The organism is Anaerobacillus sp. QJM3NY_17 (genome assembly GCF_056173665.1).
Window position 1 is genome coordinate 1 of sequence record NZ_CM149685.1, and the last position, 57,671, is coordinate 57,671.

General features: G+C 38.7%; 50 protein-coding genes, 3 tRNA genes, 3 rRNA genes, 1 other RNA gene and 1 other annotated feature (1 of these 58 running past the window's edge). Of the genes, 44 read left to right on the plus strand and 13 right to left on the minus strand.

Annotation, left to right across the window (positions count from 1 at the left end; genetic code table 11):
* From dnaA to rrf, 10 genes are all read left to right on the plus strand, one after another.
* A complete protein-coding gene (gene dnaA, locus AC0VYV_RS00005; RefSeq protein ID WP_475373167.1) occupies window positions 1-1,353 on the plus strand; it encodes a chromosomal replication initiator protein DnaA in 1,353 nt (450 codons plus the stop codon).
* 196 nt (window positions 1,354-1,549) lie between these two features.
* On the plus strand, window positions 1,550-2,692 hold the full coding sequence (gene dnaN, locus AC0VYV_RS00010; RefSeq protein ID WP_475374334.1) for a DNA polymerase III subunit beta: 1,143 nt from the start codon (window positions 1,550-1,552) through the stop codon (window positions 2,690-2,692).
* Window positions 2,693-2,888: 196 nt separating this feature from the next.
* Window positions 2,889-3,101: a S4 domain-containing protein YaaA gene (gene yaaA / locus AC0VYV_RS00015; protein ID WP_194218138.1), complete on the plus strand. Its 213-nt coding sequence runs from the start codon at window positions 2,889-2,891 to the stop codon at window positions 3,099-3,101.
* A gap of 14 nt (window positions 3,102-3,115) precedes the next feature.
* The gene (gene recF / locus AC0VYV_RS00020) at window positions 3,116-4,234 is read left to right on the plus strand and encodes a DNA replication/repair protein RecF (protein WP_194218137.1); all 1,119 of its coding nucleotides are present in this window, start codon (window positions 3,116-3,118) and stop codon (window positions 4,232-4,234) included.
* A 9-nt stretch (window positions 4,235-4,243) separates the two neighbouring features.
* A complete protein-coding gene (remB, locus tag AC0VYV_RS00025) occupies window positions 4,244-4,522 on the plus strand; it encodes an extracellular matrix regulator RemB (protein WP_194218136.1) in 279 nt (92 codons plus the stop codon).
* Window positions 4,523-4,591: 69 nt separating this feature from the next.
* Window positions 4,592-6,520 carry a DNA topoisomerase (ATP-hydrolyzing) subunit B gene (gyrB, locus tag AC0VYV_RS00030; protein ID WP_194218135.1) on the plus strand — a complete coding sequence of 643 codons (1,929 nt, stop codon included), beginning with the start codon at window positions 4,592-4,594 and terminating at the stop codon, window positions 6,518-6,520.
* Window positions 6,521-6,628: 108 nt separating this feature from the next.
* The gene (gene gyrA / locus AC0VYV_RS00035) at window positions 6,629-9,190 is read left to right on the plus strand and encodes a DNA gyrase subunit A (protein WP_475366269.1); all 2,562 of its coding nucleotides are present in this window, start codon (window positions 6,629-6,631) and stop codon (window positions 9,188-9,190) included.
* Between the two features lie 303 nt (window positions 9,191-9,493).
* Window positions 9,494-11,045: ribosomal RNA gene (locus tag AC0VYV_RS00040) — 16S ribosomal RNA — on the plus strand.
* A 237-nt stretch (window positions 11,046-11,282) separates the two neighbouring features.
* A 23S ribosomal RNA gene (locus tag AC0VYV_RS00045) occupies window positions 11,283-14,212 on the plus strand.
* Between the two features lie 170 nt (window positions 14,213-14,382).
* Window positions 14,383-14,499 (plus strand): 5S ribosomal RNA (gene rrf / locus AC0VYV_RS00050).
* Together the 16S, 23S and 5S rRNA genes form the textbook arrangement of a ribosomal RNA operon.
* A gap of 476 nt (window positions 14,500-14,975) precedes the next feature.
* Here rrf and AC0VYV_RS00055 read toward each other — a convergent pair.
* Entirely contained in the window at window positions 14,976-15,941 is a 966-nt protein-coding gene (locus tag AC0VYV_RS00055; RefSeq protein WP_475374335.1) for a YaaC family protein, read from the minus strand.
* Between the two features lie 116 nt (window positions 15,942-16,057).
* Here AC0VYV_RS00055 and guaB point away from each other — a divergent pair, with 116 nt between their 5' ends.
* The 6 genes from guaB to AC0VYV_RS00085 all read left to right on the plus strand — a co-directional run bounded on the left by guaB (window position 16,058) and on the right by AC0VYV_RS00085 (window position 22,696).
* On the plus strand, window positions 16,058-17,515 hold the full coding sequence (guaB, locus tag AC0VYV_RS00060) for an IMP dehydrogenase (protein ID WP_194222560.1): 1,458 nt from the start codon (window positions 16,058-16,060) through the stop codon (window positions 17,513-17,515).
* Between the two features lie 174 nt (window positions 17,516-17,689).
* Window positions 17,690-19,006, plus strand: coding sequence for a D-alanyl-D-alanine carboxypeptidase family protein (locus AC0VYV_RS00065; protein ID WP_475374869.1), 1,317 nt, complete (start codon window positions 17,690-17,692; stop codon window positions 19,004-19,006).
* A 187-nt stretch (window positions 19,007-19,193) separates the two neighbouring features.
* Window positions 19,194-20,081 carry a pyridoxal 5'-phosphate synthase lyase subunit PdxS gene (gene pdxS / locus AC0VYV_RS00070; protein WP_475374336.1) on the plus strand — a complete coding sequence of 296 codons (888 nt, stop codon included), beginning with the start codon at window positions 19,194-19,196 and terminating at the stop codon, window positions 20,079-20,081.
* A gap of 72 nt (window positions 20,082-20,153) precedes the next feature.
* Complete coding sequence (pdxT, locus tag AC0VYV_RS00075; protein WP_430243125.1) at window positions 20,154-20,747, plus strand: pyridoxal 5'-phosphate synthase glutaminase subunit PdxT; 594 nt, start codon at window positions 20,154-20,156, stop codon at window positions 20,745-20,747.
* Window positions 20,748-20,813: 66 nt separating this feature from the next.
* Window positions 20,814-21,018, plus strand: a binding site (T-box leader).
* Window positions 21,019-21,115: 97 nt separating this feature from the next.
* Window positions 21,116-22,390 carry a serine--tRNA ligase gene (serS, locus tag AC0VYV_RS00080; RefSeq protein WP_194222562.1) on the plus strand — a complete coding sequence of 425 codons (1,275 nt, stop codon included), beginning with the start codon at window positions 21,116-21,118 and terminating at the stop codon, window positions 22,388-22,390.
* A 213-nt stretch (window positions 22,391-22,603) separates the two neighbouring features.
* Window positions 22,604-22,696, plus strand: a tRNA-Ser gene (locus tag AC0VYV_RS00085).
* A 135-nt stretch (window positions 22,697-22,831) separates the two neighbouring features.
* On the opposite strand, the gene AC0VYV_RS00090 is transcribed toward AC0VYV_RS00085, so the two are convergent.
* Both AC0VYV_RS00090 and AC0VYV_RS00095 read right to left on the minus strand, forming a co-directional pair.
* On the minus strand, window positions 22,832-23,500 hold the full coding sequence (locus tag AC0VYV_RS00090) for a deoxynucleoside kinase (RefSeq protein ID WP_194222563.1): 669 nt from the start codon (window positions 23,498-23,500) through the stop codon (window positions 22,832-22,834).
* Window positions 23,497-24,138 (minus strand): deoxynucleoside kinase, encoded by a 642-nt coding sequence (locus AC0VYV_RS00095; protein ID WP_194222564.1) that lies wholly within the window; start codon window positions 24,136-24,138, stop codon window positions 23,497-23,499. Before AC0VYV_RS00095 ends, AC0VYV_RS00090 begins: the two co-directional genes overlap by 4 nt.
* 182 nt (window positions 24,139-24,320) lie before the next feature.
* Here AC0VYV_RS00095 and AC0VYV_RS00100 point away from each other — a divergent pair, with 182 nt between their 5' ends.
* The 6 genes from AC0VYV_RS00100 to AC0VYV_RS00125 all read left to right on the plus strand — a co-directional run bounded on the left by AC0VYV_RS00100 (window position 24,321) and on the right by AC0VYV_RS00125 (window position 29,748).
* Window positions 24,321-25,517, plus strand: coding sequence for a cation:proton antiporter (locus AC0VYV_RS00100; RefSeq protein ID WP_475374337.1), 1,197 nt, complete (start codon window positions 24,321-24,323; stop codon window positions 25,515-25,517).
* Window positions 25,518-25,732: 215 nt separating this feature from the next.
* Window positions 25,733-26,839 carry a 4-hydroxyphenylpyruvate dioxygenase gene (hppD, locus tag AC0VYV_RS00105; RefSeq protein ID WP_475367432.1) on the plus strand — a complete coding sequence of 369 codons (1,107 nt, stop codon included), beginning with the start codon at window positions 25,733-25,735 and terminating at the stop codon, window positions 26,837-26,839.
* A 42-nt stretch (window positions 26,840-26,881) separates the two neighbouring features.
* Window positions 26,882-27,511, plus strand: coding sequence for a flavin reductase family protein (locus AC0VYV_RS00110; RefSeq protein ID WP_430243119.1), 630 nt, complete (start codon window positions 26,882-26,884; stop codon window positions 27,509-27,511).
* 5 nt (window positions 27,512-27,516) lie between these two features.
* Complete coding sequence (locus AC0VYV_RS00115) at window positions 27,517-28,446, plus strand: fumarylacetoacetate hydrolase family protein (RefSeq protein WP_475374338.1); 930 nt, start codon at window positions 27,517-27,519, stop codon at window positions 28,444-28,446.
* Entirely contained in the window at window positions 28,409-29,566 is a 1,158-nt protein-coding gene (locus AC0VYV_RS00120; protein ID WP_475374339.1) for a homogentisate 1,2-dioxygenase, read from the plus strand. Before AC0VYV_RS00115 ends, AC0VYV_RS00120 begins: the two co-directional genes overlap by 38 nt.
* Before the next feature lie 106 nt (window positions 29,567-29,672).
* Window positions 29,673-29,748, plus strand: a tRNA-Arg gene (locus AC0VYV_RS00125).
* A 484-nt stretch (window positions 29,749-30,232) separates the two neighbouring features.
* Here the strand turns inward: AC0VYV_RS00125 and AC0VYV_RS00130 are convergent.
* Window positions 30,233-30,430 (minus strand): hypothetical protein, encoded by a 198-nt coding sequence (locus tag AC0VYV_RS00130; RefSeq protein ID WP_475374340.1) that lies wholly within the window; start codon window positions 30,428-30,430, stop codon window positions 30,233-30,235.
* An 879-nt stretch (window positions 30,431-31,309) separates the two neighbouring features.
* The gene (locus tag AC0VYV_RS00135; RefSeq protein WP_475374341.1) at window positions 31,310-31,804 is read right to left on the minus strand and encodes a hypothetical protein; all 495 of its coding nucleotides are present in this window, start codon (window positions 31,802-31,804) and stop codon (window positions 31,310-31,312) included.
* A 210-nt stretch (window positions 31,805-32,014) separates the two neighbouring features.
* Between AC0VYV_RS00135 and AC0VYV_RS00140 the strand changes: the two genes are divergently transcribed.
* From AC0VYV_RS00140 to AC0VYV_RS00185, 10 genes are all read left to right on the plus strand, one after another.
* On the plus strand, window positions 32,015-32,515 hold the full coding sequence (locus AC0VYV_RS00140; RefSeq protein ID WP_475374870.1) for a GNAT family N-acetyltransferase: 501 nt from the start codon (window positions 32,015-32,017) through the stop codon (window positions 32,513-32,515).
* Between the two features lie 382 nt (window positions 32,516-32,897).
* Entirely contained in the window at window positions 32,898-33,239 is a 342-nt protein-coding gene (locus tag AC0VYV_RS00145; RefSeq protein ID WP_475374342.1) for an ASCH domain-containing protein, read from the plus strand.
* Window positions 33,240-33,306: 67 nt separating this feature from the next.
* Entirely contained in the window at window positions 33,307-33,744 is a 438-nt protein-coding gene (locus tag AC0VYV_RS00150) for a YhfM domain-containing protein (RefSeq protein ID WP_475374343.1), read from the plus strand.
* A gap of 57 nt (window positions 33,745-33,801) precedes the next feature.
* The gene (locus AC0VYV_RS00155; protein WP_475374344.1) at window positions 33,802-34,149 is read left to right on the plus strand and encodes a nuclear transport factor 2 family protein; all 348 of its coding nucleotides are present in this window, start codon (window positions 33,802-33,804) and stop codon (window positions 34,147-34,149) included.
* 576 nt (window positions 34,150-34,725) lie between these two features.
* Entirely contained in the window at window positions 34,726-34,935 is a 210-nt protein-coding gene (locus AC0VYV_RS00160) for a hypothetical protein (protein WP_475374345.1), read from the plus strand.
* Between the two features lie 140 nt (window positions 34,936-35,075).
* Window positions 35,076-35,774: a Type 1 glutamine amidotransferase-like domain-containing protein gene (locus AC0VYV_RS00165; RefSeq protein WP_475374346.1), complete on the plus strand. Its 699-nt coding sequence runs from the start codon at window positions 35,076-35,078 to the stop codon at window positions 35,772-35,774.
* A 345-nt stretch (window positions 35,775-36,119) separates the two neighbouring features.
* A complete protein-coding gene (locus tag AC0VYV_RS00170) occupies window positions 36,120-37,796 on the plus strand; it encodes a restriction endonuclease (RefSeq protein ID WP_475374347.1) in 1,677 nt (558 codons plus the stop codon).
* 408 nt (window positions 37,797-38,204) lie between these two features.
* Window positions 38,205-38,327 (plus strand): hypothetical protein, encoded by a 123-nt coding sequence (locus tag AC0VYV_RS00175; protein ID WP_475374348.1) that lies wholly within the window; start codon window positions 38,205-38,207, stop codon window positions 38,325-38,327.
* 197 nt (window positions 38,328-38,524) lie between these two features.
* Window positions 38,525-39,316 (plus strand): hypothetical protein, encoded by a 792-nt coding sequence (locus AC0VYV_RS00180; RefSeq protein ID WP_475374349.1) that lies wholly within the window; start codon window positions 38,525-38,527, stop codon window positions 39,314-39,316.
* A gap of 230 nt (window positions 39,317-39,546) precedes the next feature.
* Window positions 39,547-40,509 carry a DUF6615 family protein gene (locus AC0VYV_RS00185; RefSeq protein WP_475374350.1) on the plus strand — a complete coding sequence of 321 codons (963 nt, stop codon included), beginning with the start codon at window positions 39,547-39,549 and terminating at the stop codon, window positions 40,507-40,509.
* An 84-nt stretch (window positions 40,510-40,593) separates the two neighbouring features.
* Here AC0VYV_RS00185 and AC0VYV_RS00190 read toward each other — a convergent pair whose 3' ends face one another.
* The 7 genes from AC0VYV_RS00190 to AC0VYV_RS00220 form a co-directional block, all read right to left on the minus strand.
* On the minus strand, window positions 40,594-41,748 hold the full coding sequence (locus tag AC0VYV_RS00190) for a tyrosine-type recombinase/integrase (protein ID WP_475374351.1): 1,155 nt from the start codon (window positions 41,746-41,748) through the stop codon (window positions 40,594-40,596).
* Window positions 41,749-42,066: 318 nt separating this feature from the next.
* Complete coding sequence (locus AC0VYV_RS00195; RefSeq protein WP_475374352.1) at window positions 42,067-43,563, minus strand: recombinase family protein; 1,497 nt, start codon at window positions 43,561-43,563, stop codon at window positions 42,067-42,069.
* Window positions 43,547-44,950 (minus strand): recombinase family protein, encoded by a 1,404-nt coding sequence (locus AC0VYV_RS00200; protein WP_475374353.1) that lies wholly within the window; start codon window positions 44,948-44,950, stop codon window positions 43,547-43,549. Before AC0VYV_RS00200 ends, AC0VYV_RS00195 begins: the two co-directional genes overlap by 17 nt.
* Window positions 44,947-45,126: a hypothetical protein gene (locus AC0VYV_RS00205; protein ID WP_475374354.1), complete on the minus strand. Its 180-nt coding sequence runs from the start codon at window positions 45,124-45,126 to the stop codon at window positions 44,947-44,949. Before AC0VYV_RS00205 ends, AC0VYV_RS00200 begins: the two co-directional genes overlap by 4 nt.
* A 60-nt stretch (window positions 45,127-45,186) precedes the next feature.
* On the minus strand, window positions 45,187-45,318 hold the full coding sequence (locus AC0VYV_RS00210) for a hypothetical protein (protein WP_475374355.1): 132 nt from the start codon (window positions 45,316-45,318) through the stop codon (window positions 45,187-45,189).
* Window positions 45,305-45,433, minus strand: a complete 129-nt coding sequence (locus tag AC0VYV_RS00215; protein WP_475374356.1) for a hypothetical protein — start codon at window positions 45,431-45,433, stop codon at window positions 45,305-45,307. Before AC0VYV_RS00215 ends, AC0VYV_RS00210 begins: the two co-directional genes overlap by 14 nt.
* Before the next feature lie 13 nt (window positions 45,434-45,446).
* The gene (locus AC0VYV_RS00220) at window positions 45,447-45,686 is read right to left on the minus strand and encodes a helix-turn-helix domain-containing protein (RefSeq protein ID WP_475374357.1); all 240 of its coding nucleotides are present in this window, start codon (window positions 45,684-45,686) and stop codon (window positions 45,447-45,449) included.
* A gap of 475 nt (window positions 45,687-46,161) precedes the next feature.
* Between AC0VYV_RS00220 and AC0VYV_RS00225 the strand changes: the two genes are divergently transcribed.
* From AC0VYV_RS00225 to AC0VYV_RS00250, 6 genes are all read left to right on the plus strand, one after another.
* Complete coding sequence (locus tag AC0VYV_RS00225) at window positions 46,162-47,232, plus strand: hypothetical protein (RefSeq protein WP_475374358.1); 1,071 nt, start codon at window positions 46,162-46,164, stop codon at window positions 47,230-47,232.
* Window positions 47,233-47,279: 47 nt separating this feature from the next.
* The gene (locus tag AC0VYV_RS00230) at window positions 47,280-47,585 is read left to right on the plus strand and encodes a hypothetical protein (RefSeq protein ID WP_475374359.1); all 306 of its coding nucleotides are present in this window, start codon (window positions 47,280-47,282) and stop codon (window positions 47,583-47,585) included.
* A gap of 122 nt (window positions 47,586-47,707) precedes the next feature.
* Window positions 47,708-48,316: a hypothetical protein gene (locus tag AC0VYV_RS00235; RefSeq protein ID WP_475374360.1), complete on the plus strand. Its 609-nt coding sequence runs from the start codon at window positions 47,708-47,710 to the stop codon at window positions 48,314-48,316.
* A 151-nt stretch (window positions 48,317-48,467) separates the two neighbouring features.
* The gene (locus AC0VYV_RS00240; RefSeq protein ID WP_475374361.1) at window positions 48,468-50,597 is read left to right on the plus strand and encodes a KAP family P-loop NTPase fold protein; all 2,130 of its coding nucleotides are present in this window, start codon (window positions 48,468-48,470) and stop codon (window positions 50,595-50,597) included.
* Window positions 50,598-51,142: 545 nt separating this feature from the next.
* Window positions 51,143-52,405 carry a hypothetical protein gene (locus AC0VYV_RS00245; RefSeq protein ID WP_475373172.1) on the plus strand — a complete coding sequence of 421 codons (1,263 nt, stop codon included), beginning with the start codon at window positions 51,143-51,145 and terminating at the stop codon, window positions 52,403-52,405.
* A gap of 82 nt (window positions 52,406-52,487) precedes the next feature.
* A complete protein-coding gene (locus tag AC0VYV_RS00250; RefSeq protein ID WP_194222571.1) occupies window positions 52,488-53,474 on the plus strand; it encodes a hypothetical protein in 987 nt (328 codons plus the stop codon).
* Between the two features lie 35 nt (window positions 53,475-53,509).
* Here the strand turns inward: AC0VYV_RS00250 and AC0VYV_RS00255 are convergent, their stop codons facing one another.
* On the minus strand, window positions 53,510-54,133 hold the full coding sequence (locus tag AC0VYV_RS00255) for a cysteine hydrolase family protein (protein ID WP_475368275.1): 624 nt from the start codon (window positions 54,131-54,133) through the stop codon (window positions 53,510-53,512).
* A gap of 100 nt (window positions 54,134-54,233) precedes the next feature.
* Here AC0VYV_RS00255 and tadA point away from each other — a divergent pair, with 100 nt between their 5' ends.
* The 6 genes from tadA to recR form a co-directional block, all read left to right on the plus strand.
* On the plus strand, window positions 54,234-54,740 hold the full coding sequence (tadA, locus tag AC0VYV_RS00260) for a tRNA adenosine(34) deaminase TadA (protein WP_194222625.1): 507 nt from the start codon (window positions 54,234-54,236) through the stop codon (window positions 54,738-54,740).
* Between the two features lie 33 nt (window positions 54,741-54,773).
* Window positions 54,774-54,866: transfer RNA gene (locus tag AC0VYV_RS00265), tRNA-Ser, on the plus strand.
* Window positions 54,867-54,965: 99 nt separating this feature from the next.
* Window positions 54,966-55,232: signal recognition particle sRNA large type (gene ffs, locus AC0VYV_RS00270), an RNA gene on the plus strand.
* 140 nt (window positions 55,233-55,372) lie between these two features.
* The gene (gene dnaX, locus AC0VYV_RS00275) at window positions 55,373-57,070 is read left to right on the plus strand and encodes a DNA polymerase III subunit gamma/tau (RefSeq protein WP_194222573.1); all 1,698 of its coding nucleotides are present in this window, start codon (window positions 55,373-55,375) and stop codon (window positions 57,068-57,070) included.
* 43 nt (window positions 57,071-57,113) lie between these two features.
* Entirely contained in the window at window positions 57,114-57,434 is a 321-nt protein-coding gene (locus tag AC0VYV_RS00280) for a YbaB/EbfC family nucleoid-associated protein (protein ID WP_370314437.1), read from the plus strand.
* A gap of 11 nt (window positions 57,435-57,445) precedes the next feature.
* Window positions 57,446-57,671, plus strand: partial view of a recombination mediator RecR gene (gene recR, locus AC0VYV_RS00285; protein WP_194222575.1) — the 5' portion only. Its footprint extends 371 nt past the window's final position; only the first 226 of its 597 coding nucleotides appear in the window; the start codon lies at window positions 57,446-57,448; the stop codon falls past the right edge of the window.

The following is a 57,671-nucleotide window of genomic DNA, read 5'->3' on the forward strand; positions in this document are numbered from 1 at the left end:
TTGGATAACATCACGGATCTCTGGCAACAGGCATTATCCGAAATCGAAAAAAAATTAAGTAAGCCGAGTTTCGAAACTTGGTTAAAGTCCACTTCTGCTAACAGAATGGACGGCGACACCATTATTATTACTGCCCCCAACGAGTTCGCTAGAGACTGGCTCGAATCTAGATACTCAAGTTTAATAACGGAAACGTTACTTGAGTTAACAGGCAGTGAACTCAAAGCAAAGTTCATTATTCCCCAGAATCAGTCCGATACTGATTTGGATCTTGAACAGTCTATGAAGAAAAAACCAAAAGCAAATCCCGCTCAGGAAGAACATCCGCAGAGCGTGCTTAATTCCAAATATACGTTTGATACTTTCGTTATTGGATCCGGGAACCGTTTTGCTCATGCAGCTTCCCTAGCAGTGGCTGAAGCGCCAGCCAAAGCTTATAATCCCTTATTTATTTACGGGGGGGTTGGCCTAGGAAAAACACACTTGATGCATGCAATTGGTCACTATGTCATTGAGCATAATCCGAATGCAAAAGTGGTGTATTTATCATCCGAGAAGTTTACTAATGAGTTTATTAACTCCATTCGCGATAATAAGACCGTTAATTTTCGCAATAAATATCGAAATGTAGACGTGCTATTGATTGATGATATTCAATTTCTAGCTGGTAAAGAACAAACCCAAGAGGAATTCTTCCACACATTTAATGCGCTTCATGAAGAAAGTAAGCAAATTGTGATTTCAAGTGATCGACCACCTAAGGAAATACCAACGCTAGAGGACAGGCTACGATCACGTTTCGAATGGGGATTAATTACTGATATTACGCCTCCTGATCTTGAAACAAGGATTGCGATTCTTAGAAAGAAAGCGAAAGCTGAAGGCCTAGATATCCCAAATGAAGTGATGCTCTATATCGCTAACCAGATTGATACGAACATACGTGAACTAGAAGGTGCTCTTATTCGAGTGGTGGCCTATTCTTCACTAATTAATCAAGACATGAATGCGGACTTAGCAGCTGAAGCTCTAAAAAATATTATTCCATCATCTAAACCTAGAGTCATCACCATCCATGATATTCAAAATGTTATAGGTGATCACTTCTCAGTAAAACTAGAAGACTTTGCGGCTAAAAAGAGAACGAAATCAGTCGCTTTCCCACGTCAAATTGCGATGTATCTATCAAGAGAACTGACCGATTTTTCTCTTCCGAAGATTGGGGAAGAATTTGGAGGCCGTGATCACACAACTGTGATCCACGCTCATGAGAAGATTTCAAAACTAGTGGATTCTGATCAAGCATTTCAGAAGAAACTGCAAGATATAGTAGAGCAGCTGAAAAATGGTTAGTCACCTTTTTTGTGGATATTAGTTGATATAGTGTGTACAATTATCCAGAGTTACTAACACACTATCCACAGGTGGATAACTTACGTGATATAGGTTCACTAACACTTATCCACACATTCACAGCCCCTACTAGTAAGACTACGACTTTTTTAAGTAATAAATATATAATCAGGGTCATTTATTTAGGAGGTAAATTATGCGTTTCAAAATCGAGAGAGATTATCTAGTATCAAGCGTATCTGATGTCATGAAAGCAGTATCTTCAAGAACAACGATACCGATACTGACTGGTATTAAAATCGTGGCAAGTGATGAAGGTGTAACATTAACAGGCTCTGACTCAGATATTTCAATCGAGTGTTTCATTCCCGCAGAGGAAAATAATAAACAAATTGTTGAAATCTCTCAGATGGGAAGTATTGTTCTTCAAGCACGTTTCTTCTCTGATATCGTTAAAAAACTACCAGGTGATCAAGTAGAAATTGAAGTTCACGATAGCTTAACAACGAGAATCCGTTCTGGATCTTCAGAGTTTAACCTTAACGGTCTAGATCCTGAAGAATATCCACGTCTACCAGAAGTAGAATCCAAAGAAGGATTTCAAATTCAAGCAGATCTCCTAAAAAACATTATTAGACAGACGGTATTTGCTGTTTCTACTTCAGAAACTAGACCGGTGTTGACAGGTGTAAACTGGAAGCTTGAGAATGGCGAATTAAACTGTACTGCGACAGATAGTCACCGACTTGCTCTCAGGACAGTGCAGGTTGAACCTAATGGTAATGACCTTTCATTCTCAAATGTCGTTATCCCAGGAAAGAGTTTAAGTGAACTTTCTAAAATTATTGATGATAACGAAGAACTTGTAGATATTACGGTTACAGAGAATCAAATTCTATTTAAATCAAATCACATTCTCTTTTTCTCAAGACTTCTTGACGGAAACTATCCTGATACAAGTCGACTTATACCTAACGAAAGTAAAACAAACGTAACGGTATCAGCAAAAGAACTATTACAAGCAATTGATCGAGCTTCAGTTCTTGCACGAGAAGGAAGGAATAACGTAGTCAAGCTCGCAAGCATAGAGGAATCAACGTTAGAAATTTCCTCAAACTCTCCTGAAATCGGTAAAGTTATTGAACAGGTACAATCTCAATTCTTTGATGGAGAAGAGCTTAAGATTTCTTTTAGTGCTAAATACATGATGGATGCGTTGAGATCGATGGATTCCAATGAAGTGAATATTAGCTTTACTGGTGCGATGCGTCCATTCTTAATCAAGCCTATTGAAGGAGCTGCTATTATGCAGTTAATTCTACCGGTACGAACTTATTAATTTTAGTTAAAATTCATGCAAAAATATTGAGCTGCTGAGAAGAATTCTTCCAGCGGCTTTCTCTTTTTTCTTGCCATTGTGAAATTTCCACTCTATAAGTCATGCGTTTTAGTTAAAAAAGAGTTATAATAAACTATTGTCATCCTTCAAACTCGTCATCGTTGAATGGAGTAGAAGGAAAATGAGGTGAACGAAGATGAATGAAATCAAATTAATTAAAGAATACATCACTCTTGGCCAACTTCTTCAAGAAGCTGGAGTGATTAATACAGGCGGAATGGCAAAGTGGTTTCTGTCAGAGTACGAGGTCTATGTAAACGGAGAATTAGATGACCGACGTGGCAGAAAACTCTACAATCAGGATAAAGTGATGATTCCTGGAGTCGGGGAGTTTGTTGTATCTAGCTGAATGGGGGTTTCCCGTTGCATCTAAACACATTGAAAGTAACGAATTATCGAAATTACACGAAGCAAGAACTGCAGTTTGAAAATAACGTGAACGTTTTTCTCGGTGAAAATGCTCAGGGGAAAACAAACATCATGGAAGCTATCTATGTACTAGCTATGGCGAGATCCCATCGTACACCAAGAGATAAAGAATTAATCAATTGGGACGAGGAATATGCTAAAATAGAAGGTAGAATAGAAAAACGAAATGGTCCCCTCTCCCTCCAACTGGTTATTTCCCAAAAAGGTAAGAAAGCCAAACTAAATCAATTGGAACAGCAGAAACTGAGCAACTACATTGGTGCACTGAATGTTGTCATGTTTGCACCAGAGGATCTCAATCTGGTTAAAGGCAATCCTGGCGTTCGCAGAAGATTCATCGATATTGAAATTGGCCAGGTACAACCAGTCTATCTCTATTATCTTGGTCGATATCTGAAGCTTCTTCAGCAGCGTAACAGCTTGTTAAAGACCTTGCGATATCAAAAAAATCCCGATTATGTAATGTTGGATATCCTGACCGAACAATTAATTGAAGCTGCTGCGAATATTTATATACGTCGAGTTCGATTTGTTCAACTCCTTCAACAATGGGCTGAACCAATTCATTATGGAATTAGTAGAGGGCTAGAAAAACTTGAAATTCACTATAATCCAACTGTAGAGGTATCAGAACCAACCGATTTGTCGAAAATAGTAGATGGATATAAGCAAAAGTTTGATAAAATTAAAGAGAGAGAAGTTGAGCGTGGTGTTACGCTAGCGGGCCCCCATAGAGATGATTTGTCGTTTTTTGTAAATGGAAAAGACGTTCAAACTTATGGATCTCAAGGGCAACAGCGTACCACGGCTTTATCACTAAAACTTGCTGAAATTGAATTGATTCATAGTGAAGTAGGCGAATATCCTTTACTTCTGCTCGATGATGTTCTGTCGGAGTTAGATGATTACAGGCAGTCTCATCTTTTAAATACAATTCAGGGGAAGGTCCAGACGTTTGTCACAACGACTAGCGTCGAAGGCATCCATCATGAAACGCTTGAGAAAGCGACGACTTTTCAAGTCCAAGATGGACTAATCGAAAAGGTGAAATGAGGTGAAGTGGTGTTTATACACTTAGGAGAGGACGTAGTTGTTCAATCGAGAGATGTTGTTGGCATCTTTGATTGGCAAGTTATGGAGGAAGCGGAGATTACGAATGAATTCTTGCACCGCCATCAAAAAGATAAGCTAGTAGAAGATATTGGTGGTGATTTAACGAAATCAATCGTTATCACAACTGATACGGTCTATCTGTCCCCTTTATCTTCACTTACACTAAAAAGACGTGCTTACACAGTATCGGATAGTGTAGAAGTAACATCGAATGGAGAATCATCTTAAAACCAGGTTGGCTGTCAATCAGCAAGCTTAATTGAGTCTATCTTTGATAGAGAAATGTAGGTGAACAATATGACATTAGAGCAACAGTCTAATAAAGAAAGTTATGATGAAAGTCAGATTCAGGTCCTTGAGGGACTTGAGGCTGTTCGAAAACGCCCAGGGATGTACATTGGTTCCACAAGTAGCAGAGGACTCCACCATCTTGTTTGGGAAATTGTTGATAACAGTATCGATGAAGCTCTTGCAGGGTACTGTTCGCAAATTACAGTTAGTATTGAGAAAGACAATAGCATTAAAGTAGAGGATAACGGACGAGGCATTCCGGTCGGTATTCAAGAGAAAATGGGCCGCCCTGCAGTCGAAGTTATTATGACTGTGCTGCATGCCGGTGGTAAGTTTGGCGGCGGTGGATATAAAGTGTCCGGTGGACTGCACGGTGTAGGGGCATCAGTTGTAAATGCTTTGTCGTCTAAACTTGAAATTACGGTAGAACGTGAAGGCAAAGTTTATTACCAAAGCTATACACGCGGTGTACCTGATGAAGATCTTAAGGTTATTGGTGATAGTGATGTAACGGGGACAACTATTCACTTCATCCCTGATACCGAAATTTTTACGGAAACAATAGAATATGAATTTGATATTCTTGCTCACCGTCTAAGAGAACTTGCTTTTCTAAATCGCGGAATTAAAATTGTTGCGCAAGACAAGCGTCCTGAAGAAACAAAGCGTAATGAATATCATTACGAGGGTGGTATTAAATCATACGTTGAACATTTAAATCGTTCACGTGAAGCGCTCCACGAAGAACCAATCTTTGTAGAAGGTGAACGTGAAGGGATTTCTGTCGAGATCGCTGTTCAATACAATGATGGTTTTGCGAGTAATATCTACTCATTTGCCAATAACATCAATACGCATGAGGGTGGGAGTCATGAATACGGTTTTAAAACAGCCCTTACTCGCGTTATTAATGACTATGCACGAAAAAATAGTTTATTCCGTGAAACGGACCCTAACTTAACAGGGGATGATGTACGAGAAGGATTAACTGCAATCATTTCAATTAAACACCCTGATCCTCAATTCGAAGGTCAGACGAAAACAAAGCTTGGAAATGCAGAAGCTCGTACAATTACCGAGTCTATTTTTGGAGAAAAGTTCTCTACATTCCTTTTTGAAAATCCCCTCGTTGCTAAGCAAATAGTTGAGAAAGGTCTTATGGCCTCACGCGCTCGTGCTGCAGCAAAGAAAGCACGAGAGTTAACAAGAAGGAAAGGTGCTCTTGAAGTGAGCGCTCTCCCAGGTAAATTAGCTGATTGCTCATCTAAAGATGCTTCTATTTCTGAACTCTATATTGTTGAGGGTGACTCAGCGGGTGGATCAGCTAAACAGGGACGTGATCGTCATTTCCAAGCAATATTGCCTCTAAAAGGTAAAATTCTGAACGTCGAGAAAGCACGTTTAGATAAAATACTATCAAATAACGAAATTAGAGCGATTATCACAGCACTTGGAACAGGTATAGGTGAAGATTTTGATTTATCAAAAGCTCGCTACCACAAATTAATTATCATGACTGATGCGGATGTTGATGGAGCCCACATTCGAACGCTTCTATTAACATTTTTCTATCGCTATATGCGTCCGTTGATTGAAAATGGCTATGTTTACATTGCCCAGCCGCCACTTTATAAGATTACACAAGGAAAAAAAGTTACTTACGCTTATAATGACCGCGAGCATGATATTATTTTGAACGAGATTCCGAAAGCTCCTAAGCCCGGTATTCAGCGATACAAAGGTCTAGGTGAAATGAACCCAACTCAGCTTTGGGAAACAACGATGGATCCTGAGTCGCGTACAGTACTGCAAGTTGAACTACAAGATGCGATCGAAGCGGATGAAGTCTTTGATATGTTAATGGGAGATCGTGTTGAACCGAGACGGAACTTTATTCAAGACAACGCCCATTATGTAAAGAATCTAGATGTTTAAGAAATAAACTGAAGGGGGGAATCCCCCCTTTTCTGCTGTTCAAGGGTTAATAAGGCAATACAGCTAAATGTTATGAGATGAACAAGAGTATAATTGGAGGTTTTCCGTATGTCTGATATGGAAAGATCGAGAGTTAAGGAAATAAATATTAGTCAGGAAATGCGCACCTCCTTCATGGATTATGCGATGAGCGTTATTGTAAGTCGAGCTCTTCCTGATGTACGAGATGGTTTAAAACCAGTGCATCGCCGTATTTTGTATGCCATGAATGACCTGGGTATGACTTCTGATAAAGCTTACAAGAAGTCTGCGCGTATTGTTGGAGAAGTAATTGGTAAGTACCATCCACACGGTGATTCAGCTGTATATGACACAATGGTGCGCATGGCTCAGGACTTTAGCTATCGTAATATGTTAATAGATGGCCATGGTAACTTTGGTTCTATTGACGGAGATTCAGCAGCTGCAATGCGTTACACTGAGGCGAGAATGTCTAAAATCGCTATGGAAATGGTGCGAGACATTAACAAAGACACAATAGACTACCAGGACAACTATGATGGCTCTGAACAAGAACCAATTGTTCTCCCTGCAAGGTTTCCTAACTTACTAGTAAACGGAGCTTCAGGTATCGCTGTAGGAATGGCTACGAATATACCACCGCATAACCTTGGGGAAGTCATTGAAGGGATTTTGGAACTTAGTAAGAATCCAGAGATTTCGATACCTGAATTAATGGAGTTTATTCCAGGACCAGATTTCCCGACTGCAGCTGAGATTCTTGGACGTGAGGGTATTCGCAAAGCTTATATGACTGGTAGAGGATCAATTATCCAGCGGGCAAAAGCTGAAATCGAAGAATTTAGCAATGGTAAAAAGACGATCATTGTATCTGAACTTCCTTATCAGGTTAATAAAGCACGTCTTGTCGAAAAAATCGCAGAGCTTGTTCGCGATAAAAAGATAGAGGGTATCACAGATCTTCGCGATGAATCTGACCGCACGGGAATGCGTGTTGTCATTGAGGTACGTAAAGATGCAAATGCGAATGTTCTCCTAAATAACTTATATAAACAAACTGCACTTCAAACTAGCTTTGGGATTAACACGCTTGCTCTAGTAGATGGACAACCCAAAGTATTAACGCTAAAAGAATGTCTTGAGCATTATCTAGAGCATCAAAAGGTTGTTATTAGAAGAAGAACGCAGTTTGAGCTAAACAAAGCGGAAGCAAGAGCACATATATTAGAAGGTTTGCGAATTGCACTTGATCATTTAGATGAAGTGATTAAATTAATTCGAGCTTCTGAAACAACAGATATTGCTAGAGAAGGCCTTATGACAAAGTTCTCGCTTAGCTATGATCAGTCTCAGGCGATCCTTGATATGCGACTTCAGCGTTTAACTGGTCTAGAACGTGATAAAATTGAATCAGAATATCAAGAATTAATGAAGCGTATCGCTGAACTAAAAGCGATCCTTGCTGATGAAGAGAAAGTTCTTGAAATCATTCGCGAAGAGCTAGCAGAAGTAAAAGAAAGATTCGCGGACAAACGTCGTACCGAAATAACGGTTGGCTTTGATATGATCGAGGATGAAGATTTAATTCCTAAACAAAATATTGTTATTACCCTCACACATAAGGGGTATATCAAGCGTCTGCCAATCGATACGTATCGTAGTCAAAAGCGCGGTGGTCGTGGAATTCAGGGGATGGGTACAAATGATGGTGACTTTGTTGAACACCTATTCACTACTCTGACGCATAATACGATTCTTTTCTTTACGAATAAAGGGAAGGTCTACAGACTTAAAGGGTATGAAGTACCTGAGCTTAGTCGAACAGCGAAAGGGATTCCAATTATTAATCTCCTTCAAATAGAAAAAGATGAATATATCACTGCAATTATTCCTATAGAAGAGTTTGTTGATGATTGGTTCGTTTTCTTTGCGACGAAGCAGGGTGTTGTTAAACGCTCTCCATTATCTGCCTTTGCGAATATTCGAAAGGGTGGGCTCATTGCCATCAACTTTAAAGAAGACGATGAGCTAATGGGCGTTCGTCTAACGAATGGATCGAAAGAGCTTATTATGGGAACGAAACAAGGAATGGCGATTCGCTTTCATGAAGAAGACGTTAGATCTATGGGTCGAACAGCTACTGGTGTTAAGGGGATCACCCTTCAGGAGAACGATCAAGTTGTCGGTATAGGCATTCTAGATGAAAACCAGGATGTACTTATTGTGACTGATAAAGGATTCGGTAAACGAACACCTGTTGAAGAGTATCGCGTGCAAACAAGAGGCGGTAAAGGTATCAAGACGTGTAACCTTACTGAACGTAATGGTGTGTTAACAGCTCTCAAGACTGTCACGCTTGATGAAGAATGTATGATTATTACTGAGAGTGGCGTCATTATTCGTATTGATGTACAGGATATTTCTCAAACCGGAAGAAACACGCAAGGTGTGAGATTGATCCGTATCTCTGAAGGTGACTCTGTCGCAACGGTTGCGAAGGTAGAGATCAATGAAGAGGGTATCGAAGGTGAGGACATCGAAGATACAGAACCTACTATTGAAGTAAGTGCGGAAGAAATCATTGATGTTGATGCTGAAGAGATCATCGAGAATGATGATAACGACGATTCAAAGCCTGAAGAAGAGTAACAAGTTAGAAGAAGAGGAGAAATCCTCTTCTTTTTTTATTTTTCTATTGCAATACTGATAAGCAGATGATAAGATGTAATTCCGTCGCTTTGACGGGGTCTCCAAAACCTTCTAAAATTGGTTTTAAAAAACTTATAAAAAAGTGTTGACGAGATAACGCATTACATGATATATTATTTAAGTCGCCGATAAACAACGGCGAAAACGAAAGAAACAAATCGATCTTTGAAAACTGAACGAAACGCCATGTAAGTAGTTGTTTCTACGGAAACAAAACATTGTTTTAAAGCTAGATTAAGCTTTCTATCGGAGAGTTTGATCCTGGCTCAGGACGAACGCTGGCGGCGTGCCTAATACATGCAAGTCGAGCGAAGAGATGGGAGCTTGCTCCCTGATCTTAGCGGCGGACGGGTGAGTAACACGTGGGCAACCTGCCCTGCAGACTGGGATAACTCCGGGAAACCGGAGCTAATACCGGGTAATACATCGCACCGCATGGTGCAATGTTGAAAGTTGGCTTTCGAGCTAACACTGCAGGATGGGCCCGCGGCGCATTAGCTAGTTGGTAAGGTAATGGCTTACCAAGGCGACGATGCGTAGCCGACCTGAGAGGGTGATCGGCCACACTGGGACTGAGACACGGCCCAGACTCCTACGGGAGGCAGCAGTAGGGAATCTTCCGCAATGGACGAAAGTCTGACGGAGCAACGCCGCGTGAGTGACGAAGGCCTTCGGGTCGTAAAGCTCTGTTGTTAGGGAAGAACAAGTACCGTTCGAATAGGGCGGTACCTTGACGGTACCTAACCAGAAAGCCACGGCTAACTACGTGCCAGCAGCCGCGGTAATACGTAGGTGGCAAGCGTTGTCCGGAATTATTGGGCGTAAAGCGCGCGCAGGCGGTCTTTTAAGTCTGATGTGAAAGCCCACGGCTCAACCGTGGAGGGTCATTGGAAACTGGAGGACTTGAGTGCAGAAGAGGAGAGTGGAATTCCACGTGTAGCGGTGAAATGCGTAGATATGTGGAGGAACACCAGTGGCGAAGGCGGCTCTCTGGTCTGTAACTGACGCTGAGGCGCGAAAGCGTGGGGAGCAAACAGGATTAGATACCCTGGTAGTCCACGCCGTAAACGATGAGTGCTAGGTGTTGGGGGGTTCCACCCTCAGTGCTGAAGTTAACACATTAAGCACTCCGCCTGGGGAGTACGACCGCAAGGTTGAAACTCAAAGGAATTGACGGGGGCCCGCACAAGCAGTGGAGCATGTGGTTTAATTCGAAGCAACGCGAAGAACCTTACCAGGTCTTGACATCCTCTGACAATCCTGGAGACAGGACGTTCCCCTTCGGGGGACAGAGTGACAGGTGGTGCATGGTTGTCGTCAGCTCGTGTCGTGAGATGTTGGGTTAAGTCCCGCAACGAGCGCAACCCTTGATCTTAGTTGCCAGCATTTAGTTGGGCACTCTAAGGTGACTGCCGGTGACAAACCGGAGGAAGGTGGGGATGACGTCAAATCATCATGCCCCTTATGACCTGGGCTACACACGTGCTACAATGGACGGTACAAAGGGCAGCAACACCGCGAGGTGAAGCGAATCCCATAAAGCCGTTCTCAGTTCGGATTGCAGGCTGCAACTCGCCTGCATGAAGCCGGAATTGCTAGTAATCGCGGATCAGCATGCCGCGGTGAATACGTTCCCGGGCCTTGTACACACCGCCCGTCACACCACGAGAGTTTGTAACACCCGAAGTCGGTGGGGTAACCTTTATGGAGCCAGCCGCCGAAGGTGGGACAAATGATTGGGGTGAAGTCGTAACAAGGTAGCCGTATCGGAAGGTGCGGCTGGATCACCTCCTTTCTATGGAGAATTACGAAGGTAACTTACGTTACCAACCTTACATGAGCGTTTCGTTTAGTTTTGAAAGAATGATTTATTCTTTCAAACCAGGTGAAGTGATGAAGCTTAGGCGGATTTAAGTAGTAGCCTTGTTCCTTGAAAACTAGATAGCACAAACAACGACATCCAATAATTATTTTTTATGCAATAACTTAGTAATAACTGATGCGTTATGGCAGCAATGCCTAACAAATCGAAGGTTAAGCTACTAAGGGCGCACGGTGGATGCCTTGGCACTAGAAGCCTAAGAAGGACGGGACGAACACCGATATGCTTCGGGGAGCTGTAAGTACGCTTTGATCCGGAGATTTCCGAATGGGGGAACCCACCATCTTTAATAGGATGGTATCCATTTCTGAATACATAGGGAATGGAAGGCAGACCCGGGGAACTGAAACATCTCATTACCCGGAGGAAGAGAAAGCAAACGCGATTTCCTGAGTAGCGGCGAGCGAAACGGAATCAGCCCAAACCAGAGGGCTTGCCCTCTGGGGTTGTAGGACGTCTCTTTGGAGTTACAAAGGCACGGATAGACGAAGCGACCTGGAAAGGTCCATCAGAGAAGGTAACAATCCTGTAGTCAAAATCCGATGCCCTCCGAGACGGATCCTGAGTACGGCGGGACACGTGAAACCCCGTCGGAATCCGGGAGGACCATCTCCCAAGGCTAAATACTCTCTAGTGACCGATAGTGAACCAGTACCGTGAGGGAAAGGTGAAAAGCACCCCGGAAGGGGAGTGAAAAAGAACCTGAAACCGTGTGCCTACAACTAGTTGGAGCCCGTTAATGGGTGACAGCGTGCCTTTTGTAGAATGAACCGGCGAGTTACGATCCCGTGCAAGGTTAAGCTGAGAAGGCGGAGCCGCAGCGAAAGCGAGTCTGAATAGGGCGAAATAGTACGTGGTCGTAGACCCGAAACCAGGTGATCTACCCATGTCCAGGGTGAAGTTCAGGTAACACTGAATGGAGGCCCGAACCCACGCATGTTGAAAAATGCGGGGATGAGGTGTGGGTAGCGGTGAAATGCCAATCGAACCTGGAGATAGCTGGTTCTCTCCGAAATAGCTTTAGGGCTAGCCTCGCGGCAAGAATCTTGGAGGTAGAGCACTGATTGGACTAGGGGTCCTTACCGGATTACCGAATCCAGTCAAACTCCGAATGCCAACGATTTATCCGCGGGAGTCAGACTGCGAGTGATAAGATCCGTAGTCGAGAGGGAAACAGCCCAGACCACCAGCTAAGGTCCCAAAGTATACGTTAAGTGGAAAAGGATGTGGCGTTGCTTAGACAACCAGGATGTTGGCTTAGAAGCAGCCATCATTTAAAGAGTGCGTAATAGCTCACTGGTCGAGTGACGCTGCGCCGAAAATGTACCGGGGCTAAACGTATCACCGAAGCTGTGGATTGTCTTACGACAATGGTAGGAGAGCGTTCTAAGGGCTGTGAAGTCAGACCGAAAGGACTGGTGGAGCGCTTAGAAGTGAGAATGCCGGTATGAGTAGCGAAAGACAAGTGAGAATCTTGTCCGTCGAAAGCCCAAGGTTTCCTGAGGAAGGCTCGTCCGCTCAGGGTTAGTCGGGACCTAAGCCGAGGCCGAAAGGCGTAGGCGATGGATAACAGGTTGATATTCCTGTACCACCTCCTTTCCGTTTGAACGACGGGGGGACGCAGAAAGATAGGGAGAGCGCGCTGCTGGAAATGCGCGTCCAAGCGATTAGGCTGGTGAATAGGCAAATCCGTTCACCATGAAGGCTGAGTCGTGATGGCGAGGGAAATTTAGTACCGAAGTCCTTGATTCTACGCTGCCAAGAAAAGCCTCTAGTGAGGAAAAAGGTGCCCGTACCGCAAACCGACACAGGTAGGCGAGGAGAGAATCCTAAGACGATCGGGAGAACTCTCGTTAAGGAACTCGGCAAAATGACCCCGTAACTTCGGGAGAAGGGGTGCTTCCTCGGGTTTATAGCCCAGGGGAGCCGCAGTGAAAAGATCCAAGCGACTGTTTAGCAAAAACACAGGTCTCTGCAAAGCCGTAAGGCGAAGTATAGGGGCTGACACCTGCCCGGTGCTGGAAGGTTAAGAGGAGGGGTTATCCCTTACGGGAGAAGCTCTGAATCGAAGCCCCAGTAAACGGCGGCCGTAACTATAACGGTCCTAAGGTAGCGAAATTCCTTGTCGGGTAAGTTCCGACCCGCACGAAAGGTGCAACGACTTGGATACTGTCTCAACGAGAGACCCGGTGAAATTATAGTACCTGTGAAGATGCAGGTTACCCGCGACAGGACGGAAAGACCCCATGGAGCTTTACTGTAGCCTGATATTGGATTTTGGTACAGCTTGTACAGGATAGGTAGGAGCCATAGAAGTCGGACCGCCAGGTTCGATGGAGGCGTCGGTGGGATACTACCCTGGCTGTACTGACATTCTAACCCAGCACCGTGATCCGGTGCGGAGACAGTGTCAGGTGGGCAGTTTGACTGGGGCGGTCGCCTCCTAAAGTGTAACGGAGGCGCCCAAAGGTTCCCTCAGAATGGTTGGAAATCATTCGCAGAGTGTAAAGGCACAAGGGAGCTTGACTGCGAGACCTACAAGTCGAGCAGGGACGAAAGTCGGGCTTAGTGATCCGGTGGTTCCGCATGGAAGGGCCATCGCTCAACGGATAAAAGCTACCCTGGGGATAACAGGCTTATCTCCCCCAAGAGTCCACATCGACGGGGAGGTTTGGCACCTCGATGTCGGCTCATCGCATCCTGGGGCTGAAGTAGGTCCCAAGGGTTGGGCTGTTCGCCCATTAAAGCGGTACGCGAGCTGGGTTCAGAACGTCGTGAGACAGTTCGGTCCCTATCCGTCGCGGGCGCAGGAAATTTGAGAGGAGCTGTCCTTAGTACGAGAGGACCGGGATGGACACACCGCTGGTGTACCAGTTGTTCCGCCAGGAGCATAGCTGGGTAGCTACGTGTGGAAGGGATAAGTGCTGAAAGCATCTAAGCATGAAGCCCACCTCGAGATGAGATTTCCCACAGCATGAAGCTGGTAAGATCCCTTAGAGATGATGAGGTAGATAGGTTCGGGGTGGAAGCGTGGCAACACGTGGAGCTGACGAATACTAATCGATCGAGGGCTTAACCTAAACGAAAAGCGAAGTAAGCCGTTTAAATCCGACAAGCGTTGGAGGCTTTTGAGTCAGACGCGCTTTATGCGTCAGAATCAAAAGGTGAAACGATCGAGGATTTGGCTTACGTAGCTGGACATATTGGAAAGTTGTGCGTGCTATCTAGTTTTCAGGGAACACCTGAATCGTCTAGTGATGATGGCGAAGAGGTCACACCCGTTCCCATGCCGAACACGGAAGTTAAGCTCTTCAGCGCCGATGGTAGTTGGAGGATCTCCTCCTGCAAGAGTAGGACGTCGCTGGGCACAAGATGAAAGGCGAGAGACCTGAGGGTTTCTCGCCTTTTTTTGTATCTATAAAGTGAAGAAAACTCGCAAGAGAAAAAAGCTTCATGTGAGACAATCAAAACTTCTTCGAAAGCTTCGTAGGGGTGGGAGAAGCAAGAAATTCGAGGAAGCAAGCTATGTCAGACCGGAGTGGATATTCGAGAGATCCATGAGGATCTGGCATCGCGCAGCTGACGAAGAAGTTCGCCGCTTATCGCGCCCCGTATGAGAACACGGAAGTTAAGCTCGAGCGCCGATGGTAGTTGGGGGATCTCCCCCTGCAAGAGTAGGACGTCGCTGGGCAACTAAGAGAAGCGAGAGACCTGAGGGTTTCTCGCTTTTTTGTATGGTTTTTTCGGTGTGTATTACCTAGCTGAATACCTAGGTCCACCACGTTCGTCGAATAAATACGAACTACCTGTTTCAACTCCCTTTACTTTACCAACGTACTGCGATCAACTTTTACTTCTCTTATTTAAAAACTCATATAGTAAATGCGGTATTTTTTCAGAAGTTACTTCAAGAAATTGTAGAATAAAAGGTAGATCTAATGACTCCTGAGTATGAAAAAGATCTCCCCACCATTCTGTCTCGTATCGGCAAATCATACTGAGGTTATATAAAATTAGATAGTGAGCCATTACCTCAGCAATAGGATTGTACTGACTACGTTCTGCCGGGAGGTAAAGAGTATTCCTATCATATAGGAAGGGGCGTCTCTGTAAACCTGCGACGGGGTCTTCCTTGAACTGCAAAGTAATGAAATCACGATTATGAGTAAGAACTTTTAGTGAAGTATCCCCATGCTGCTGAAGGTAGGATTCAAAACGTTCTGCAGTCATATTTAACGTATCAAGAATACTTGCCTGAATAGTGAAAGAAGTGGAGGTAAGAGAAATCATTTTATAGCTCGTTACTTTACGAGTCAGCTTCTCAAATAATGGGCAAACTTCGGGTATAAGGGTAAGAAGATCTTCCATTTTATATTTCTCCCCTTCTACCTGTTTCACATGAAACATTTTCCTTGAAAAGTATTCAAAGAGTCCATTTTTTTGACCTTTTACTTCATCTTGCAAGAAAGCATAATGGCGTTTTTTTCTTTTTCGAGATGTAACGCCGTGTGCAAGAACATGTGTGTCACCCGGATAATTTGGATCAATTGTAATAAGACAAGCTTTTAACAGTTGAATCATCCCATAAAAAAGAAGGATAGGTTTTAGCTCTGCATCAGCAGTTGAAGCATGCCGATAATAGCGTTCGCCATATTCGATAAAATACATAAATCGATAACAGGAATCGTAGCTTTTACGTTCGGCATCCGGAAGTTCGATGTTAGAATAACATTCCTTTAAATATTGCTGAACATATGAGGCTGAGTGATATGCAAAGTTGTTTGAATGATAATGTCCAGAATATCCCATAGGAGCCCTCCATGTTTGATTATTCAAACTTATTCTATCTTTCTTGACAGTAGTTTAACCAATTGATAAGCTACTAATAAAATTTCGGACAATTCGATTAGAGGAGGATGAAAGGGATGTGGGAAACAAAATTCGCTAAAGAAGGGTTAACCTTCGATGATGTCTTATTAACACCAGCTTTTTCCGATGTACTACCAAGAGAAGTATCGGTGAAAACTCAATTAACGAAAGATCTTGAATTAAATGTACCGATTATTAGTGCTGGTATGGATACAGTAACTGAAGCGCCTATGGCTATTTCGATGGCAAGACAGGGTGGATTAGGTATTATTCATAAAAGCATGTCGATGGAGGAACAAGCTGAACACGTTGATCGTGTTAAACGATCTGAAAGTGGTGTTATTACTGATCCTTTCTTTCTCACACCAGAACATCAGGTATTCGATGCTGAACATCTGATGGGCAAGTATCGTATTTCCGGTGTTCCGATTGTTAATGAGGAACGCAAGCTCGTTGGTATCCTTACTAATCGTGACCTTCGTTTTATTGAAGACTACTCTATACAAATTAAAGACGTTATGACAAAAGAAAATCTTGTAACAGCTCCTGTAGGCACAACATTAAAAGAGGCTGAGCGAGTTCTTCAAAAGCATCGCATTGAAAAGCTTCCATTGGTTGATGATGATGGAACACTTAAAGGTCTTATAACAATTAAAGATATTGAGAAAGTTATTCAGTTTCCTCAGTCTGCTAAAGACAGCAGAGGCCGTCTTCTAGTTGGCGCTGCTGTAGGGAATACAACAGATGCTCTGAAGCGAGTTGAAAAACTAGTGGAGGCTGGTGTTGACGTTATTGTATTAGATTCTGCTCACGGTCATACAGAAGGCATTATGACAAAGGTGAGTGAAATCAAGAGCGCCTACCCTGATCTCCCAATTATCGCAGGTAATGTCGCAACTGCTGAGGGGACTAAAGCGTTAATTGAAGCCGGAGCCGATGTTGTGAAGGTAGGAATTGGGCCTGGTTCAATTTGTACGACTCGCGTTATTGCTGGTGTTGGTGTACCTCAAATCACAGCGGTGTATGAATGTGCAACAGAAGCACGCAAACATGGTATTAGTATTATTGCTGATGGTGGCATTAAGTTCTCTGGAGATATCGTAAAGGCGCTCGCTGCAGGTGGACACGCAGTGATGCTTGGTAGTATCCTTGCAGGTGTGGATGAAAGTCCAGGCGAACGTGAAATCTATCAGGGTCGTCAGTTTAAGGTATACCGTGGAATGGGCTCGATTGGAGCAATGGAAAAGGGAAGTAAAGATCGTTATTTCCAGGAAAATATGTCTAAACTCGTTCCTGAAGGAATTGAAGGACGTGTTCCTTACAAAGGACCACTAACTGATACAATTCATCAGTTAATCGGTGGCTTACGTTCTGGAATGGGTTACTGTGGGACAAGAACACTTAACTCACTTCGTGAAGATAGCCAGTTCGTTCGAATAACGGGTGCAGGCCTTCGCGAAAGTCATCCACACGATGTTCAGGTTACGAAAGAAGCACCAAATTACTCTGTTTAAATAGTGCTTTAGACTGAAGTTATAACAGGTGTGTGACAAAAATAGCTTAATACTTTCGAAAAGTAGATAGGGGACTTTCCTCTATCTATTTTTTTAATTTTAGGTGTGATAGAATAGCGGTTATGTGAGACTTATTTGGAGGTGTAGGGGTTGAGAAACCTTGGTTTGAAAGCCATGATCGTAACTATGGCGATGGTATTATTACTAGCAGGAACATTTGGTGGAGGCAATACTGCAGAAGCAGCAGAGGCGCCCGACATCAAAGCAGAAGCATCAATCTTAATTGATGCAAATTCAGGAAAGATTTTATATCAGAAAAATCCTGAATTAACGCTCTCACCTGCAAGTATGACAAAGATGATGTCGGAATATTTAGTACTTGAAGCAATTAATAAAAACGAAATAAGTTGGGATGAAAAAGTTACAGTAAGTGATACGATCCAAAAGCTATCACAGAACCGTTCTCTTTCAAACGTACCACTTCGTGTGGGTGAACAGTATACAGTTAAGGAATTATATGAAGCAATGGCCATTTATTCGGCAAATGCTGCCACAATGGCGCTGGCTGAGCACGTTGCTGGAACAGAAGCGAAGTTTGTCGAAATGATGAATGCAAAAGCAAAAGAAATGGGTATGAAGGAATACAAGTTTGTTAATAGTTCAGGGCTGAACAACAAAGACCTACTTGGTAATCATCCTGCTGGAGACCCTGATGAAGAGAACATGATGTCCGCTCGTTCAACTGGACTTCTTGCTTATAACCTTCTTAAAGATTTTCCTGAAGTAATAGAAACCACTAGTACTCCAGAAAAGAAATTCCGCGAAGGTACAGATGATGAAATTACAATGAAGAACTGGAACTGGCTTCTTCCTTCACTTGTATATGCTAATAAATATAAAGTAGAAGGCATAGATGGTCTCAAGACCGGCTCTACAGACCTTGCTGGATTTGCTTTTACAGGAACAGCTAAACAAGGTGATATGCGATTAATTTCTGTTGTTATGAAAACTGATTCGTATGAAGCTCGTTTTGAAGAAACAGCTAAGCTTCTGAACTATGGATTTGATCAATTCCAGTCCCAAACAATCGTTACTAAAGGTGATAAAGCTGATGGTAATTCCACGGTTAAAGTTGTCAAAGGTAAGGAGAAAGAAGTTGGGGTCGCTGCAGGAGAATCTTTCAATGCAGTAACAATGACGAATACGAAAGAACCATTTAAACTAAGCTATGAATACGATCAATCTCTTCTAACAGAAGATGGAGAACTAACTGCACCAATTAAAGAAGGCGATCAAGTTGGAAAAGTCGTCTTAAAATCAACCGGTGAAGACTTCGGTTACATAACAGGTGACAAGGGTTCTTCAGTACCTCTTGTAGCAACTGAATCTGTTGAAAAAGCAGGTTGGTTTACACTTACTATGCGAGCGATTGGTGGCTTCTTCTCTGGTGTATGGACTAGCGTAGCAGATGCTGTGAAAGGTCTGTTTTAATTAATAATATCAAGTATACTTGGAAAAAATACTCTTCGATGCGTTCATCGAGGAGTATTTTTCTAAATCTTTTATGAAATCACTGCACATGTGATAGGACAAGTCATGAAAAAATGTTACAATAAAAGCGTTTGATAGATGTCGTGTAACAAAGACGTTTCTAAGTATAGATATGGGAGGAATATAGATGAATCAACAAACAGGTACAGATCGTGTAAAACGTGGTATGGCTGAAATGCAAAAGGGCGGCGTGATTATGGACGTTGTCAATGCAGAGCAAGCTAAGATTGCAGAAGAAGCTGGTGCAGTAGCAGTAATGGCACTAGAACGAGTGCCATCTGATATTCGTGCAGCAGGCGGCGTAGCGCGTATGGCTGACCCTACAATCGTAGAGGACGTTGTGAATGCCGTATCGATTCCAGTAATGGCAAAATGCCGTATTGGTCATATTGTAGAAGCACGCGTTCTTGAATCAATGGGCGTTGACTACATTGATGAAAGTGAAGTTCTTACTCCAGTTGACGAAGAATTCCACCTTGATAAGCGCAAGTACACTGTTCCGTTTGTATGTGGAGCGCGTAACCTTGGTGAAGCACTGCGCCGCGTAGGTGAAGGTGCTGCAATGCTTCGTACGAAAGGTGAACCAGGAACAGGAAACGTTGTTGAAGCTGTACGTCATCAGCGTCTTATTCAATCCCAAATTCGTAAAATTTCAAGCATGTCTGAAGACGAACTGATGACTGAAGCGAAAAACCTTCAGGCGCCATTTGAGCTTCTTCTTCAAATTAAAAAGCTTGGACGTCTTCCGGTTGTTAACTTTGCTGCTGGTGGCATCGCAACTCCTGCAGATGCAGCACTAATGATGGAGCTTGGTTCTGACGGCGTCTTCGTTGGATCTGGAATTTTCAAATCGGATAATCCTGAGAAATTTGCTAAAGCTATTGTGGAAGCAACAACTCACTATCAGGATTATGAATTGATCGCGAATATTTCTAAGAACCTTGGTATCGCAATGCCAGGTATTGAAATTTCTTCACTTAAGCCATCAGACCGTATGCAAGAGCGCGGCTGGTAAAACATTGATTCCCCACCTGTGCAACATAAGGTGGGGTTCTTACTTAGATAAAGAGAAGGAGTCGAGAGAAGTATGGTGAGAGTTGGGGTCCTTGGACTGCAAGGTGCAATCCGAGAACACGTGAAAGCACTTGAAACAAAAGAAGCAGAAATCATTGTTGTGAAACGAGTAGAGCAACTCAAGGATTTAGATGGCCTCGTACTACCTGGTGGAGAGAGTACGACAATGCGTCGATTAATTGATCAATATGGATTTTTAGAGCCACTTAAAGCTTTTGCAGCTGAGAAGCCTATTTTCGGTACATGTGCTGGGCTAATTCTGCTTTCAAAGCATATTGAAGGAGTAGACGGATCGCATATTGGTGTTATGGATGTAAAAGCAAAAAGAAATGCATTCGGACGTCAGCGCGAAAGCTTTGAAGCGCCATTACCTGTTAAAGGATTAGTAGATGACTTTATCGGTGTCTTCATTCGAGCTCCGTATATCGAAGAAGTTGGAGAAGATGTTGAAGTGCTTGCTACGTTTAATGAAAAAATCGTAGCTGCACGTCATGGACGTTTTCTTGCGTGTGCCTTCCATCCAGAACTAACAGATGATGATCGCATGCATCAGATGTTTATTGATATGGTTTTGGAGTTTAAGAAAGAAGGACTTGCAACAGAGTAATTTTTCGTGTAAATTATTACGTACCAAGAAGAAGAGAATTCTTTTTCTGCATAAGACGAATGATAAACGAAAACGTTGACGGGAATTAGTAATAGATGTTCAATGCCAAGAGAGTCGATGTGTGGTGCGAATCGATCATTGAACCCTGTGAATCCATCCTTGAGTAGAATGCTGAATGAAGTAGGCTTTCTCGGAGCAGACCGTTATTCTGTTAAGAGGCAGACAATCGTCTGCAATCAGGGTGGCAACGCGGGTAGCTCTCGTCCCTTTATAGGGGACGGGGGCTTTTTTGTATTTAAATACACGTCTCTACACCACTATCCCTTCCGTTAACTCGTTTATTGTTCATTAAAAAAGGAGGAAAAAGCATGATCGATTTAAAGTATTTGCGTAAGAATTTTGAAGAAGTAAAAGTAAAGCTATCTAAGCGTGGGGAAGATCTAGTAGGTCTTGATCGTTTTGAAGAGCTTGACCAGCGAAGAAGAGACCTTATCGCTGAAACGGAACAGTTAAAAGGACAGCGGAATGAAGCTTCTAAAAACGTGGCAGCATTTAAACGTGAGAAGAAAGATGCTGATCACCTTATTAAAGAAATGCGTGAAGTTGGCGATAAGATTAAAACAATGGATGAAGAGCTTCGCAATGTTGAGACAGAGCTTGAGCAAATTCTTCTTCAAATTCCAAACATTCCGCATGACAGTGTACCTGTTGGTGAGACGGAAGACGATAATATCGAAATCCGTACGTGGGGAGAGAAAAATGATTTTGCTTTTGAAGCGAAGCCACACTGGGACATCGCAACTGATCTAAATATTATTAACTTTGAACGTGCTGCAAAAGTAACGGGTAGTCGCTTCGCATTCTATAAAGGTGTTGGAGCTCGTCTTGAACGTTCATTGATTAACTTTATGATGGACTTACATGAATCAGAGCATGGCTATGAAGAGATTCTGCCTCCTTACCTTGTGAACCGTGAGAGCATGACTGGGACTGGTCAGTTACCTAAATTTGAAGAAGATGCGTTCAAAATTAGGGAAGAAGACTATTTCTTAATTCCGACAGCGGAAGTCCCTGTTACAAATTTTCATCGTGATGAAATTATGGACGGAGAAGATCTTCCACTTGCTTACACCGCATATAGTGCTTGCTTCCGTTCTGAAGCTGGTTCTGCTGGTCGTGATACACGTGGACTGATTCGTCAGCATCAGTTTAACAAAGTAGAGCTTGTTCGCTTCGTTAAGCCTGAAGATTCTTATGATGAACTTGAAAAGCTGACTGGCCACGCAGAGAAAGTGCTACAGCTGTTGAACCTGCCTTACCGCGTGATGAGCATGTGTACAGGTGATCTTGGATTTACAGCAGCAAAGAAATACGATATTGAAGTTTGGATTCCAAGCTATGGCACATATCGTGAAATTTCTTCTTGCAGTAACTTTGAAGACTTCCAGGCACGTCGCGCAGGTATTCGCTTCCGTCGAGAAAAGAACGGTAAGCCAGAATTCCTTCATACGTTAAACGGATCTGGTCTTGCAATCGGAAGAACAGTTGCTGCAATCTTAGAGAACTATCAACAAGAAGATGGCTCTGTAATTGTTCCTGAAGTTCTGCGTCCATACATGGGTGGTCGTGAAATCATTAAATAGAAAATGATAAAGAGCAGAGGCATCTCTGCTCTTTATTTTTAGGATATAATCGTGTATAGTAAGGGGTGTTGATTTTCGGCGCGGTTTAACTGAAATGATCAACATAAGTAAGTAATTCAAATTCTTTTAAAAAAGTTTTGAGATATCGTTGACATTATTATAAGACGATGATATTATATTACTTGTCGCAGTTAGTTAATAACTTCTTCACACGGAGGAATACCCAAGTCTGGCTGAAGGGATCGGTCTTGAAAACCGACAGGGGCTTAGTCGCCCGCGGGGGTTCGAATCCCTCTTCCTCCTCCATTTACTAATTAATAACCAACGCGCATATAATTTGGAGATTATATTTCGACCGCTGTCATCGCCGACAGCGGTTTTTTCTATGTACTCATATTTTATGATAAGAAAAAAGCTATCCAACGGATAGCTTTTTTTAGATTATCTACTTAAAGAAGGGATTTGTTGAAATTTCTGTTCAATACGCTTTAAGATAAGTTCAACAGAGGATGGGTCGTTAACTAGATCATACTCATTGATATTTAAGCGGAGAATTGGACAGGCATTGAAACTGTCAATCCAATTTGTATAGCGCTCATACATTTCTTCCCAATAAGCAGTTGGCGTTTGCTGCTCCATCGGACGGCCACGCTCTTTAATGCGATCAACGACATCATCAAATGATCCTTCAAGATAGATCATTAAATCAGGATGGGGGAAGAAAGGCGTCATCACCATAGACTGAAACAGATTCGTGTAAGTATCATAGTCAACAGCTGACATTGTTCCTTTTTCATAATGCATTTTTGCAAAGATGCCTGTATCTTCATAAATGGAACGATCCTGAACAAATCCTCCACCATATTCAAACATTCTCTTCTGTTCTTTAAAGCGCTCAGCAAGGAAATAAATTTGCAAGTGAAAGCTCCAACGTGAGAAGTCATTATAGAATTTCTCTAAATATGGATTGTTATCTACTTTTTCAAGAGAAGTCCTAAATTGTAAGGCGTTAGCAAGTGAGCTCGTAATGGTAGACTTCCCGACGCCTACCGTACCAGCGATTGTAATGACGGCATCCTGTGGGATGTTGTATTTTTCTCTGAGATTCATTTAACAGGGTCTCCTTCTTTCAATGTTTTTTCGAGGGATTGGAAGATGGTGTGTAAATCATCTTGATTGGACACAAAATCCATCTCATCACCATTGAAACGGAGCACAGGAATATCAGGATGATGTGCTTCAAATTCTTGCATAAACCGTTCATAGTCAGATGAAAGACGCTCAAGGTAAGCGGGATCGATGCTTTTTTCAATCTGTCTTCCACGTTGTGAAATACGGTTAAGCAGCGTTTCAAGGCTAGCATTTAAATAGATAATGACGTTCGGTTCGGGCATTCCTTCGGTTAGAATGTCATAAATCTTCATATATTTAGAAAAGTGCTTGTCACTAAGTGTCTGTTGGGCAAATATCTTATTCTTAAAGATGTGGTAATCGGAAATAACGGGAAGCTGTTTTGATAAATGATGCTTCTCCATTTCCTCTAACTGTTTGTATCGATGGCTGAGAAAAAACATCTCGGTTTGGAAGCTCCACTCTTCAATGTTGTCGTAAAACTTACCGAGAAAGGGATTCTCTTCTACGATTTCTTGAAAAAGTTCAAATTGATAATGAGCAGCAATCGCTCGAGATAGGGAGGTCTTTCCAACTCCGATGGGGCCTTCGACGGCAATAAATGGGGTCTGGTTCATACGTATCCTCCTCCGTCGTTTCCTATAGCAGACCTTGCTTATCTTTGAATAGACAAAGATTATTGTAGCATACACCACGAACTGTTGACAGGGTTAAAGGAAGCAAGTTAGAGGTAAATAAAGCCTGCCTGTTTGAAGCCTAAATGGAGTAGGGAATGACACTAATACAAAGGAGTGAAATCATGGATTCTAATCAGATCTTAATTTTACTGTTCATCGGTTATTTAGTTTATACGATTGATAAAAAGCAAAAAAACTTCCCTGCACCACTGGTCTTATTAGGTTTAGGAATAGGACTTTCTTTTCTTCCGTTCTTCAGCTCCGTACATATAACGAAAGACATTATCTTTGAATGGTTTCTACCTGCTCTTCTTTTTATTTCTGCGTATCAGTTTCCGTTTGCTCATCTAAAAAAGCACGCGGGTATTATTGCCGCATTAAGCACGCTGGGATTACTATTGAGTGCTCTCCTCCTCGGTAGTTTATTATTTATTATAAGCGGGCCGTTCCTTTCATTATCATTTGTTGGGGCTTTATTAATTGCTTCTATTCTTACACCCACTGATCCCGTCTCTGTGGTCTCGATTTTAAAGCAGGCTTCAAAAGATCCAAAAATAGCAGATGTGGTCGAAGGTGAATCGATGGTGAACGATGGTACGAGTATCGTTCTTTTTACAGTGTTCGCTGGCATGTATCTTGGTGATGAGAGCTTTTCTATTAGCTCGTTTATTTATGACTTTGCTCTTGTGTCAATTGGAGGAATTGCGATCGGAGCGATATTTAGTTGGATTGTCTGTCGAGCCATTTCTTTTACACACCAGCGACAATATCAGGTGATGCTAAGTATCGTGCTCGCTTATGGAAGTTTTTATGTAGCAGAAAATCTTGGTGTGTCAGGAGTTCTCTCCGTCGTTGCAGCTGGAATCATGCTTTCACATGAACTTGATGGCTTTATTAAAGAATCACACTATAGAGAATACCTTAATAGCTTCTGGGAAGTTGTTGAGCCAAGTATTCTGTCATTGATTTTTCTATTGATTGGGATTGAATCAACAAACTATCTTGATTTTAACTACTGGGTATTTGCAGGATTGATCTTTCTCGCATCTGTAGTTGTTCGTTTCCTTGTGCTTGCAGGTATTATTAAATCATTTACAGCCTGGCGTAATGAATTTAATTGGAAAGACATTTCGCTTGTTACCTGGTCCGGCATACGGGGAACGATGTCGGTTGCACTTCTTCTAAGTTTGGAATCTGAGTATGGTTCAGGAGATAGTACGCTTATCTCTCTCACGTTTGGGGCTGTGTTGCTATCTCTTGTTTTTCAAAGCGTGACGATCTATCCGATGTCTAGTTATTTTGAGAAAAAAGCGAAATGACCTGTGGTGTAAGCGAATTCTGCGATATTTTAGTTTTCCCGCGAAAACTGCATTTATTTCCACGGTATAGAGAAGGCGCCGTTTCTAAACGCTCGTCTTCGCTTTTCATTTACTGCGTTATGGCTTTAGCATATGTTCTTGAAATGTTTGGAAAAAAACTATACGTTTAAGCTGAGTGACAAACTATATTTGGAGGGATGATTGTGCAGGAGCAAATGATGAATCAAAATCAACAGGAAACGGCTGATTTTTTCCCGGTGCGTGATGTGGATTATTTGGAGATTTATGTTGGAAATGCGAAACAGGCTAGTCACTATTTTTGTAAGGCGTTTGGATTTACGCCGGTAGCTTATTCAGGGCTTGAAACAGGGGATCGTGAAAAAGTATCTTATGTGCTGCAGCAAAATAACATTCGTCTCGTTTTATCAGGTGCACTGTCGAATGATCACCCAATTGCGGAGTTTGTCAAATTGCACGGAGATGGCGTTAAGGATATCGCTCTTACTGTAGAGAATATTGATAACGCTTACAAAGAAGCTGCTGAGCGAGGAGCGATTGAACTAAGTCCACCGAAAGAATATAAAGATGAGCATGGCGTAGTGAAGATGGCGGTTATTGGTACTTATGGTGATACCATTCATACATTAGTTGAACGAAAAAACTACTCCGGGCTTTTTCTTCCTGGGTTTAAGGAGTTTGAAGGGAAAATCCCTTCAAAGGAAACGGGGTTACTTGGTATCGACCACTGCGTTGGGAACGTGGAATCAATGGAAGAGTGGGTTTCTTACTATGAAAATGTGATGGGCTTTAAGCAAATGATTCATTTCGATGATGAAGACATTAGCACAGAGTACTCTGCGTTAATGTCGAAAGTGATGCACAATGGGGGACGCATTAAATTCCCGATCAATGAGCCTGCAAATGGGAAACGTAAATCACAAATTCAAGAATACCTCGATTATTACAATGGTCCTGGTGTGCAGCATATTGCTGTCCTGACGAATGATATTGTTGATACAGTTGCAAAACTTCGTGAGGGTGGAGTTGAGTTTCTTGAAACACCAGATGATTATTATGATGCGCTTACTGAGCGAGTAGGTGAGATTGATGAAGAGATAAGCAAACTACGCGAGTTAAAAATTTTAGTGGACCGTGATGACGAAGGGTACTTACTTCAAATTTTCACAAAACCTGTTGTCGATCGACCAACGTTATTTATTGAAGTTATTCAGCGTAAGGGTGCGAAAGGATTTGGAGAAGGAAACTTTAAAGCGTTGTTCCAAGCGATTGAACGAGAGCAGGAACGAAGAGGCAACTTATAGAAGATTATTTTCAATCTGCTTTAAGAAGGAGTTGCCTTTTTCATGAAAGTTCAACCGAATACTTTGGGATGGAAAGATGCCTATAAATTATTGATTGGATCTATTCTACCTCGGCCGATCGCATTTGTATCCAGTATAGATGAGAGCGGTGAGACGAATCTTGCTCCTTTTAGCTTTTTTACAGGGATATGTGCGGATCCTATGATGGTTTGCTTTTCTCCGATGCGAAAGGCTGGTGCAGGAGATAAGAAAGATACGCTCTTAAACATTGAAGAATCAAAGGAGTTTGTGATCAATATCGTTGGTGAGAAAATTGCTGAACAAATGAATGAGTGTGCTACGCCTTTTCCAAAAGGTAAGGATGAATTTCTGGAGGCTGGACTTACAAAAGTAGAAAGTGAGCTAATTCGTCCTCCTAGAGTGAAGGAGAGTGACGTTCAGCTCGAATGTGTTCTTGATCAAATCGTTGAGTTTGGTGAGCATGAAGGCTCAGGTAGTCTCGTTATCGGAAAAGTTGTGATGGTTCACGTGCGTGATGAGTTATATAAAGATGGCAAGATAGATACGGAGATGCTCCAACCAGTTGGGCGTTTAGCGGGTCAGGAGTATACGAGATCTATAACAGATACATTTACATTGAGACGAAAAACATCTCCTGATGGAAAGAGCTGAGGCCGTTGAAGTTCGTTACTTTCGAAGTAGAGGGTAGAAGACAAGCTGGTATTTATAAGGACTCGCGTATTATCGGATTACATGAGGCTTCTAATGGTGTTATTCCAGAAGATCTCATGAGGATCATTGTCGACTACCCGCGTTATCAACCGCTTATTGAAGCATGTATAAATGGTAATTATGAACTCGAAAACGTTACTCTATATGCGCCTCTTCCGCGTCCACTGAGCATCCGAGATTTTTATGCCTTTGAAGAACACGTGGTCACTGCACGAGGGAAAAGAGGGCTTGGTGTTGTGCAAGAATGGTATGAGCTTCCGGTCTTCTATTTTTCAAATCATCTTGCGGTCAAAGGACCAGGGGATGTAATTCTACGACCTAAAGCATGTGAAAAGCTAGACTATGAATTAGAAATTGCATGTGTCATTGGAAAAGAAGGGCGCAACATAAAAGCAAATCAGGCGAAAGACTACATTTTCGGTTTTATGATTATGAATGACTGGAGTGCGCGTGATCTTCAAGCACAAGAAATGAAAGTCGGCCTAGGTCCAGCGAAAGGAAAGGATTTTGCTACTTCCTTCGGTCCCTTTCTAGTAACGATTGATGAGCTTCCTATGGAACATGGGAAGCTTGATTTACAAATGGAGGCATTCGTAAATGGCGAGCGTTATTCCTTGGGAAATGCGAAAGATATGTACTATTCCTTTGGTGAGATCATTGAACAGGCCTCCCGCAATGTTACCTTATATCCTGGAGAAGTACTCGGTTCAGGCACGGTGGGAAGCGGGTGTATTCTTGAACAGACAGATCGTATCTTTCTACAGTCCGGCGATAAAGTTGATTTAGCTATTACGAACCTTGGCACGCTTTCAAATGTCGTGGGGGAGGAGGAAGAGTATGGTTTACTATCGAAAAATGGGAGAGGTTCCTTCTAAACGACATACAACGTTTAAAAAAGAAGATGGTTCCTTATACAGGGAACAAGTGATGGGAACGAAAGGATTTTCGGGTATTCAATCGATCTTGTATCATCACCATTTTCCAACAGCAGTGACAGATGCGACCTTTCTAAAGAATATAGAACCAGAGTATGAGACAGAAAGCGCTCTTCGCCATCGTCATTTCCGAACAGCACAGTGCGACAAAAAAGGTGATGCAGTTGTCGATCGATGTTATTTCCTAGGGAATGAAGATGTGATTCTCGGGATCGTGAATCCTACGAAGACAATGGATTACTTTTATCGTAATGGGGATGGCGATGAACTTTTCTTTATTCATCACGGTTCAGGGAAAATCGAGACGATGTTTGGGGAAGTCTCTTATGAAGCTGGCGACTATATTGTCATGCCAATTGGAACCATTTACCGCGTTATTCCAAAAGGGGAGGATAATCGCTGGTTGGTTTTAGAAGCAAACAGTGCCATTACGACTCCGAGGAGATATCGAAACGAATATGGGCAGCTGATGGAACACAGTCCATTCTGTGAACGAGATTTCAACGGGCCAGATCGTCTTCTATCTTTTGATAAAAAAGGATCGTTTGAAGTAGTAACGAAAACACGTGGGGGGTTGCACCGCCATATGTTCGATCATCATCCGCTTGATGTTGTCGGCTGGGATGGCTACCTTTATCCATGGAAGTTTAATATCAACGACTTTGAGCCGATTACAGGGCGAGTGCATCAGCCGCCACCAGTGCATCAAACCTTTGAAGGTCATAATTTTGTCGTCTGCTCCTTTGTGCCAAGGCTCTATGACTATCATCCAGACGCCATTCCAGCACCTTATTTTCATAGCAACGTTGATAGTGATGAAGTGCTTTACTACGTTGAGGGGAATTTCATGAGCCGGAAAGGTATTGAGGAAGCGTCGATTACCCTTCATCCTTCAGGTATCCCACACGGTCCGCATCCAGGAAAAATTGAGGCAAGCATCGGCAAAAAAGAAACGCTTGAGCTTGCTGTAATGATCGATACATTCCGACCACTTAAGGTCATTGAACACGTTCAGCAATATGAAGATGAGAATTATATGAAAAGCTGGGTCACAGAATAACGAATTGGGGAAATGAACGGCAGTCGCGTGATCACTTGATCACGCGATGATTATGTTGCACGATGCTTTTGCTTTTATGTATTTTCATGTATAATGTTATTCATTCGGCCCCGTAGCTCAGGGGATAGAGCAACGGTTTCCTAAACCGCAGGTCGGAGGTTCGAATCCTCTCGGGGTCGCCATTAAAATCCTTAGTTTATAAGGTTTTTTTATTTTGGCTAAAATGGAAAATATATAATCGGGCACGATTTGGGCATAATTTGGGCACGATTTGCAGTTAAATATAACAAACTGAACCAACTTAAAGACACATAAACATAAAAAAGACTTTTAAAAAAGAACAGTGGCACATGCCTCTGTTCTTTTTTAAAGTTGATTTGAACACGATACTTTGGAAATTCGCTTAGCCTGACTACTCTCGCTCTACGAGCACGTTCTCGGATCTCTACTACCATTGAACCGCTAGCCTTTCACAGAGCCTCCGACATGATGCGAACAAGCATATCTTTGACTGGGAGATTTTTGCTTAGTTCTCAATTTTAATTAATGTTTCTCCACTTTCTCTGCCTTCTAAATTCAGTCGAAGAATACCTTCTGTCTTAATACTCCTTGAGTCATCTCAAAGTTGAAAAATGATACTTCCTCGCAATAACTGCGCTGGATCACTCATAATTTCGTGGTTCCCGGCTTGGCATGAGGTATAGGTTTGGCAGCTTTTATAACACAATAGCTGTACTTCTCCCCATTTTCGAGCGTCTTAACGCCTTGCTCTATGATTTCTGATTCGTTTTCTGCAAAGAACTTGCGGATCTTTCGTTTTTTGTACCAAAAAAGAGGGTTCAATTTCAATCTGTTCCAATTCATTTCGCTCACTCCAATATGAAAAGATTTTATTTAGTCTTTATGCAGTCCTACACTGCAGGAGTTCACAATCTACAGTAATGGATATTCTTGAATAAAAGAACTGCAAGTAGTCTCTTCGAGACTGCACCGGTTCTGCATGATTCTCTTGATGTGAGGTACATTTAGACTGTTGTCTTAGCCGTTTTAAGCATTAGTAAAATTGGTACTGATTTGGGTTTCTAAAATATTTTTAACATTCCCACAAAATAATACACTGTGATGAGCATTCACATATTGAACAAAGTCATAGTATCATAACGGGTTACTTGAGAGGTGTAAACATACGAAATCATATAAGAATTCACACTATAAATCAATTTTAAAGAGGACTCGCACACCAAATCACATATCAATTCACAGGCTAATTCACACTGATAAAAAAATTTGAAATAAATAATTCAGATTTTAAAAAGCTGTGATTTCAAATGTGGATTCAAACAACTTCACAATTGGATATTTATATTAAAATTGAAGGTGAAGTCAGAAAGTTGCTCAAGATATGGGCAGGATTGTGGAAGGCTCAGTTTCAAGATATTAGCCAGATTTGAAACGATATCTGTACTCATTCGTATATAAATTAAAGCACTTTTTAGGAGTGGTAGTTATCTTTGACCTTGTGATATTTGGTGTAGTTGCTGTTGGGGGTGGAATAGTTGCTCTAATTGGATTTTTAGTCATATTAGGGAGAAAAATTACTGAACCTAACAAAGAATTACAGCAAAAAGTAGAGAGTCTTGAAAACGAAATGAAAAGCCTCAAAGACAAAAAATAACTCAGTTTCGAGTCATTAAGTTATAGGGAGCGTATCTTTAGAAAGATTGCTCCCTTAAATAAATTCTTTTAGTTGTTTCTGCATTTTTTTGAAAGATATACAGGTTTGCTTCTTTCTAATTCTTTACTTACTATATCCCAAGAAGCAGTTCCTCTTTTTAGGGTTAGCTTGACGTTTGATCCGTCGATGTCCTTATAAATAAAATATCCCACAAATGAATTATCATATTTTGGCGGTAGTGGCTCCATTCCACCTACAATCAATAGCATTTTTTCGCCTTGTGAAGCACCACTAAACAATGGGAATAAAGATTTAATATGTGAGGATTCGGTACCTTCAATTATTAGTGCTTTTTGTAAATCATCTATCGAATAGCGAAGTGAATTGTCGTCTTTTAGAAAAGGGATTAATTCTGGATAACTCCTCGTAATGTCTTTTATTACTAATTGGTTGATATTACACGAGCGACTTTCGTAACTATCTGAATAGGCATACGTGTTATAAGAAGTTATTAGTGTAATAAAGAGAAAAGGTATAGTTAGTGCTGATATTTTTGAAACCATAATTACATCCTCTCAAAACGTAATGTTATTAATTTCACCTAAGTTAAGATGAATTATCATTAAATGCATAGAGGAATCGTATTTAAGGAGATCTTCCATAATAGGGAGCGAATCCATAATATAAATCGTTTCCTTAAACTTGTAAAAGGAGTTTATCATTCTATGAGTAAAGGCGTATATACATATAAATCAAAAAGCAATAAAACTATAATGGTTCGTGAGGCTACTACAAACGATGCTGAAATAATGGTAAAAAATGCTTCAAAAGCATTGGTTGATGCTCCTTATATGTTGAGTACAGTAAAAGATAAGGAAAAACTAGATATTAAGGACATTGAAAAAATGCTGGAACTGTATGATCAAAATTCAAACTACGTCCAGTTCCTTGCTGAAGTTGATGGTAATTTAGTTGGTGCAATAGATTTTAAAAATGGTGATAATGAAAAAATTAAACATCAAGGGTCTTTTGGAATGACAGTCTTACCTGAATACCGAAATTATGGAATTGGACGAGCTTTACTTGAGACATTAATCGACTGGGCTCAGAGTAACCAAGAAATAGAAAAGATTTGCCTTGAAGTAATGGAAGATAATTTAGGGGCGATTAAGTTGTATAGGAACATGAACTTTTATGAAGAGGGAAGAAAGATAAAGGGAGTGAAGATGGAAAATGGATACCAGGATTTAATTTTAATGGCTTTGTTCCCTTAAGATCCTTAAGTCGAGTCTTCTGAAAAAAGGAGCACTTGCTTAATTATGAATTAGCAATCTAATTTGGTCTAAGTAAGGTTTATAGGTATGATGAGGAGGAACTTTGGTGAACATGTCCCGTTTTATTATGTCAGCAAAAGAATCTAGGGAAAAAGGAATTCGTGTTCGTTTTATTACATACTGTATTTTGATCTTCATTGTCCCTTTTATTTTAACAGTGGGATACGATAACTCCTTGTTTAATTAAAGGGAACGTTAATCTAAAAAGGATTACGCTCCTTTTTGTTTAATTTAATTACAGGGCAGTTTAAAGGTATACAAAGAGTTACTTGGATTGAGGGGCAGGCTTGCGGAATAAACGATTTAATAAGGGGATATGGGGATGCAACACAAAATGGGATTATACAGTAAATATTTTGACCAAATAAAAGAAGGAGAAAAGACAGTTGAAATAAGGTTATTTGACGATAAGAGAAGAAAGATTAAGGTTGGTCATACAATTGTATTTATCAAGTTACCTGAACAAAACGAGTCTTTAAATGTTGAGGTTACTGGATTGAGAAACTACGATACCTTTAAGCAAATGCATGAGGAGATTCCTTTTGAAGATTTAGGAGGAGAAGGATGGACTATGGATGAAATGCTCAAAGGTATTTATAAAATATATACACCAGAACAAGAGAAAGAGTGGGGTACATTGGCTATTACAATAAAATATTTTTGAGGATGTCTGTTAAGCAAACGGGAGCGTTGATCTAAAAGGATTGGTGGAAGAACCAGGAGGGCAATTAATGAAGAAAAATCTATTGATTATGATGCTACTTTCAATAGCTCTATGCGCCTGTTCAACTAACGAATTAGAAAATGTTGAAAAAGTAAAAGCGAGCTATTGGATCGTAAATGAAAAATCTCCACGAGAAGTAGAGTGGTTTGATGAGAACCAAGAGGTAGGAGTATTCATTGACGCTACCACTAATGCGAAAGAATTGGATGACCAAAAGTTTATTAAAACCCCTCCGTTATTGACCTTTGATCTTATTGGTGAAGGAAGCAATAATAAATCATTTCATCTATGGATTACTCAAGATAGAGAAGGGTTCATACAAAGTCTTGTGCCAAAAGAAAGTCAAACTTACCGATTGGAAGAAGATACGATAAAAAATCTAACAAACATTCTAGAAAAGCATGAGAACACTACCCTTTTAACAAACATCGAGTTCGAGGATTGATTTGAAGTATTCCTTTAAAGGGAGCTTAAGTGAAACTAATAAAGTGGGAGAGGAATCATGAGTAATAATCTTAAAGCGCAGTTAAGAGAGTTAGAAGAAACCCATATCAACCTTGAGGTAAGGTCTTCTGCCCAAGAACTTGATAAGATATTAGCTGATGATTTTTGGGAGATTGGGAGTTCAGGCATTAAGTACAACAAAAGAGAATGTCTTGAACTTGGTGTAGTTTTAACGGATATGACAATACATAACTATGAAATACAGCAATTAGCTCAGGGCCTAGTATTAGCAACTTACTTTATTGAAGATCGAACCAGGAAGAGAAACACACTTAGAAGTTCAATATGGAAACATATAGACGGTAGGTGGCAATTGTATTTTCACCAAGGTACGATTATTCAATAAGTGTGAGTATGAAGGTTAGGTGTCAGTTAAGTCACTCATCTTTAATTTAATCCTTTTCTATAATCGGGGGCTATCGAAGAACTAGGCTACAGTGCTTTGCTGCTGAAAAGATTAAGTATACTAGTTGAGAAAAGCGAATATACCAATAAAAGCACTCTTTTAGGAGGGGATAGGTATTCGCTTAATATCATTCATCTTCGGAAATCCTAGTGAACCATCTTTCTGTGTCGGAGGAGTAGTGTGTGCATCGATAGATGATTTAATAGTTACTTTTTTAGCATTATTGGTTATTTACCTTGGCTATAGGTTCATCTATAAACAGTAATAATATAGTTAATCTCCATATCTCCATTCATCAAGTGGGATAGTTATTATATCTTCCATAATCGGGAGCGTTAATCTAGAAGGATTACGCTCTTTTTTGTTTAAGTAATAACAGGGCAGTTTAGTAGAAGATTTAATTCAGCATTCTTAATGGTTATAGTCTCAAAAACCCCAAGATAGAAGTAGGATGAAACTAAAAATTTGCTAATATTTATTATATATAAAATAAAAGATTGGAAGGTGAATTTAGTTATGAAAAGATTAGATATTGATGAATGGGATAAATTTTTTTGTAATATGGAACACAAGGAAGGTTATTCTCATTGGGATTGGATTAAGGTTGTATGGGTAGATAATTCAAATAAATGGTGTATATGTTATGGTGATGAGATACTTGAAAATGGATTTAAAACAGAAATGCAAGCACTTGATAGATGTGAATATTTGGAGAGCATATTATAATTTAGAAAACTCTGAATAAAATAAGGTTTTATACCTTCTTTAACTTTAGGGGGCGTTAATCTAGAAGGATTACGCTCTTTTTTATTTAAGTTAATTACAGCGTATGATTTTGAATTAGACATAAGAGAGGATGTAGACAGTTGAAACAAGTGATTGCTCTAGGAGGCGGAGGATTCTCTATGGAGCCAGAAAATCCTTTGTTAGAAACATATGTACTTAATCAATCAATAAAAGAAAAGCCTAAGATTTGTTTCATCCCAACTGCAAGTGGAGATTCAGATAATTACATATCAAGGTTCTATAACTTCTTTGAAAAGCAAAATTGTAAACCATCCCATCTATCATTATTTAAACCACCAACCAGAGACTTGGAAAGCTTTATATTAGATAAAGATATAGTGTATGTTGGTGGTGGCAATACCAGAAATTTACTAGTCTTGTGGAAAGAATGGGGGTTAGATACTATTTTAAGAAAGGCGTGGGAACAAGAGGTTTTATTAGCTGGTATAAGTGCAGGTTCCATTTGCTGGTTCGAAGAAGGTATCACTGATTCATTTGGTGGTGAACTTGAACCACTAGATTGTTTAGGTTTCCTAAAAGGTAGTAATTGTCCTCATTATGATGGGGAAACAATAAGAAGACCTTCCTATCAAGAACTTGTTGCTGAAGGGAAAATAACGTCGGGTATCGCAACTGATGATGGTGTTGCCCTGCATTATGTGAACAATGATCTAAGTAAAATCGTTAGTTCAAGACCCAATGCAAGGGCTTATAAAGTTTATTACGAAAATAGAGTGAATGAAATTGAACTGGAGACAAAATTTTTAGGGGATTATTAAACAATCGGGAGCTTTATCATAATAATAAAATTAAAAAAGCTTGGAATGGCATTGTGCCTCCAAGCTCTATTTTGTGTGAATTGCTATGTGATTTCACGTTTTGCACCTCTGAAGTAAACCCGTTAATAGAATCACAAAGGATTATATTTTTATGAGTCTATCAGATAAAGGGCAGGGTTGAGGACTTGAATTCGAGGTATAATCTTTAGGTTAAATAGTGAATTCTATTATACAATGAAAAATCATTTGAAATAACCCATCTAAAAAGTAGTGTCTTATTTTTTTATTTGTTAAAATGGAAATAAAAGTATGCTGTGAAAATTTTATATGAGGGGAGATTGATTGATGTCTTACAGAAATATGTACATGATAGAGATTAAACATGATGGCTTGAACAAGTATAGGATGATAAAAGGGGCAGATCGGTACGTCGTAGAACAGAAAGCAAATGCTCAATTGAGTCAATGGGAAGATATGTGGAGAAAAAAGAAAGAAGCGGAGAAAAAGAAGGCTGAACGAGATCAAATAGTAAGAGAAAAAGAAGCCAAAAAAGAATTAGCAATAGAAAAAACTCTAGAGGCTGAAAAAATATTAGAAAGTCTGGAAAACACTTTACTACATACACTAGAAGTCGATGACAAAATTGATTGGGAAACTTTAAAAGATACTAGAGAATTTGAAAAAGAGAAGCCATCAAAACCTATTAAATTAGATATACCGACAAAACCTATAGAGGGTTCAGAACAGTACAAACCTAAATTGAATTTATTAGCTAAGGTTTTTAGTATTTGGAGACAGAAGAAGATTGACCAAATGAGAAACATGTTTGAAACCGATTTAAAAAATTGGGAGATAGAAAAAGAAAGAATAAATACTATTAATGATGAGAGTTTAAACAATTATAAAACAACATTAAATCAATGGAAAACCGAAAACACCAAGTTTATGGCAACACAAGAGAGAAAGAACAAAGCAATTAAAGAACAAAAGGAAAAATACTTGAATGCTTCCCCTACTGCTATTATTGATTACTGTGATTTAGTATTATCTAACTCACAATACCCTGATGAATTTCCTCAAGAATTTGATATTGATTATAATCCAGCCAACAAAATCCTAATCATAGATTACTCACTTCCATCCCCAGAGAGAATACCAACACTTAAAGAAGTTAAATATTTTCAATCCAGAGATGAATTTAAAGAAGTATTTCTGTCTGCCTCAGCCGAGAAAAAATTATATGACAACCTTATCTATCAAATAACTCTTAGATCATTACACGAAGTATTTGAGGCTGATGCTATAAATGCAGTAGAATCCATTGTCTTTAACGGTTGGGTAAAGTCAATTGATAAAGCAGTTGGACAAGAGGTTAATGCGTGTATTCTTTCAGTACAGACTACAAAAGAAGAATTTTCAGGTATCAATCTTTCTCAAATAGATCCCAAAACTTGCTTTAAGAATTTAAAAGGTATTGGGAGTAGTAAATTGCATAGTTTATCTCCAATTGCACCAATCATAAAAATAGACCGTGAAGATCCACGATTCGTCTCTTCTTATGACATAGCAGATTCCATTACTGATACAGATAACTTAGCAGCCATGGATTGGCAGGACTTCGAACATCTAATTCGTGAGTTATTTTCAAAGGAATTCAATCAATCAGGTGGAGAGGTGAAAATCACTAGAGCAAGTAAAGATGGTGGAGTAGATGCCGTCGCGTTTGACCCCGATCCATTACGTGGAGGAAAAGTCGTCATACAAGCTAAAAGATACACAAACGTTGTGGGTGTCTCTGCAGTCCGGGATTTATATGGAACCGTCCTAAATGAAGGGGCAAATAAAGGGATACTCGTTTCCACAGCAGATTATGGACCTGATGCGTATGGGTTTGCTAAAGGAAAACCAATCACTCTCTTAAATGGTAATAACCTTCTACATCTCCTTCAAAAACATGGACATAAAGCAAAAATTGATCTTAAAGAGGCTAAAAAGCAACTTTTCGAAAGAGAACAAAGTTGATATTAAAGGCTTTACATTAAAATACGTAATCTAATTAGTATCGGTATATTCTACAATCGGGAGTTTAATGAAGCATACCTATTACGTAAGATACGGTCAGTGGCTAATGCCTCAAAACGTTTTTTTGCCAGGAAAAATTTCACACTAGACAGTTTCATATTCTCAATCGTTATCACTTATGATAAAATTCAGTTATCAGATATTTCCAATTTTATCAAAGAAGCTTCACACTTATGGGATTAAAAAAATTAATGTGTGCATAACGAATAGAGATTGAGATACTACACTCAAAAATCTTCACTTAAAAGACTTCGTTAATGCCATAGTAAGTCCATAGCTTCCTAGATTTAACTAGTGCCTTTAAAAATAGCTAATTTAAATATATTAATTAAAAGGGAGTTCGTTAAAATGCCAAAGCATTCTGGAGGAAAAGTTGGTAAGGCTGGAAAAGTGCTATCCACTTCAAAATCTAAAACTAGAAAATCTCAGGCAGCAAAAACACTAAACAAACATAAAAACACAAAGCATTAAACATAATTTCAATAACTCTACTAGAATCTATTATTTTTATTTATTAAGGGAACTCCATTTAAGAACGGAGATCCCTTTTTTAGCACCAATCTCCCTAATATGTACATACTAGTTTGTTTGTAAGTAATACCTGTAATGCTTAATGGACTCGATAGCGGCACTTTATTTTGAAATATATTGATATTGAGGAGCTTTTTATGAGTATTAAATATGTGAAAAAAAGAAGAAAACGAGCAATCGAAACCTTAAAAGAATTAGTTAACAATCCTGAAAATGTTTTACTAATTCATTACTCGTGTGAGAGCTTTTATAATATTAAGGATGGTAGAACACCTAGAATCACCTCTATAGCTGTAAGATTTCTGAGTACAGCACAAACAAAGTCTTTTTCTATTCATAGAATAGCTGAAATCAATGGGACACAATTTAATGAAATAGAAACTTATTATGACGAATTAGAAAAAGAGATGCTTGAGCAATTCTTTCAGTTTGTTAAAACTCATAAAGATTACAAATGGGTTCATTGGAATATGAGAGATTTAAATTATGGTTTTGAAGCTATAGAGAATAGATTTACTGTTCTCAACGGAAAACCTCAAATTATAGATGATTTAAGAAAATATGATTTTCCAAGGCTCTTAGTAGATGTTTATGGTATGGGATATATCGGGCACCCAAGATTAGAAAAATTAGTTGATAAGAATAAAATTTCTAAAAAGGACTTTCTTCAGGGTATAGAAGAGGCTGATGCTTTCGACAATAAAGAGTATGTAAAATTGCATCAATCTACATTAAAAAAGGTAGATATTTTTCATTCTCTGTTAACGAAAATTGCTGAAGGAAAACTTAAAACGAATGCAAGGTGGTATGAACCTTATGGGTTAACACCACAAGGAGTTTACGAGGTAGTAAAAGATCATTGGCTCTATGCATTATCAACATTAGTTATAGGGGCTTTTTTAGGAGTGTTGATTTCAAAGCTCTTTTGACTTTAAAATACCCTAGGTGAATCCTAAGCTACTAAAGAGTATAAATAGAATGAATTTGAATAATAGTTATTAATTGGTTTTCTTGGGTTTATATTCTTTTTAATGATTTCACCTTATACAATTGTTCGTTTTGGCTCGTTGTAGAAAAAATTATATAAAGCTCACAATGACGTGTTTTTAGAAAGGAATAGAACGTTAAATATCACTTTAAGTAATCTGAAGATTAAAATTTGGAGGGGTATCCAATTCAAACAATATGTGAAAGCATATATCGTTTATCACTTAAAATGTGGGAAGATTTGAAGGATTTTTATGAAAGTGGAATATTTGCACGTGAAGAAACAATAACTGAAACAATACTCCTTGAATTATATAGAAGTTTGCCAAAGGAACAATATGAATTTAAAAAGTTTAGTATTCATAAAGAAAAAGATAATGGCGCCGATTGGGAATGGTATTTAATACAGGATGGGTATTGGATTAGGTTTCTTGTTCAAGCGAAAAAATTAAATGTAGATTCTGGCAAGTATGAATCTTTACATCACCCATATAATAAAGAAATTAACGGGAAAAATATAGAAATAGATGACCAATGCAGTAAACTACTCAAACATGCATATGGACATAACTATATACCTATTTACTCATTTTATAATTATATACAAGAAGAGAATCTTAGTAATTCTAATTCAAAGTTTACTTCAAAAATAAAATATAATAAAACGATAAGTTGGACTTACTGTTTTGCTGAACATATATACCCTACAAGAAGTAATAAATCAAAAAAATTTGATGATATTTTTAGTTTCTCTGATTTCATGTGGCGGTTGTTTTGTGATTTAGATCTGGATGACATTTTAGATGAATATAATAATCTACATAAAAATAATGATAGAAAAATAGATGGTCAATTAGAGTATCCAGCTTCAAAAATTCCAGCTCCAGAACATATTAATAAAAGAACAATTAATGAATTACCTACATACATAGATAGGATGGTTCAAGAATCTGAACTTAAACTACCAAAGATTAATAGACCATTAAAAGATGAACCCAACTGTGAAAATATTGTAGTAACTGTGTTGTCTCCAGCAAGTTTGAAAATTAATAAAAAATTAGATAATAAAGGCATTATTAGTAGAATAATTAAGATATATAAGGCAGTAATTAATTATATCTTCAGGAGAGTATAGTTATTAATAAGAGTAAAGCATTAATTTCTGAGGAATAGAAGGCATAGAAAAAAAGAGGATGAAAAACAATTCATCCTCTTTTTTCTATTTAAATATGCTCTCAATTTTATCCGAGGCTTCTCGATCCTTAGCTTTCAAAGCATGACCATATCTATTAATCGTCATAATACCATCAGCATGTCCGGCACGTTGAATAACCGTTTTAACATCGACATTGTTTGCTAAGAGCAATGTGATATTTGTATGCCTAGTAGTATGAAAAGACTTGATAGGAAAGTTGTTTTTCTTTAGAAACTTTTTGAATTGATTATTTACTGATCCTGGATGCATCGGCTTTCCGTTCCACTGAGTAAACAATCGGTTGTGATCTTCCCATAATTCGGCATGGATATCTTTCTGTTGTTCTTGATGTTCCTTTAGATTTAGGAGTAAGGAAGCTTCCGTATTTGAAATAGAGATAACTCTCTTAGAAGTTTTTGACTTTGGAACATCTGTATAAATTCCGACACCGGAACGGTACATACTTGTTTGCTTTACATGGATTTCCTGATTTTCAAAATCAATATGAGACCATTCTAATCCAAGTAGTTCACTTTTACGTAGTCCAGTCATAAAGGCTAGTGTAAATAATGTGGCGTACTTGTAATCTTCTTTGGCTAATTCTTTTATTATGTTTGCAGCTTCTTCTTCAGAATAGAATGCTGCTTCTTTTTGTTCTACTTTTGGAGGTTTTACTCTAGTTGCTACGTTTTGAGGGATAACATCCCACTCCATTGCATCTTGTAAAATAGCGGATATACAGTTGTGGTGATGCTTTATTGTTTGGTGAGAAAGCCCACCAGGCTTTCCATCTTGGCGAACACCATTTTCCTGTAAATTAGAATAAAACTGTTGGAGATGTAGTGGCTTTAATTTCTCAATCGGTATATGTCCAATGGCATGAAAGATTCGGTTGTTGAGCATTTGTTCATAACCATGAACAGTGCTTTTCTTCAGAGTCTTCCTGGCATAGGTATCTAGCCAAAACAAAGAGAATTCTTTGAAGGTCTTTTTTGGATTTTCTATATAGTTGCCTGAAACTATTTCAGCAACGAATTTAGCTAATTCCTTTTCTGCTGCCCTTTTACTTTTAGCAGTTATCGTTTTACGACGAATAATTCTTTTTCCTTTAGAATCCGTACCTGCACTTACTCTGAGACGATAAGTATTTTCTCCGCGTTTTTCTATACTTCCTGCCATTCCAATTTGCCTCCTTAATTATATGAAAAGACACTAATATGATCATTAATATCCAATTAAGGCGTTAATCATACAAATCTATTCGGTTTTATAACTACTTGTTATGTATATATCAAATCAATTCTCGGTTATATAACTGTCTCGGGATACCGAGTTAGATATATAACCGAACTCTTGTTATTTAAAAAGCCGTTGTAATAGGCTTTTTAAAGGTGTGATTTGTTTAAATTGCTGTCTGGTCATTTTACTCATTCGGTTTTATACCTGTTTCGCATGTTAGAGGTTCCTAACATTTTCGGTTTTATAACTAACTCAAATTCATCTTTCTAATATGCTTGCCGTCGCATCAATTTCTTTTTCAAGTATTGGAAAAGGAGTTAATCGGTAATTAACTTCTAGTTTGAGATCGTCCATGTTTAAGTTGATACGTTCAAAGAACATAAGACATAAGACTCTTATTGGAATTGTATTTAAGGAATTCAAGTCCAATTTGGTAAACCTTTTGAAAAATTCCTTATATCCTTTAGTTGTTTGCCAAGTAGTGATTTGGTCAATTAAAGAATTATTTTTCCTAATGTGCTGTTCAAGATCTTCAAGGATCTCGGTGAAGTAAAATTTTACTTGCTCATTATCTTTGATATCAGGATTTTCTGAGTTCAAGATCACTACGTCTTTTTTGTGATGGAGTTTGTCTTGGATACTTAAAAGTTTTGATTTGTAATTACCAAGGTGTTCAAGAACGTGATGCTCCATATCTTCTATTACTGTCTGCCATTCTCTCTGAAACCTTGTCATTATTGTTTCATTTGTCTTATTAGCATCGATGCTTTTTTTACAAGAGGTACAACGATAGATTAGATATTTCACTTTGCTCTTCGAAGGTGTTGCATCTTTCGTAATAAGAGGCGATTTACATTTACTACAAAAGATTATTTCTTTAAATAAGAATGGCGTATCAAACATTTTAGGTTTGGTTTTCAGCTTTCTTACTTGTTCTACCATGTTCCAGACGAGTGGGGAGACGATCGGTTCGTGTAGATTTTCATTAATAACTGGTTGTTGGTCAGACCCTGTCATGTAATTAGTTTTACGTTTTCTTTTATTCCAAGTAAGGTGTCCGATGTTTTCCTTTCTGTTTAAAACAGAATCAACAGTGCTATGGTGCCAACCTTTATTATTAGGACTAGGAGCGTTTGCTTCATTTAACAAGGTAGTAATTCTTTCATTACTATAACCCCAACTGGATAAATGAAAAATAAAGCGAACAACTGATGCATTCTCATTAGGAACTAATTTCTTATTAACTAAATCAAAACCAAATGGTGCTTTACCACCAGGTCGAATATTCTTACTGATGGATTGTTTCTGGTGATCGAAAGCTCTAACTGATTTTATTTTTGATTCTTGATTTGCAAAAATGAATTTAAGAATAACCATCACGTTATGAGGATCCCATTCATTTTCAGATTGAGTTGAAAAGAACTTACAATTAGGTTTCTTTTCCTTTAATGGCACATAAACTTCTTTAACAAATGATTCAATTGTTCTGTCTAACCTGCTCTCTTCATAGAAGAATATTGCTTCAGCTTGATCCTCCATAATATGTTTGGCAGCCTTAGCCAAGCCTTCTCGTTTACCTGCAGATTTTTGATATGCACTCACAGCTTTATCTTCACACCAGGCTACAATTTCGTAACCTTCTCTTTTAGCTTTATGTAGTATTTCTCTCTTTTGAACATCAAACGATAAGTTCTCATACTGCTTGTGACATGAAATCCTAAGATATCCAATCGCATTGTTAAGAGTATTGCACATTATCAATTCCCTCCAATAGTTGCCAGTAATAAAGGTCAAAGTTGATCTCCTGTGTGCTAATTTCAACTGAACGAATGAGCATGGGAATTAACTCTAAAAGATCTCCTTTTTCTAAGGAACTAATATACCCTCCAATAGCGCTCTCTTTCAATTGTTTAATCTGCATTTTTTGGTTCTTTAACTTTTCTTCCTGAGTCATAAGTCTAAGGTAGTCGGTTTCTAGTTTTTTTAACTCTTTTAGGGTTTTACGACCATCCTTGCCTGAAGGGTTTAGGGTATAGGAATATTTTTTTGCTAACATCTGAGTGGTAATTGACTTTTCTTCCATTTTGATAGCTTTTGCCTGCTTATTAATACTCTTCATGAAGCATTTAGTAATAATAGAATCATCAAACTTTCTTATGCATTCCTGAACAATGTCTTCCACTAAGAGGTTTAATTCATCTGATTCAATGAAAATATCTTTGTGGTTTCTACAAGAAAAGATCCCCAAGCCTAAGTTATCGATATCTTCCTTATAATTTAACGACGATTTACATACTGAACATTTCACATCTAATAATTTATTGCGGGTATGTCTGGCTTCAGCCTCAACAAGGATGTTTTTATAATCTGTAATTCTTTCTTGAACCCTTAGAAAAGTATCGAGATTAATCATTGGCTCTACATGAGAGAGTGGCTGATATTGTTCTTGAGAATAGTAGTGACCACAATAAAATGGATTAAATAATATTCTCAAAACAGTCTCTTCTTTCTTTTTATACTTTTTCTTAAAGGATTTTATAGTTGTATAAAGATCGTTCGGTGATTGTGCAGCAAGAGCTTTATTGAAAAGTTCTACTACAATTTCCTTTTTAGGTTGGTCAATTCTGTATATCTTCTTTCCTTTTTCTCCCTCAGGGTTATAGCCAAAAAGTCTTGAAGGAAATTGCATGCGTGCATCAGCAGTCCGCGTTGTAATTTGAGCACCTTCTACCTGGCTCATAAGTGCAAAAATGCTCTCAGTATCAAGATCATATGTAAAAGGCGGTTGATTGGAAGCAGTGAAAATAACTTTCACATTATAATCAATAAGTATTTTTGCAATTTCTAAATACTGATATGTATTTCGAGCAAGTCTATCTCGATGATAAACAACCAATGTTTCGATTTTATTTTCTTTAACAAGTGTTAGTAACTTATTTAGTTCAGGTCGTTCTTCTATTTTGCTTTTTGTTGCAGACACACCGTCATCATGTAATTCGAGAATTCTATCTTTATTAAACTGCTCTAAATACCTCTGAGCAGCTGATACTTGCATTTTTTTATCTTGAGAATCTGTACTCACCCTTGTGTAGAGAAGGATGAATTTTGCAATGTTACTGAATATGTGTTTAGCTGAATTCATTTTAAAAAACCCTTTCTGTACTCATCCGATGCTTTTAGTAATTCTCCTTTAATTTGTGGAGATGCGTCGAGTTGGGAGATGATCATACCTTCTAGCAAGTAGAGCATCCAACGTTGTGATTCTTCAGGAAGCTCTTCGCTGTATGATACTTTTACAACTCTCAATTTCTTTTCCAATGGTATTACCTCCAGTCAATTGTTTTCATCAGTCATTGACTGGAGGATTCGGTTTTATACCTAACCTTTCTTTGTGGTGGGGACTTCTTCTTCACTAAAAAGGTCAAAATCTAGTTGAGCTACGCCCAATGGATTTTTAACTTTTCGTTTTCTAGTAATTCGCTTAGTAGTAAAATCATTAACGATTATCATATATACCTTCTCCTTTGATAAATGCTTGAATAATTGTCTTCGATACTCCATTGCTCTCACATACCTCTAAACTTTTTGAAATCCAGTGCTTGAGATTCTCTTCAGTATATTTCATTCCCGCAGCCTCCTTATATCTCTATCTTTCTAACACTTCCAGAGTTTTGATCTTCCTGGTCGTTGTTTATTGACTGTTCTTCCTGTTCATTCATCCACTTTTCTAGGCTACTTGTCCTGAATAAAACTCTTTTACCTGCTCTAATGTGTGGCACCATGCTTTTTTTTGCTAGGTCTAATAGAAGGTGATAGCTAATCCCTAAGTATTCAGCAGCTTCTTTAGCAGTAAGTGTTGTTCTGATCAATGGGTTCATTTTGTATCCTCCTTGGAATGTGAAAATTCATTCTGAAAAATCTTCTTTTTTAATGCCGATATAATCTTTTATCCGATTAAAAGATCTAAATCAAGAGAGTACGATAAAAACTTTTAAAAGAATTATCTTTTTCAATCAAAGATATTGAATGATCGTAAAACAATATTAATAAGTGATATAATCTTTTATCCGATTGAAAATTGTAAATCAAGAGACAAAGATAAAAATTTTATTAGAATAGCAGACTAAATTTTTCTAAAATTCAGATAAAAAATGTTAAAATTATAGTGGAGAAAAATAAACAGGAAGTTTCCATAAAAGTATAAGGGACTTTTATAATATGAATTAACTCTGTTGTTCTTATAGTTTTTTTGAAATTATTAATGGTAATCAATCTAAGTTTGGGTGTTTTGTATACTGCTTGTTATTTTTGGAGGTGGGTCGGATTTCTTTTCATGATGAGGAATTTGTAGAAATGTTAAGGTTGGGAACTAATTCTGAAGTAGAATTGGAAGCAATGAATGAAAATAAAATTGAGTTCAGAAAACAATTGGGAAGGCTACTTAATAAAAGTAGAAAAGATGCAAAAAGCGAAGAATGTTATTACTGTGGTAATAAATATAGTGGTTTTTGTAATTCCCACTCCATCCCAGCATTTTCTTTAAGGAATATTGCAGTTGAAGGAGAATTATACAGTAATAATAAGTTAGTAAGTTTACCTTTATTAGATGAAGACAAAGGTGTAAATCAGTCAGGTACTTTTCAAATAATATGTAAAGATTGTGACAGTAAAATTTTTAGAGATTATGAGAATCCAGATAATTATGATTCTATCCCAAATTCAAGAATGATAGCACAAATAGCTATGAAAAACTTTTTGAAAAGTATAAGTAAAAGAAAGAATGAAATAGCCCTTTATAACAACATAAATGAGAGATTCGACATACCATTTGAGGTTTACACTCAAAAACAATATATAAATAATCTAGATCTGCAAGAATATTCCGAAGGTTTTAATCGAGCAAGAAGGTTGATTGAAAAAGGATGGGAAGAGTATTACATGTTTTATTACGAAAAACTTGATTATGTGGTACCTCTCGCATTTCAAAGTAACGTTGCTTTAGTGCTAGATTTTAAAGGTGCTTTTATTAATAACATATACAACCCATCTCCCGAATATCAGGTGAAGGCTGTACATATATGTGTTTTTCCACTAGAAAAGTCAACTGTTATTATGATGTTTGTAGATTCAAAGGATAAGAGATATAGAGCTTTCTATAAACAGTTTAAAAAGTTAACTCCTATAGATAAATTGGCTGCAATAAATTATATAATCTTCAACTATTCTGAAGATGTATTTATGAACAAAGATATAAATGAGCTAGTTTTAAAAGATACAAGGCTAAGAGAGGCAAGTCAAAAATCATTTGATTTGGTTTCAACAACTCCATCTGTTAATGAGAAATTGTTACCAAAAGAAAGTTTGGATTTTTCGACTATGAATGACATGCCTAACTTGCTCTTGTATAAATTTAAAGTTCGATAGTTTATGTTTTATGGGAATAGAAATATTTAAAAAATGGGAGACGGATTATGGAGTATAAAACTTGTATATCGGTTGTAGTATTTAATGGGGACGAGGAAACTGAACACATATTTGAAAATGAGCATGTCAGTATCACTAGAGCAACGACATTATGGATAAAAAACATTAGTAAAGTAGAATCTGATTTCTTTGAAACAGTAAAAATGTGGTATGAAATAGATCGTAATACAAGTACAACCTCCTATTATTCTCTTAGAACAGGTGAACCAACAACCATTGAGTCATTTAGAAAATATTTTGTTAAACAAATTGACGAAGATAGACAAACTGTAATATTTGAATGGTTAAGTTAGAGCTTTTATAAATGAAACTGGGTCATAATATTTTTATGGCTCTCTTTTTTATCATCTGGTAATTTATGAAGCAAACAAGATAAAAGCAGTACAAAGAATTATGCTAAAGGTGTGTGACTTATTTGGAAATAATAAATTGGATAAATATGAATAACGGATTGGTTATGAGTGTTTTAACACTAGTCTATGTAATTGCTACTGTTTTAATTTTAAGGGCGAATTTTAGTTCGGTAAAGGAAATGAAAAAAACCCGAGAGGAGGAAAATCGTCCATATATAATAGTCTTTTTTGAAAGTAGAACGAATGGACCAGTTAATCTTATTGTCAAAAACATTGGTAAAACAATTGCAAAAGATACCTCAATAAAAATAAACCCTAGTCTAGATCATCCTGAATCAAACCCAATAAGTAATTCTAACCTATTGAACAAACCAATACCTGATATTCCACCAAATTATGAATATAAAGCATTCATTGGTATGGGGTGGGACTTGAAAACCGACGATAATGCTTATCCAGTCTATAATGCAGATGTTAGTTATAGAGATAATTCTTACAAGAAACTATATCAAGAAAAATATATATTGGATTTAAATTTTGAAAGTGGACTGTTATTTTTGATGGAAAAAGATATTAATGACTTGGCAAAAGATTTTAAGAGCTTCCAGGAAAATAGTGAACGCCAATTAAAATCAATAAATTCTACTTTGGAAAAAATAGCTGAAAAATAGTTATTCATATAGTAGATGCATTCAAAGTTTGTAGGTTGAAGCGATTATTTATTTATAAGTAAGTTCAATTCTTGACCAGTATTCCTATATATTAATCCATACTTTTACAACGAGGTTAAATCAGCAATAACGAAAAAGGAGGAATATACAAATGAGATCGCTAAACTATTCTTCGGATACTCCGGTATATGATCGAGGTCTTGACCAATTTAATAGATTCCCTTTTGCGCAAAGGGTAGCTAGTATAATATCAACACGTAATGATTCAAGTAATATTGTAATTGGAATTCATGGTGCTTGGGGAGAAGGAAAAACATCTGTATTTAATTTTATAGAGAGTGAACTTGAAAAAGAAAAAGAAGTTATTTGCTTAAGATTCAATCCATGGAGATTTGGAAACGAAGATCAAATGCTTATTAACTTTTTCAATGATCTTGCTAATGCAATTGAGAGGTCATTGGAATCTGGAAAGGAAAAGGTTGGTGAATTTTTAAAGGCATATGGTAAACCCGTTGCATCGTTATTTGGTCATGCAGAATCAGCAGATGGTGTAGTTTCATTTTTCTCGGACGTAGATGTAGAAGAGTTAAAAGGAAGAATTGAAAATCTCCTCGAGGAGGAGAAAAAAAGAGTAGTAATTCTTGTAGATGATATTGATAGACTTGAAAAAAACGAAATACATTCCTTATTTAGATTAATTAAATTAACAGCAGACTTTAAATACACCGCTTACATCCTAGCATTTGATAAAAATGTAGTTTCATCTGCATTACAAGAGCGGTATGCGGGTGATACTTCAGAATCTGGATATTCATTCCTAGAAAAAATAATTCAAATCCCTCTCCAACTTCCCACTATTGATCGTGACGATCTAAGAAGTCTCTGCTTCAATGCTATAAATGAAGTGTTAGATTTTGTTGAGATTGAAATAAATGATGAAGATGCAAGGGAGTTTGCAAATAATTATTCTAAAGGGTTAGAACCTCACTTGAAAACACCTAGGCAAGCTAAATTATATTCTAATATCCTTATGTTTTCTTTACCAATATTAAAAGAAGAAGTCAATATAGTTGATTTAATGTTGATTGAAGGAATCAGGGTATTCTTGCCTAGCGTTTATACTTTAATTAGAGATAATAAAGATTTATTTTTAAATGATGGTACCACAGGGGCAGTGTATGGTAATGCCGAGGCGGAAAAGCTAAGACGAAAAAAGAGCATTGAAGATTCTTTGAAAAGATATACAGATGATGAAATAGAGCAAATTAAAGACTTGTTATGTTTTTTGTTTCCTAAACTCAATAGTATTTTTAAAAATACTCATTATGGGAATGATTGGCAATCAAAATGGACTGAAAAACAAAGGATAAGTTCACACCAATATTTCCAAAGATATTTCACATATGCAATTTCTAATAAAGATGTTTCTGATTTAGCGATAACCGAACTATTAGCATATAGTGAACTGCACTCCATAGAGGATGTTGTAAACGAAATTAAAACAATAATCACAGATAAAAACGCAGAAACATTCATATCGAAGTTAAGGACCTCGAGTAAAAGGTTCACTCAACGACAGTCAGAAATATTGGCGCTTTCGGTAGCAAGGTTAGGTGAACATTTTCCCAACCCAATACAAATGTTTAGAACAATGAACACTTACGGTCAAGCAGCGTTGTTTACAGGTGACTGTATAGAAAACATTACAGATAGGGAGGCTCAAATAGAATTAGCGTCGAAAATAATTCTTTATGCAGAATCATTGTCTTTCTCTGCAGAGTGTTATTGGGGATTTAGAAGGAATACAGAGGAACATCCAAACCCTCAAGGATTTTCTTACGAAGAATACTCAAAAATAGGGATTGGTCTAGCAAAGAGAATATCAACAGAATTTATCGACATAGAAAAGATAGAAATAAATGATGTGGAGCGATTCTCATATCTCCTTTTCATTTGGAATGAATTTGGAGAGCCAGAAGAAGCAAGAACTTTAATTTCAGAAAAAATACGAAGTGATCATAATTTTGTTTTTGAATTATTAAATGCTTATACACCTACTGCTTTCGGATCATTTGGGGCAAAGAAGTCAAGTTTTAGTAAAGAAAACTATGATAGTATTAAAAGGCTCATAGATCCCTTAGTAATAGTGGAAGCAATCAATAGTGTTTATATGGATTTCCAATTAGATGAACAGTATCCTGAATATTTGGAGATAACACGAAATGAAGAATTAGCCCGTCAGTTTTTATGGATTCATGAAAATTCAAATGTTGAGGAATAAATAAACCTAAAATAGCTAAACCTTTAAAAGATAAAGTGGAATTTGGTTTAAAGCCTCCTAAGATGCGGTGGAATTAATTCAATAATATGGATGAGATTACACGTTTTTAAATTGATGTGATAAATTGTGAATTTTATAATTGAATAAACAATGTATTACATTGGATTTCAAACCTCTCTATTTGGGCACCGTCTGGGCACCAAACTCAAATAATTACCGCTATTTAAGCAAATTATAGCTAATAGTGTTATCATAAAAATACGTTATTTCAATCAAATTTCACTAACTCAAATTAGTAAAACAGCCCTGCACTAGTTCCTAAACCGCAGGTCGGAGGTTCGATTCCTCTCGGGGCCACCATTTAAATCCTTATGAGATAAGGGTTTTTTATTTTGTCCTTTTCACCCTCAGTTTTCTACGATTATCCATCTCACCCTTTTTTTTACTTTAACACTATCATTTATAAAGCCAACTTCATAAAAGGAAACACCAATCCATTTAGCTAAAGAGTAACGAACGATTCACTGGAAATGAGTGAGCTGATGATGGGGAAGCGTAAATGGTTTATGCTCATTGTTCTTTTAGGAGCAGCTTTTATCACGTTTACATTTATCGGAAAGGAAAAGAAGATTTCCGATGACGTTTTAACTGTGGAAAAGGCTGATGATATCGTCCCTTACTTTAAAAGCATCACTCCTGGACTTGAACTAGCAATAAAGTCAGGAGATTATCAAGCATATGAAGGTCCTTCACTACCAAAAGATTTTAAAATAAACGTGGATAGCTTCTGGTACTCTCGACACAATGTCTTTGTTTTCTATCATGTTGATGTGTCGGATAGTAAGTTTGTCATAACAAGAGATAGAGAAGATCTCCCTAAAATTGATCAACTTGTGATGGAAGATGGTTCGGGTAAAGCATCTGTATTGGAACTCGTTGAAACAGGTGAAGGTGTACTGTTTGAAGATGACTATTATATGAAGGGAACGTTTCAAGCTGTTACTCATTCTGAGACAAACGAGCCTCTTCAAAAATGGAATGGAGCACTAAAAGCAATTGTAAGTGGAAAGCGATCTGCTACCGTTGAAGTGCCTGTGTCTTATGAGTACGAAAAGGAAGAAAAGATCACAAGACAAATAAATGAAACAAAGAAATTTGTAGAAACAATTGTAACTGTTTCTCAATGGGAGAAGACGCCCTCTGATAGTCGTCTCATACTAAATATCAATTCTCCTCTTTCAAAAATCGTTGAAATGGATTTGAAGATCTCAACCAATGAAAAAGAGATAGCGCCGCTAATAGTAGAAGAGATCAGCGGTCAATACTCAGTATCTTTTCCAAGTGGAACCGAGCTACCCGAAGCCATCCAATTCTATGGGCTGATTGGCGCATCTTTAAAGGAAATCATTTTCGAAGTTGATCCGAATCAATATGAAATTTATAAGCAGATTAAAGAATCGACTTACACGCATCGAGTAGATGAACCTATCACTACGATGTATGGTGCTGAAATTGTTAAGGAGACTCTCTATTATGATGATCATGGAGTTACATTTCACTTACTATTGAATCAAATTGCTACGGAAGGTCTTTCCTTAAATTTGTTGTATAAAGATCAGATCTTGATAGAAGCCGTCAATGAGAGGAATGAGAAACGTCACTTGAGATTACTTGGGGATGAAGAAGATCGATTGACGTTTAAGATTAACCGTGGGTTTTATGAGCGGTCTGAAATAATTCAGGTTAAATTAACGAATCTCCCCGTGTATGTGCCAACAAACTGGTTAATCAAACCTCGGAATGAGTAATGCTCATTGTTAAAAAATGCAAGCTAAAGCAACGTAAAGGTGATATGATAGAAATAGTATGGAGAGTTGGGAGGCTTTCAAGTTGGACGATTGGAAAGGGACTTTGGCAGAACTATTTCGTGCTGTTGGCATCAATCTTAAATCAGAGCTTTCTCCCGTGGTTGATGGTATACAATCTGTTTTCTCAGATAATCCGTGGGGACAGCTTTTCTTATTATTGCTTATCCTTCTCATCATTGCTCAAGGTATGAGCGCGATTGCTCGGCAATATGATCGTGCCTTCAGGCAAACGATTGAGCGGAAGATGGAGACGAATTCACATCTACATAATTTTTTTAAAGGTTTTTTGCATCATAAGCGTTCAGAAGGATGGATGAGAGACGCAGCCTGGCAACAAAAAGAGCTTCAGCGCTTTGATTTATATGAATTGGAATGGCTGAAAGCGGAACTTGCTACAGCAGAAAAAGACTTTCGCGATTATCGACCACAGACTTTTTTAGCTGGCATCCTTTTTTCGGTAAGCATTCTTTTTCTAATCTGGTATTATGATTGGACGATTTTCGAAAAAGAAGTTCTGACCATTTTGTTACCAGTTCTCCTTGTTATATGGTGTATGGGTCTCGTGTTTTATAAGGTTGGTATTAAGAAACGCTTCTATCAGTCTTTGAATACTAGCGTCCAACTGGCGATTTCGACAAAAAAGGTCCAGGATGTGATGATGTACATCGATTCTGATTTAAAGCGATATAAAACAGAGCGTGTGACAACTGACGGGGGATATTATGAAGTTGTTCGCTGCATGACCTGTCTTTACCATTCAAAATATCTTGAAGAAGTTCGCTTCCAGATCAATGATACGACCCTTGCCTTTGCGGCTAAAGAACGTGTGATTGAAGTTACAGTAAATAGCGGATTCGGCAATTCGTTTTTAATCGATCGTCTTGAGTTTAGAGACGGCTACTGTCAGAGTCTTCGTAAAGGTAGCAAGCTTTTCGATGATAAATTAATGGTTACGTATTTAAATGCTGCTTTCGAACAAAGACCGGCTTATTTCCAAACAAGCTCATAACAAATGACCCCTCTTCTATGGAAGAGGGGATTTTGTTATCCTTCATAAGCTGTTGTTGTATTTCGCTGATTCGCTTTTTCAATAAGGTCGTCTATATCCAATTCAGTTGAAGCTTGTGTACTGGCTTTTAAGTTTCCTTCCATTAAGCGGAGGGCATAGTCATTATCCTCCTTAACGTTAGAGGCACAGCAATCAGATGGTATATAAAGATCGTATTCCCTCATATAAGCATCATTCGCAGTAAAGAGTACACAAATGTTTCCTGCAAAACCAGTTAGAATAAGTGTATTGACGTTCAAGAATTTGAGTAACGTTGAGAGTGGGGTTGAGAAAAAGCCAGAATGCTTCGGTTTCACAACAGTATAATCATCGTCTTCTGGCTCAAGGCGATCCACAAGATGTTGACCATTTGCTTCGGCTGCATAGTTGATGACCTTTTTGAAGTCAGATTGCCATAAGCCGTAATTATCATTAACATAGATAACAGGCATCCCTTTTGCTTTCGCTTCTTTTTTTAAAGATTGTATATTGTCTGCTGTTTTCTCTGTGTATCTAGCAAGAAGTTCAGCATCTTCGAAATCCATTGTATTGATCACATCAATTAATAAAAGAGCGGCAGAAGTAGTTTGATGGCTATGTTCAATGTGTTTCTTACTCATATGAACTCCTCTCCTTTAAATGAATTGGAATAATGTGTAGTTTACCCAAACGATTAATAGATAAAACGACTGTAAAGGATGGAAATGAATGCAGGACCAAATTGAAAAAGATGAGCAGTTTATGCGACTTGCTATGACGGAAGCACAGAAAGCTTCAATCATAGGTGAAGTACCCATAGGCGCAGTCATTGTAAAAGATAATGAAGTGATTGCCTCTGCATATAACCTTAGAGAAACGGAACAACGATCTGTAGCACATGCAGAGTTGCTTGCGATTGATGAAGCATGTCGTAAAGTGGGGTCTTGGCGCTTAACTGACTGCACGTTATACGTAACCCTTGAGCCTTGCGCTATGTGTAGTGGAGCGATTGTTCTTTCTAGAGTAGAGCGTGTGGTCTTTGGTGCCTACGATCCAAAGGGTGGATGTGCTGGGACATTAATGAATTTATTGGAGGATCCACGTTTTAATCATCAAGCAGCTGTAACGCCAGGTGTTTGTGAAGAGGAATGTGGAACCATGTTATCAGCTTTTTTTCGTGACTTAAGACGAAAACGAAAAGAAGAAAAGCAGCGATCGTCAATCATTGAAAATCAGAAAGAGACGTGATATAGTTTTTTTGTCAAAGAGACAACGTTAGATGGAGGCGTACCCAAGTCTGGCTGAAGGGGGCTGACTCGAAATCAGTTAGGACGTTCACGCGTCGCGGGGGTTCAAATCCTCTCGCCTCCGCCAGTTACATTTATCGGTGTAGTAGACCTGTTGCTAAATTGGTCGAAATACGATATACTTTATCTTGCACCATTCGAGTGCACAACAATGTTATCAAATTTGCCGTGCTAGGTGGGGAATTAGCGGTGCCCTGTACTCGCAATCCGCTACAGCGAGACTGAATCCCTTCCCGAGGTTTAGCTACTGCGGGGTCTGCCCTGAATAAGTGGTGTTGACATTCGGGTCCTGCGCAACAGAGTCCTATGAACCCTGTCAGGTCCGGAAGGAAGCAGCAGTAAGTAGGTACCCTCTGTGTGCCGCGGGAGTGCCCGGATCGAGCTAACTGTTCAGGTAACGCCTGTGGTTGCTTTATCAAAGGAAGGTGCACGGTTTACTTAATTTAAATGCTCAAACTCACTCTTTTAATAGGGTGAGTTTTTTAGTATCGTTTTATCTGATTGTCTTTTGAATTAGAAGCGGTGAAACGGTATAATAGAAATGTATGAAGAGGTTAGGAGGAGAGTAGGCGAATGAGTTATCAAGCGCTATACCGCGTTTGGCGACCGCAAACGTTTGAAGATGTGGTTGGTCAAGGGCATGTAACAAGAACAATTCAAAACGCACTCATGCAGCAAAAAATCTCTCACGCCTATTTGTTTACAGGACCTCGAGGAACGGGAAAAACGAGTGCTGCGAAAATTATTGCGAAGGCCATTAACTGCGAGAAGGCACCTGTTGCTGAACCATGTAATGAATGTTCAGCATGTCTCGGGATTACGGATGGTTCGATTTCAGATGTTATTGAAATTGATGCTGCCTCTAACACAGGTGTTGATGACATCCGTGATATTCGCGATAAAGTAAAGTATGCGCCGAGTTCTGTTTCTTATAAGGTGTATATCATAGATGAGGTTCACATGCTTTCAACTGGAGCGTTCAATGCCCTTCTGAAAACGTTAGAAGAGCCACCAAAGCATGTAGTATTTATTCTTGCGACCACTGAGCCGCATAAAATTCCATTAACCATCATTTCCAGGTGTCAGCGTTTTGATATGAGAAGAATTACGGCGCAGGACATCGTTGGACGGTTACAAACAATTATTAAAGCGCAGGATATAGAGGTAGAAGAAGATGCGCTTTATCAAGTTGCTCGAGCAGCAGATGGTGGGATGCGAGATGCGTTAAGTATTCTTGATCAGGCAATCTCATATAGTGAGGCTGAAGTTGTATTAGATGATGTGCTTGCAGTAACAGGAAGCGTGTCCCAAAAAATGATCTCGAAAATTGCGATGGCTTTCTACAATAAAGATGTGGCAGAAGCTTTGAACGCAGTAGAAGAATTAATGGATCACGGGAAGGATGCTGCTCGTTTTCTAGAAGACTTAATTTATTACTACCGAGATTTACTGCTATATCAAACCGCGCCTCAGCTTGAGGAAGTAGTTGAACGGGTAAAAATCGACGAAACGTTTCAGCACTTGGGAGATCGTTCTCGGAAAGAATGGATTTATACTGTTATTGAGACATTGAATCGATCGCAGCAGGAAATGAAGTGGACGAACCATCCACGAATCTTTCTGGAATTAGCGCTTGTTCAAATCTGCCAGGAAGAGACGAGTAGTCAGCCTATACAAGGTGGAGAAGACCAAAATGAACTACTTGATCGTATTCAAAAGCTAGAAAATGAGTTGAAAACACTGAAGGAGCAAGGCGTTACGGTTAAGCAACAAGAAGAAGGTTCTGAACCAAAACAGAAGAAACAATTTAAACCTTCCAGACAGAAATCCGGCGTATCTCATGGTAGAATAAAAGAGATGCTGAAGAAAGCTACTAAGCAAGATTTAATGAAAGTAAAAAGCGTGTGGGGAGAAGTGATGGAGAACGTTCGTCAGGAAAAAGTCTCAGCACATGCCTGGTTGAAAGATAGTGAGCCGGTGGCCGCTACAGACAACACTTTTCTTTTATCTTTTCAGTATGACATGCATTGCCAGATGGCAATGAAGGACAACATTCGTGGTACGCTTGAACAAGTATTAGCACGAACGCTTGGTAAACAGTTAGAAATGGTTGCAATTGTGGAACAAGAATGGAAGGAAATTCGCACAGAATTCTTGAAAACAAGAGATGAACCAGAACCTGATCAAAAAGGGGCTGAACCGGCGGAAGATCCATTGATCGCTGAAGCAAGACGTCTTGTCGGCGATGATTTATTAGATATTCAAACATAAAAATGAACAATAACTAAGGAGGAATTTTTTTATGAAACGTGGCATGGGTGGCGGAGGAAACATGAATAACATGATGAAACAAATGCAAAAAATGCAAAAGGATATGGCGAAAGCTCAAGAAGAACTAAAGGATAAAATCGTTGAAGGTACAGCTGGCGGCGGTATGGTTCTAGTTAAAGCGAATGGTCATAAAGAAATCCTTGAAGTAATTGTAAAAGAAGAGGTCGTAGATCCAGATGATATCGACATGCTACAAGACCTTGTGCTTGCTGCAACGAATGATGCACTACGTAATGTAGATGAATTGGTAAACAAAGACATGGGCAAATTTACACAGGGTCTTAATATGCCAGGAATGTTTTAGGGGGTACGCAGGTGCATTATCCTGAACCAATATCAAAACTGATCGACAGTTTTATGAAATTGCCGGGAATCGGACCAAAAACGGCGGTCCGCCTGGCTTTTTTCGTTCTTGAAATGAATGATGATGATGTCCTTGATTTCGGAAAAGCGTTAGTTAATGCAAAGCGTCAGTTAACTTATTGTTCTGTGTGTAATCACATTACAGACACCGACCCTTGTCGTATTTGTTCAGATAGCC

Coding starts and splice junctions, on each gene's coding strand:
- dnaN (WP_475374334.1), top strand. CDS start 1,550: ATGCGTTTCAAAATCGAGAGAGATTATCTAGTATCAAGCGTATCTGAT.
- yaaA (WP_194218138.1), top strand. CDS start 2,889: ATGAATGAAATCAAATTAATTAAAGAATACATCACTCTTGGCCAACTT.
- gyrB (WP_194218135.1), top strand. CDS start 4,592: ATGACATTAGAGCAACAGTCTAATAAAGAAAGTTATGATGAAAGTCAG.
- gyrA (WP_475366269.1), top strand. CDS start 6,629: ATGTCTGATATGGAAAGATCGAGAGTTAAGGAAATAAATATTAGTCAG.
- AC0VYV_RS00055 (WP_475374335.1), bottom strand. CDS start 15,941: ATGGGATATTCTGGACATTATCATTCAAACAACTTTGCATATCACTCA.
- guaB (WP_194222560.1), top strand. CDS start 16,058: ATGTGGGAAACAAAATTCGCTAAAGAAGGGTTAACCTTCGATGATGTC.
- AC0VYV_RS00065 (WP_475374869.1), top strand. CDS start 17,690: ATGATCGTAACTATGGCGATGGTATTATTACTAGCAGGAACATTTGGT.
- pdxS (WP_475374336.1), top strand. CDS start 19,194: ATGAATCAACAAACAGGTACAGATCGTGTAAAACGTGGTATGGCTGAA.
- pdxT (WP_430243125.1), top strand. CDS start 20,154: ATGGTGAGAGTTGGGGTCCTTGGACTGCAAGGTGCAATCCGAGAACAC.
- serS (WP_194222562.1), top strand. CDS start 21,116: ATGATCGATTTAAAGTATTTGCGTAAGAATTTTGAAGAAGTAAAAGTA.
- AC0VYV_RS00090 (WP_194222563.1), bottom strand. CDS start 23,500: ATGAATCTCAGAGAAAAATACAACATCCCACAGGATGCCGTCATTACA.
- AC0VYV_RS00095 (WP_194222564.1), bottom strand. CDS start 24,138: ATGAACCAGACCCCATTTATTGCCGTCGAAGGCCCCATCGGAGTTGGA.
- AC0VYV_RS00100 (WP_475374337.1), top strand. CDS start 24,321: ATGGATTCTAATCAGATCTTAATTTTACTGTTCATCGGTTATTTAGTT.
- hppD (WP_475367432.1), top strand. CDS start 25,733: ATGATGAATCAAAATCAACAGGAAACGGCTGATTTTTTCCCGGTGCGT.
- AC0VYV_RS00110 (WP_430243119.1), top strand. CDS start 26,882: ATGAAAGTTCAACCGAATACTTTGGGATGGAAAGATGCCTATAAATTA.
- AC0VYV_RS00120 (WP_475374339.1), top strand. CDS start 28,409: ATGGTTTACTATCGAAAAATGGGAGAGGTTCCTTCTAAACGACATACA.
- AC0VYV_RS00130 (WP_475374340.1), bottom strand. CDS start 30,430: ATGAATTGGAACAGATTGAAATTGAACCCTCTTTTTTGGTACAAAAAA.
- AC0VYV_RS00135 (WP_475374341.1), bottom strand. CDS start 31,804: ATGGTTTCAAAAATATCAGCACTAACTATACCTTTTCTCTTTATTACA.
- AC0VYV_RS00140 (WP_475374870.1), top strand. CDS start 32,015: ATGGTTCGTGAGGCTACTACAAACGATGCTGAAATAATGGTAAAAAAT.
- AC0VYV_RS00145 (WP_475374342.1), top strand. CDS start 32,898: ATGCAACACAAAATGGGATTATACAGTAAATATTTTGACCAAATAAAA.
- AC0VYV_RS00150 (WP_475374343.1), top strand. CDS start 33,307: ATGAAGAAAAATCTATTGATTATGATGCTACTTTCAATAGCTCTATGC.
- AC0VYV_RS00155 (WP_475374344.1), top strand. CDS start 33,802: ATGAGTAATAATCTTAAAGCGCAGTTAAGAGAGTTAGAAGAAACCCAT.
- AC0VYV_RS00160 (WP_475374345.1), top strand. CDS start 34,726: ATGAAAAGATTAGATATTGATGAATGGGATAAATTTTTTTGTAATATG.
- AC0VYV_RS00170 (WP_475374347.1), top strand. CDS start 36,120: ATGTCTTACAGAAATATGTACATGATAGAGATTAAACATGATGGCTTG.
- AC0VYV_RS00175 (WP_475374348.1), top strand. CDS start 38,205: ATGCCAAAGCATTCTGGAGGAAAAGTTGGTAAGGCTGGAAAAGTGCTA.
- AC0VYV_RS00180 (WP_475374349.1), top strand. CDS start 38,525: ATGAGTATTAAATATGTGAAAAAAAGAAGAAAACGAGCAATCGAAACC.
- AC0VYV_RS00190 (WP_475374351.1), bottom strand. CDS start 41,748: ATGGCAGGAAGTATAGAAAAACGCGGAGAAAATACTTATCGTCTCAGA.
- AC0VYV_RS00195 (WP_475374352.1), bottom strand. CDS start 43,563: ATGTGCAATACTCTTAACAATGCGATTGGATATCTTAGGATTTCATGT.
- AC0VYV_RS00200 (WP_475374353.1), bottom strand. CDS start 44,950: ATGAATTCAGCTAAACACATATTCAGTAACATTGCAAAATTCATCCTT.
- AC0VYV_RS00210 (WP_475374355.1), bottom strand. CDS start 45,318: ATGATAATCGTTAATGATTTTACTACTAAGCGAATTACTAGAAAACGA.
- AC0VYV_RS00215 (WP_475374356.1), bottom strand. CDS start 45,433: ATGAAATATACTGAAGAGAATCTCAAGCACTGGATTTCAAAAAGTTTA.
- AC0VYV_RS00220 (WP_475374357.1), bottom strand. CDS start 45,686: ATGAACCCATTGATCAGAACAACACTTACTGCTAAAGAAGCTGCTGAA.
- AC0VYV_RS00225 (WP_475374358.1), top strand. CDS start 46,162: ATGTTAAGGTTGGGAACTAATTCTGAAGTAGAATTGGAAGCAATGAAT.
- AC0VYV_RS00230 (WP_475374359.1), top strand. CDS start 47,280: ATGGAGTATAAAACTTGTATATCGGTTGTAGTATTTAATGGGGACGAG.
- AC0VYV_RS00240 (WP_475374361.1), top strand. CDS start 48,468: ATGAGATCGCTAAACTATTCTTCGGATACTCCGGTATATGATCGAGGT.
- AC0VYV_RS00245 (WP_475373172.1), top strand. CDS start 51,143: ATGGGGAAGCGTAAATGGTTTATGCTCATTGTTCTTTTAGGAGCAGCT.
- AC0VYV_RS00255 (WP_475368275.1), bottom strand. CDS start 54,133: ATGAGTAAGAAACACATTGAACATAGCCATCAAACTACTTCTGCCGCT.
- dnaX (WP_194222573.1), top strand. CDS start 55,373: ATGAGTTATCAAGCGCTATACCGCGTTTGGCGACCGCAAACGTTTGAA.
- AC0VYV_RS00280 (WP_370314437.1), top strand. CDS start 57,114: ATGGGTGGCGGAGGAAACATGAATAACATGATGAAACAAATGCAAAAA.